The sequence below is a fragment of the Brenneria goodwinii genome (assembly GCF_002291445.1).
GTDB classification, from domain to species: Bacteria; Pseudomonadota; Gammaproteobacteria; order Enterobacterales; family Enterobacteriaceae; genus Brenneria; species Brenneria goodwinii.
The window spans coordinates 5298366-5352975 of sequence record NZ_CP014137.1; the positions used below are offsets into that span (position 1 = coordinate 5298366).

The 54610-nt window shown below is 51.1% G+C and carries 68 protein-coding genes and 2 pseudogenes (2 of these 70 only partly in view); 39 read left to right on the forward strand and 31 right to left on the reverse strand.

Going from position 1 to position 54610, the window contains the following annotated elements; genetic code table 11:
* Positions 1–48, forward strand: the final stretch of a protein-coding gene (locus ACN28R_RS23465) for a DeoR/GlpR family DNA-binding transcription regulator (RefSeq protein WP_048637539.1). It extends 768 nt beyond the left edge of the window; only the last 48 of its 816 coding nucleotides appear in the window; its start codon lies beyond the left edge, outside the window; its stop codon occupies positions 46–48.
* A 39-nt stretch (positions 49–87) separates the two neighbouring features.
* On the opposite strand, the gene ACN28R_RS23470 is transcribed toward ACN28R_RS23465, so the two are convergent.
* Genes ACN28R_RS23470 through ACN28R_RS23480 form a run of 3 tightly spaced genes read right to left on the reverse strand, consistent with a single transcriptional unit; the run spans position 88 to position 2551 of the window.
* Positions 88–966: a metal ABC transporter substrate-binding protein gene (locus ACN28R_RS23470; protein WP_048637540.1), complete on the reverse strand. Its 879-nt coding sequence runs from the start codon at positions 964–966 to the stop codon at positions 88–90.
* 29 nt (positions 967–995) lie between these two features.
* Positions 996–1850 carry a metal ABC transporter permease gene (locus ACN28R_RS23475; protein ID WP_095835636.1) on the reverse strand — a complete coding sequence of 285 codons (855 nt, stop codon included), beginning with the start codon at positions 1848–1850 and terminating at the stop codon, positions 996–998.
* Complete coding sequence (locus ACN28R_RS23480) at positions 1847–2551, reverse strand: metal ABC transporter ATP-binding protein (RefSeq protein WP_095835637.1); 705 nt, start codon at positions 2549–2551, stop codon at positions 1847–1849. Before ACN28R_RS23480 ends, ACN28R_RS23475 begins: the two co-directional genes overlap by 4 nt.
* 579 nt (positions 2552–3130) lie before the next feature.
* On the opposite strand from ACN28R_RS23480, the gene ACN28R_RS23485 reads away from it, so the two are divergent.
* Positions 3131–4288 carry a metallophosphoesterase gene (locus ACN28R_RS23485; protein ID WP_095835638.1) on the forward strand — a complete coding sequence of 386 codons (1158 nt, stop codon included), beginning with the start codon at positions 3131–3133 and terminating at the stop codon, positions 4286–4288.
* A 185-nt stretch (positions 4289–4473) separates the two neighbouring features.
* On the opposite strand, the gene ssb1 is transcribed toward ACN28R_RS23485, so the two are convergent.
* A complete protein-coding gene (ssb1, locus tag ACN28R_RS23490; protein WP_095835639.1) occupies positions 4474–5013 on the reverse strand; it encodes a single-stranded DNA-binding protein SSB1 in 540 nt (179 codons plus the stop codon).
* Between the two features lie 234 nt (positions 5014–5247).
* On the opposite strand from ssb1, the gene uvrA reads away from it, so the two are divergent.
* From uvrA to edd, 6 genes are all read left to right on the forward strand, one after another.
* Positions 5248–8085 (forward strand): excinuclease ABC subunit UvrA, encoded by a 2838-nt coding sequence (gene uvrA / locus ACN28R_RS23495; protein WP_095835640.1) that lies wholly within the window; start codon positions 5248–5250, stop codon positions 8083–8085.
* A 25-nt stretch (positions 8086–8110) separates the two neighbouring features.
* A complete protein-coding gene (locus tag ACN28R_RS23500) occupies positions 8111–8530 on the forward strand; it encodes a secondary thiamine-phosphate synthase enzyme YjbQ (protein ID WP_095835641.1) in 420 nt (139 codons plus the stop codon).
* 548 nt (positions 8531–9078) lie between these two features.
* Positions 9079–10752 (forward strand): methyl-accepting chemotaxis protein, encoded by a 1674-nt coding sequence (locus tag ACN28R_RS23505; protein WP_048637547.1) that lies wholly within the window; start codon positions 9079–9081, stop codon positions 10750–10752.
* 396 nt (positions 10753–11148) lie between these two features.
* Positions 11149–11688, forward strand: a complete 540-nt coding sequence (gene gntK / locus ACN28R_RS23510; protein ID WP_048637548.1) for a gluconokinase — start codon at positions 11149–11151, stop codon at positions 11686–11688.
* Positions 11688–13034 (forward strand): gluconate transporter, encoded by a 1347-nt coding sequence (gntU, locus tag ACN28R_RS23515; RefSeq protein WP_048639808.1) that lies wholly within the window; start codon positions 11688–11690, stop codon positions 13032–13034. The genes gntK and gntU overlap by 1 nt, the downstream gene beginning before the upstream one ends.
* Before the next feature lie 83 nt (positions 13035–13117).
* The gene (gene edd / locus ACN28R_RS23520; RefSeq protein WP_095835642.1) at positions 13118–14932 is read left to right on the forward strand and encodes a phosphogluconate dehydratase; all 1815 of its coding nucleotides are present in this window, start codon (positions 13118–13120) and stop codon (positions 14930–14932) included.
* A gap of 76 nt (positions 14933–15008) precedes the next feature.
* Here the strand turns inward: edd and ACN28R_RS23525 are convergent, their stop codons facing one another.
* From ACN28R_RS23525 to dnaB, 5 genes are all read right to left on the reverse strand, one after another.
* The gene (locus ACN28R_RS23525) at positions 15009–16202 is read right to left on the reverse strand and encodes an amino acid aminotransferase (RefSeq protein ID WP_095835643.1); all 1194 of its coding nucleotides are present in this window, start codon (positions 16200–16202) and stop codon (positions 15009–15011) included.
* A gap of 64 nt (positions 16203–16266) precedes the next feature.
* Complete coding sequence (locus ACN28R_RS23530) at positions 16267–16881, reverse strand: YitT family protein (protein WP_095835644.1); 615 nt, start codon at positions 16879–16881, stop codon at positions 16267–16269.
* Positions 16882–17135: 254 nt separating this feature from the next.
* A complete protein-coding gene (locus ACN28R_RS23535; protein ID WP_048637552.1) occupies positions 17136–17615 on the reverse strand; it encodes an Lrp/AsnC family transcriptional regulator in 480 nt (159 codons plus the stop codon).
* Positions 17616–17751: 136 nt separating this feature from the next.
* Positions 17752–18831 (reverse strand): alanine racemase, encoded by a 1080-nt coding sequence (gene alr / locus ACN28R_RS23540; RefSeq protein ID WP_048637553.1) that lies wholly within the window; start codon positions 18829–18831, stop codon positions 17752–17754.
* Positions 18832–18927: 96 nt separating this feature from the next.
* Entirely contained in the window at positions 18928–20334 is a 1407-nt protein-coding gene (dnaB, locus tag ACN28R_RS23545; RefSeq protein ID WP_048637554.1) for a replicative DNA helicase, read from the reverse strand.
* 149 nt (positions 20335–20483) lie between these two features.
* Between dnaB and ACN28R_RS23550 the strand changes: the two genes are divergently transcribed.
* Complete coding sequence (locus tag ACN28R_RS23550; RefSeq protein ID WP_095835645.1) at positions 20484–21473, forward strand: quinone oxidoreductase; 990 nt, start codon at positions 20484–20486, stop codon at positions 21471–21473.
* Between the two features lie 630 nt (positions 21474–22103).
* On the opposite strand, the pseudogene ACN28R_RS23555 reads toward ACN28R_RS23550, so the two are convergent.
* A pseudogene (locus ACN28R_RS23555) lies at positions 22104–22295 on the reverse strand (DUF4158 domain-containing protein); the annotation flags it as partial.
* Positions 22296–22750: 455 nt separating this feature from the next.
* On the opposite strand from ACN28R_RS23555, the gene ACN28R_RS23560 reads away from it, so the two are divergent.
* The gene (locus tag ACN28R_RS23560) at positions 22751–22906 is read left to right on the forward strand and encodes a hypothetical protein (protein WP_156186741.1); all 156 of its coding nucleotides are present in this window, start codon (positions 22751–22753) and stop codon (positions 22904–22906) included.
* Positions 22907–22910: 4 nt separating this feature from the next.
* Positions 22911–23519, forward strand: a complete 609-nt coding sequence (locus ACN28R_RS23565) for a LysE family translocator (RefSeq protein ID WP_095835646.1) — start codon at positions 22911–22913, stop codon at positions 23517–23519.
* Between the two features lie 296 nt (positions 23520–23815).
* On the opposite strand, the gene pspG is transcribed toward ACN28R_RS23565, so the two are convergent.
* Together pspG and dusA are read right to left on the reverse strand one after the other, a co-directional pair.
* Entirely contained in the window at positions 23816–24037 is a 222-nt protein-coding gene (gene pspG, locus ACN28R_RS23570) for an envelope stress response protein PspG (protein WP_048637557.1), read from the reverse strand.
* 200 nt (positions 24038–24237) lie between these two features.
* Positions 24238–25266, reverse strand: a complete 1029-nt coding sequence (dusA, locus tag ACN28R_RS23575; RefSeq protein ID WP_095835892.1) for a tRNA dihydrouridine(20/20a) synthase DusA — start codon at positions 25264–25266, stop codon at positions 24238–24240.
* 101 nt (positions 25267–25367) lie between these two features.
* On the opposite strand from dusA, the gene ACN28R_RS23580 reads away from it, so the two are divergent.
* Positions 25368–26456, forward strand: a complete 1089-nt coding sequence (locus ACN28R_RS23580; RefSeq protein ID WP_095835647.1) for a site-specific integrase — start codon at positions 25368–25370, stop codon at positions 26454–26456.
* Here ACN28R_RS23580 and ACN28R_RS23585 read toward each other — a convergent pair.
* From ACN28R_RS23585 to ACN28R_RS23655, 15 genes and pseudogenes are all read right to left on the reverse strand, one after another.
* Positions 26451–26705: a pyocin activator PrtN family protein gene (locus ACN28R_RS23585; protein WP_095835648.1), complete on the reverse strand. Its 255-nt coding sequence runs from the start codon at positions 26703–26705 to the stop codon at positions 26451–26453. The genes ACN28R_RS23580 and ACN28R_RS23585 overlap by 6 nt on opposite strands.
* A gap of 78 nt (positions 26706–26783) precedes the next feature.
* Positions 26784–27053 carry a hypothetical protein gene (locus ACN28R_RS23590; protein ID WP_095835649.1) on the reverse strand — a complete coding sequence of 90 codons (270 nt, stop codon included), beginning with the start codon at positions 27051–27053 and terminating at the stop codon, positions 26784–26786.
* The gene (locus ACN28R_RS23595) at positions 27043–28029 is read right to left on the reverse strand and encodes a hypothetical protein (protein ID WP_183096780.1); all 987 of its coding nucleotides are present in this window, start codon (positions 28027–28029) and stop codon (positions 27043–27045) included. Before ACN28R_RS23595 ends, ACN28R_RS23590 begins: the two co-directional genes overlap by 11 nt.
* Positions 28014–28526, reverse strand: coding sequence for a hypothetical protein (locus tag ACN28R_RS23600; RefSeq protein WP_095835650.1), 513 nt, complete (start codon positions 28524–28526; stop codon positions 28014–28016). Before ACN28R_RS23600 ends, ACN28R_RS23595 begins: the two co-directional genes overlap by 16 nt.
* Positions 28523–28762, reverse strand: a complete 240-nt coding sequence (locus tag ACN28R_RS23605; protein WP_095835651.1) for a DUF4060 family protein — start codon at positions 28760–28762, stop codon at positions 28523–28525. The genes ACN28R_RS23600 and ACN28R_RS23605 overlap by 4 nt, the downstream gene beginning before the upstream one ends.
* Positions 28763–28802: 40 nt before the next feature.
* Entirely contained in the window at positions 28803–29018 is a 216-nt protein-coding gene (locus tag ACN28R_RS23610) for a ParE family toxin-like protein (RefSeq protein ID WP_095835652.1), read from the reverse strand.
* The gene (locus tag ACN28R_RS23615) at positions 28999–29835 is read right to left on the reverse strand and encodes a ParB/RepB/Spo0J family partition protein (RefSeq protein WP_095835653.1); all 837 of its coding nucleotides are present in this window, start codon (positions 29833–29835) and stop codon (positions 28999–29001) included. The genes ACN28R_RS23610 and ACN28R_RS23615 overlap by 20 nt, the downstream gene beginning before the upstream one ends.
* A gap of 85 nt (positions 29836–29920) precedes the next feature.
* The gene (locus ACN28R_RS23620) at positions 29921–30733 is read right to left on the reverse strand and encodes a YfdQ family protein (RefSeq protein WP_095835654.1); all 813 of its coding nucleotides are present in this window, start codon (positions 30731–30733) and stop codon (positions 29921–29923) included.
* A 64-nt stretch (positions 30734–30797) separates the two neighbouring features.
* Positions 30798–31169, reverse strand: a complete 372-nt coding sequence (locus tag ACN28R_RS23625) for a hypothetical protein (protein ID WP_095835655.1) — start codon at positions 31167–31169, stop codon at positions 30798–30800.
* Between the two features lie 233 nt (positions 31170–31402).
* Positions 31403–31618 (reverse strand): hypothetical protein, encoded by a 216-nt coding sequence (locus tag ACN28R_RS23630; protein ID WP_095835656.1) that lies wholly within the window; start codon positions 31616–31618, stop codon positions 31403–31405.
* Positions 31619–31824: 206 nt separating this feature from the next.
* Positions 31825–32028 carry a hypothetical protein gene (locus ACN28R_RS23635; protein WP_145957992.1) on the reverse strand — a complete coding sequence of 68 codons (204 nt, stop codon included), beginning with the start codon at positions 32026–32028 and terminating at the stop codon, positions 31825–31827.
* Between the two features lie 40 nt (positions 32029–32068).
* Positions 32069–32377: a hypothetical protein gene (locus tag ACN28R_RS23640; RefSeq protein ID WP_095835657.1), complete on the reverse strand. Its 309-nt coding sequence runs from the start codon at positions 32375–32377 to the stop codon at positions 32069–32071.
* Positions 32378–32759: 382 nt separating this feature from the next.
* A complete protein-coding gene (locus tag ACN28R_RS23645) occupies positions 32760–33167 on the reverse strand; it encodes an NYN domain-containing protein (protein ID WP_257790314.1) in 408 nt (135 codons plus the stop codon).
* Positions 33168–33230: 63 nt separating this feature from the next.
* Positions 33231–33587: pseudogene (locus tag ACN28R_RS23650) on the reverse strand (PIN domain-containing protein); the annotation flags it as partial.
* 297 nt (positions 33588–33884) lie between these two features.
* The gene (locus ACN28R_RS23655; RefSeq protein WP_095835659.1) at positions 33885–34595 is read right to left on the reverse strand and encodes a LexA family protein; all 711 of its coding nucleotides are present in this window, start codon (positions 34593–34595) and stop codon (positions 33885–33887) included.
* Between the two features lie 105 nt (positions 34596–34700).
* Between ACN28R_RS23655 and ACN28R_RS23660 the strand changes: the two genes are divergently transcribed.
* The 8 genes from ACN28R_RS23660 to ACN28R_RS23695 all read left to right on the forward strand — a co-directional run bounded on the left by ACN28R_RS23660 (position 34701) and on the right by ACN28R_RS23695 (position 41225).
* On the forward strand, positions 34701–34907 hold the full coding sequence (locus tag ACN28R_RS23660; protein ID WP_095835660.1) for a Cro/CI family transcriptional regulator: 207 nt from the start codon (positions 34701–34703) through the stop codon (positions 34905–34907).
* A 59-nt stretch (positions 34908–34966) separates the two neighbouring features.
* Positions 34967–35497, forward strand: coding sequence for a YmfL family putative regulatory protein (locus ACN28R_RS23665; RefSeq protein WP_095835661.1), 531 nt, complete (start codon positions 34967–34969; stop codon positions 35495–35497).
* A 54-nt stretch (positions 35498–35551) separates the two neighbouring features.
* Positions 35552–35851, forward strand: coding sequence for a hypothetical protein (locus tag ACN28R_RS23670; RefSeq protein WP_095835662.1), 300 nt, complete (start codon positions 35552–35554; stop codon positions 35849–35851).
* Positions 35852–36033: 182 nt separating this feature from the next.
* Positions 36034–37572, forward strand: coding sequence for a DEAD/DEAH box helicase (locus ACN28R_RS23675; protein WP_095835663.1), 1539 nt, complete (start codon positions 36034–36036; stop codon positions 37570–37572).
* Positions 37569–38534, forward strand: a complete 966-nt coding sequence (locus ACN28R_RS23680) for a toprim domain-containing protein (RefSeq protein WP_095835664.1) — start codon at positions 37569–37571, stop codon at positions 38532–38534. Before ACN28R_RS23675 ends, ACN28R_RS23680 begins: the two co-directional genes overlap by 4 nt.
* Positions 38531–39541 (forward strand): DUF968 domain-containing protein, encoded by a 1011-nt coding sequence (locus tag ACN28R_RS23685; protein WP_095835665.1) that lies wholly within the window; start codon positions 38531–38533, stop codon positions 39539–39541. The genes ACN28R_RS23680 and ACN28R_RS23685 overlap by 4 nt, the downstream gene beginning before the upstream one ends.
* Entirely contained in the window at positions 39534–39929 is a 396-nt protein-coding gene (locus ACN28R_RS23690; protein WP_095835666.1) for an antiterminator Q family protein, read from the forward strand. The genes ACN28R_RS23685 and ACN28R_RS23690 overlap by 8 nt, the downstream gene beginning before the upstream one ends.
* A 243-nt stretch (positions 39930–40172) precedes the next feature.
* Positions 40173–41225 carry a DNA-methyltransferase gene (locus ACN28R_RS23695; RefSeq protein ID WP_095835667.1) on the forward strand — a complete coding sequence of 351 codons (1053 nt, stop codon included), beginning with the start codon at positions 40173–40175 and terminating at the stop codon, positions 41223–41225.
* A gap of 22 nt (positions 41226–41247) precedes the next feature.
* Here ACN28R_RS23695 and ACN28R_RS23700 read toward each other — a convergent pair whose 3' ends face one another.
* The 3 genes from ACN28R_RS23700 to ACN28R_RS23710 form a co-directional block, all read right to left on the reverse strand.
* On the reverse strand, positions 41248–41532 hold the full coding sequence (locus ACN28R_RS23700) for a HigA family addiction module antitoxin (protein ID WP_095835668.1): 285 nt from the start codon (positions 41530–41532) through the stop codon (positions 41248–41250).
* A complete protein-coding gene (locus ACN28R_RS23705; RefSeq protein ID WP_095835669.1) occupies positions 41532–41810 on the reverse strand; it encodes a type II toxin-antitoxin system RelE/ParE family toxin in 279 nt (92 codons plus the stop codon). The genes ACN28R_RS23700 and ACN28R_RS23705 overlap by 1 nt, the downstream gene beginning before the upstream one ends.
* A gap of 78 nt (positions 41811–41888) precedes the next feature.
* Positions 41889–42143, reverse strand: a complete 255-nt coding sequence (locus tag ACN28R_RS23710; RefSeq protein ID WP_236840265.1) for a hypothetical protein — start codon at positions 42141–42143, stop codon at positions 41889–41891.
* On the opposite strand from ACN28R_RS23710, the gene ACN28R_RS23715 reads away from it, so the two are divergent.
* Genes ACN28R_RS23715 through ACN28R_RS23725 form a run of 3 tightly spaced genes read left to right on the forward strand, consistent with a single transcriptional unit; the run spans position 42085 to position 43183 of the window.
* Positions 42085–42222: an HP1 family phage holin gene (locus tag ACN28R_RS23715; protein WP_236840263.1), complete on the forward strand. Its 138-nt coding sequence runs from the start codon at positions 42085–42087 to the stop codon at positions 42220–42222. The genes ACN28R_RS23710 and ACN28R_RS23715 overlap by 59 nt on opposite strands.
* A complete protein-coding gene (locus ACN28R_RS23720; RefSeq protein ID WP_262987523.1) occupies positions 42222–42776 on the forward strand; it encodes a lysozyme in 555 nt (184 codons plus the stop codon). Before ACN28R_RS23715 ends, ACN28R_RS23720 begins: the two co-directional genes overlap by 1 nt.
* Entirely contained in the window at positions 42755–43183 is a 429-nt protein-coding gene (locus ACN28R_RS23725) for a lysis protein (protein ID WP_095835672.1), read from the forward strand. Before ACN28R_RS23720 ends, ACN28R_RS23725 begins: the two co-directional genes overlap by 22 nt.
* Before the next feature lie 54 nt (positions 43184–43237).
* Here the strand turns inward: ACN28R_RS23725 and ACN28R_RS23730 are convergent, their stop codons facing one another.
* Positions 43238–43675, reverse strand: coding sequence for a hypothetical protein (locus ACN28R_RS23730; protein WP_095835673.1), 438 nt, complete (start codon positions 43673–43675; stop codon positions 43238–43240).
* A 59-nt stretch (positions 43676–43734) separates the two neighbouring features.
* Between ACN28R_RS23730 and ACN28R_RS23735 the strand changes: the two genes are divergently transcribed.
* From ACN28R_RS23735 to ACN28R_RS23810, 16 genes are all read left to right on the forward strand, one after another.
* Entirely contained in the window at positions 43735–44076 is a 342-nt protein-coding gene (locus ACN28R_RS23735) for an HNH endonuclease (protein WP_095835674.1), read from the forward strand.
* Positions 44077–44221: 145 nt separating this feature from the next.
* Complete coding sequence (locus ACN28R_RS23740; RefSeq protein ID WP_095835675.1) at positions 44222–44677, forward strand: phage terminase small subunit P27 family; 456 nt, start codon at positions 44222–44224, stop codon at positions 44675–44677.
* Between the two features lie 2 nt (positions 44678–44679).
* Positions 44680–46398 (forward strand): terminase large subunit, encoded by a 1719-nt coding sequence (locus ACN28R_RS23745; protein ID WP_095835676.1) that lies wholly within the window; start codon positions 44680–44682, stop codon positions 46396–46398.
* 210 nt (positions 46399–46608) lie between these two features.
* Positions 46609–47859 carry a phage portal protein gene (locus ACN28R_RS23750; protein ID WP_095835678.1) on the forward strand — a complete coding sequence of 417 codons (1251 nt, stop codon included), beginning with the start codon at positions 46609–46611 and terminating at the stop codon, positions 47857–47859.
* A complete protein-coding gene (locus ACN28R_RS23755; RefSeq protein ID WP_095835679.1) occupies positions 47834–48487 on the forward strand; it encodes an HK97 family phage prohead protease in 654 nt (217 codons plus the stop codon). The genes ACN28R_RS23750 and ACN28R_RS23755 overlap by 26 nt, the downstream gene beginning before the upstream one ends.
* 13 nt (positions 48488–48500) lie before the next feature.
* Positions 48501–49706 carry a phage major capsid protein gene (locus ACN28R_RS23760; protein ID WP_095835680.1) on the forward strand — a complete coding sequence of 402 codons (1206 nt, stop codon included), beginning with the start codon at positions 48501–48503 and terminating at the stop codon, positions 49704–49706.
* A gap of 36 nt (positions 49707–49742) precedes the next feature.
* Entirely contained in the window at positions 49743–49994 is a 252-nt protein-coding gene (locus ACN28R_RS23765; RefSeq protein ID WP_145957993.1) for a hypothetical protein, read from the forward strand.
* 32 nt (positions 49995–50026) lie between these two features.
* Positions 50027–50347, forward strand: coding sequence for a head-tail connector protein (locus ACN28R_RS23770; RefSeq protein ID WP_095835681.1), 321 nt, complete (start codon positions 50027–50029; stop codon positions 50345–50347).
* Positions 50344–50685, forward strand: coding sequence for a phage head closure protein (locus ACN28R_RS23775; RefSeq protein ID WP_095835682.1), 342 nt, complete (start codon positions 50344–50346; stop codon positions 50683–50685). Before ACN28R_RS23770 ends, ACN28R_RS23775 begins: the two co-directional genes overlap by 4 nt.
* Positions 50678–51127 (forward strand): HK97-gp10 family putative phage morphogenesis protein, encoded by a 450-nt coding sequence (locus tag ACN28R_RS23780; RefSeq protein ID WP_095835683.1) that lies wholly within the window; start codon positions 50678–50680, stop codon positions 51125–51127. The genes ACN28R_RS23775 and ACN28R_RS23780 overlap by 8 nt, the downstream gene beginning before the upstream one ends.
* Positions 51124–51471, forward strand: coding sequence for a tail completion protein gp17 (gene gp17 / locus ACN28R_RS23785; protein WP_095835684.1), 348 nt, complete (start codon positions 51124–51126; stop codon positions 51469–51471). Before ACN28R_RS23780 ends, gp17 begins: the two co-directional genes overlap by 4 nt.
* A 60-nt stretch (positions 51472–51531) precedes the next feature.
* Entirely contained in the window at positions 51532–51972 is a 441-nt protein-coding gene (locus ACN28R_RS23790) for a phage tail tube protein (protein WP_095833815.1), read from the forward strand.
* Positions 51973–52033: 61 nt separating this feature from the next.
* Positions 52034–52408 carry a phage tail assembly chaperone gene (locus ACN28R_RS23795; RefSeq protein WP_375153866.1) on the forward strand — a complete coding sequence of 125 codons (375 nt, stop codon included), beginning with the start codon at positions 52034–52036 and terminating at the stop codon, positions 52406–52408.
* A 23-nt stretch (positions 52409–52431) separates the two neighbouring features.
* A complete protein-coding gene (locus ACN28R_RS23800; protein WP_095833817.1) occupies positions 52432–52701 on the forward strand; it encodes a phage tail assembly protein T in 270 nt (89 codons plus the stop codon).
* An 81-nt stretch (positions 52702–52782) separates the two neighbouring features.
* Positions 52783–53187 (forward strand): J517_1871 family lipoprotein, encoded by a 405-nt coding sequence (locus ACN28R_RS23805; RefSeq protein ID WP_145957994.1) that lies wholly within the window; start codon positions 52783–52785, stop codon positions 53185–53187.
* 61 nt (positions 53188–53248) lie between these two features.
* Positions 53249–54610, forward strand: partial view of a tape measure protein gene (locus tag ACN28R_RS23810; RefSeq protein WP_095835685.1) — the 5' portion only. 1947 nt of this gene lie beyond the right edge of the window; only the first 1362 of its 3309 coding nucleotides appear in the window; it begins with the start codon at positions 53249–53251; its stop codon lies beyond the right edge, outside the window.

Consider the following 54610-nt stretch of genomic DNA (forward strand, 5'->3'; position numbering starts at 1 on the left):
GTTCAGGCCCAGCTTAATGCGCAGCCGTTTAATTTGACGCTGGTGTAGCGCGGCGGCCAGCCCGAAACCGGGCTGGCCGCATTGCGGTTACTTCATACTGGCGGCCATGGCGTCGACATTATGCTTAAAGGCCGCGGTGTAGGTGGCGGCAGGGCCGGATGCATCGGTTAATGATTCCGGATACAACTCTCCGCCGGGCTGGGCGTCGCTGGCGTTGGCGATCTGTTTAACCAGACGGGAGTCGGTCTGGTTTTCAATGAAGTAGATTTTTATCTTCTCTTCTTTTATCTGCTTGATAAGCGAAGCCACTTTTTTACTGCTGGCTTCCGATTCGGTGGAATAACCCACCGGCGACAAAAATTTCACGCCGTAAGCCTGGCTGAAATAGCCGAAAGCGTCATGGCTGGTCAGCACCTTGCGTTTTTCCTGCGGAATATCGGCAAAGGTTTTTTTCGCGTAGCGATCCAGCTCCTGTAGCTGCTGGATATAAGCCTCGCCCTGCTGGCGGAAGTAGTCGGCGTTCTGCGGATCGACGGCGGCTAACGCATTTACAATGTTGCGCGCATAGATCACTCCATTGCCTATATTGTTCCAGGCATGGGGATCGGTTTCGATTTTGCCGTCCTCTTCCATCTGTAGCGTTTTAATCCCGTCAGAGGCGGTGATCACCTTTCCCTGATAGCCGGAAGCGGTAATCAGCCGATCCATCCATCCTTCCAACCCCAATCCGTTGACGAAAACGACATCGGCTTTAACCAGCGTTTTGCTGTCTTTGGGAGACGGCTCGAATTCATGCGGGTCGCCGTTCGGCTCAACCAGATCGGTTACCGTGACGCGATCGCCGCCGATATGGCTCACCATATCGCCCAGTACGGAGAAGCTGGCGACCACTTCCAGGTTTTTGGCCATGGCCAGCGGACTGAGCAGCAGGCCGGATAATGCAATTGCGAGTATTGAACGTTTCATTTTTCCCTCATAAACCCATGAATGACGAATCAGCGGCGCGTGCGTAACATGCCGCCGTTTTGACCGAAACAAACCGAAAAACAGAAAAATAGCGTGATAGTCAGAATAATGGCCGGGCCGGCGGGAAGGTCGGCATAATACGACCAGATCAACCCAATCAGGCTGGCTATCATGCCGAGGACAATCGCCGTCGCCAGCATGATGGGAAGCCGCTGGGTCCAGAAACGGGCGCAGGCGGCCGGCAGCATCATCATGCCAACGGCCATCAACGTACCCAGAAGTTGAAAACCGGCGACCAGATTCAGCACCACCAATGACAAAAACAACGCGTGGATCAGCGCCCGATAGCGGCCTGATGCGATGCGTAAAAACGTGACATCGAAGGATTCGATAACCAGCGCCCGATAAATGACGGCGAGCACGATAAGGGAGCAGGAGCCGATAAGGGCGATGTCGACCAGCGCGGATCGATCGATAGCCAGAATGGAGCCGAATAGCACATGCAACAAATCGATACTGGAACCGCGCAGCGAAACCAGCGTCACGCCCAGCGCCAGCGAACCCAGATAGAAACCGGCGAAGCTGGCGTCTTCTTTCAATTCCGTCCGGCGGCTTACCAGACCGGACAGCATCGCGACCGCCAGCCCGGCGATAAATCCGCCGATCCCCATCGCCAGCAGCGACATGCCGGAAACCAGATAACCGATCGCCACGCCGGGCAATACGGCATGGGAAAGCGCATCGCCGATCAGACTCATTCTTCTCAGCAGCAGGAAACATCCCAACGGAGCCGCGCTTAACGTCAGTGAAAAACAGCCAATCAACGCCCGGCGCATAAAGCCGAATTCGGCAAACGGCGTACTGATTAAATCGAATAACATCATGAGACCACGCTCCGCAGAGGCGGGAAGGCACGCTCTTTCGGCCGGTTGGTCAAAATAGACTGGCTCGCTCCCCAACGGTGGCCGCCGTTGGCTAATTGCAGTACCTGCGGAAAATATTCTTCAACCACATCCAGATCGTGCAGAACCGCCAGGATCGTGCGGCCTTCCGCATGTAGCCGGCGGATGATCCTCAGCAGCGTCCGGGTCGTTTGGGCATCAATACCGGTAAAGGGTTCATCAAGCAGGATCAGCGGCGATTGCATGAGCAACAGACGAGCAAACAGAATGCGCTGTAATTGTCCGCCGGATAGTTTGCCGATGTGTTGATGGGCGTATTCCGCCATGGCAACCGCTTCCAGCGCCTGCATCGCCCGGTTGCGCCATTCGGCGCTGATGCCGCGTAGTATGCCGCGGTGGGGCAAACAGCCCATCAGCACCAGATCGCAAACGCTGACGGGAAATTGCCGATCAAATTCGGAGAGCTGCGGCAGATAGCCAAGCGCATTTTTTCCGCTTTCAGCAATGCGAAAGGAACCGGAAAGCGCAGGCAGCAGGCCGGCCAGCGTTTTCAGCAGGGTCGATTTTCCGCTGCCGTTAGTACCGATAACCGCCGTCAGCGATCCTTGATTAAAACAACCGCTCAGCGTTCCCAGCGGGGGTTGGCCTCTGTAGCCGAAAGAGAGTTCGCGCAATGTGATCATGGCAGCATTACCGCCCAGCCAACCAGTAACCACAGCAGTGACAGCAGCGTTAATACCAGCAGTACACGTTTTGTCGCGGAGAGAGAGTATAGACTTGTCATCGTGGTCTGCTTACCGATTAAAAATGTTATGATATAACATATCAAATAAAGCGGAAGAAGAAAGAGGTAAAAAAGTTTTTCTATCGGAATAGCCGATCTTTTTCCGCCGGGGATGTTGTAAACACGACGTGATTAGCGGATATCGTCAATTACTAAAGGAGCGGGAACGCAGGGCGGCTACGGTGTGAGGCTTCACCAGCGCGCCTCTCCAGCAACCCAATAGTATGCGGATGAAAGAGCGTTTAGGAGGAGATCCCCCGGCATATCGTTACTCGTTCTCGTCATTAATACGACATATTGCCTTCATACGGCCTCATTATGCTCGCATAGGTGTTCGGGCAAGACATTCTCTTGCCATCGAGAATGCCTGAACCTGCAGCGATCGCGCGAAAACGGGGTAAGAGGCTCATCATGACATATCGTTGTTTGTACCGCACTGCCCGCGTTTCCATCCACTTAATGATCCGGGAGTGTTTTGATGAAATTCTCCAGACAACTTCATACCGTACTGCGCGTCTGTGGCGTAGTGGCATTGTTAGGTAGCGGGGCCGCTCATGCGGAAAAATTCACCGTAGCCGTCATTTCCGATACCCAGAACTATACCGACGTTACGCTGCCGCAGCCGCGTGGAGTGAATACTTTTGTTCAGCAGATGCAGTATCTGGTCGATACCCGTAAAGAGAAGAACCTGGTCTTCGCCACCCATGTCGGCGATGTGGTGCAGCACGGCGATGGCCGCTTTCGCACCGGTATGGTCGGCCAATATACGCTCTGGGATACGCGCACCGAATGGGACTATGCCAACCTGGCGCTGTCGGTGCTGAGCGACGCCGGCATTCCTTTCAGCGTGGTGCCGGGCAACCACGACTATGGCAACTACTCCTGGTACAAAAGCCACGGCGGTCCCGGCGCCAATCGTCCACTGGCGGGCGGCAGCGTCTGGAACATGTATTTCGGCCCCGACTCCCACTTTTTCGCCGGTAAGACATGGTATGGCGGCGCCTACAATAACGGTATGAACAGCTATCAGATATTCAATGCCGGCTCGGCGCAGGTACTTCACCTGGCCCTGGAGATGGAACCGACAAGCGAGGATCTGGCTTGGGCGCAGCGCGTACTGGATACCCATCCGACACTCCCCGTCATTGTCACCACGCACGAATGGCTCGACCCGAATTTTACCGGGGAAACAACGCGTTCCAACGACTATGACGCGTATTTCTCCGGCACCGATCATCTTCCCCCGGATAGCGTATGGGATACTTTTATACGCAAAAACAAGCAGATATTTTTATTGTTGAGCGGCCACGACTGGACGCCCACCGTTACAGGCGTATCGCAAGGGCAGAATTTGCGCACCGATAACAATGATGCGGGTTACCCGGTCTATCAACTGGTGCAGGACTATCAGGGCAATACCATCGGCGCGGATGGCAAGCCGGGATCCGCCAACGGCGGCGCCGGATGGCTGCGATTTATCGAGTTCGATACTACAACCAGAAAGATGCATTTCTACACCTATTCGACGCTACTTGATAAATATGCCGGCCGCAATGGCGAGTCCACCTTCGGCGTTGCGCCGGGTTACTCGGATTTCACGCTTGATTTCCCGCCTCAGCTATCAACCGTGCAGTGACGGGCGCTCTCCAGGCTGAAAATGGTGCGCCGTATCTGGCGGCGCTTTATTCATTAAATCCGCAACATAAATAAGCATAAAAAAAGTTTACAGGGCGTGTTGCATCCGCTGTAAACTTTTTAAGCAATTATTTGATTTAAAAGTATTTAACCATCAAACATTACATGTACGATACAGTTCCGCACTTAAAACGGAATGTCGTCGTCGAAATCCATCGGCGGCTCGTTGCTTGCTGCCGGTGCGTTATTCTGCGCCGGGCGTGAAGGCTGAGGCTGAGCTTGCGCGCCGCCGCTGAACTGGTTGCCGCCCTGCTGCGGTTGCTGGGGTTGGCCCCATCCGCCGGATTGCTGTCCTCCGGCCGGCGCGCCACTGTTTTGACGGCCGCCCAGCATTTGCATGGTGCCGCCAATGTTGACAACCACCTCGGTGGTGTAACGTTCCACGCCGGACTGGTCGGCCCATTTACGGGTTTGCAGCGAACCTTCAATGTAAACCTGAGAACCTTTGCGCAGGTATTCGCCAGCGACTTCGGCCAACTTGCCGAACAGCACGACGCGGTGCCATTCGGTTTTCTCTTTCTGCTCGCCGGTTTGCTTATCACGCCAGCTATCGGACGTGGCCAGTGTGATGTTGGCGACTGCACCACCATTCGGCATGTAGCGAACTTCCGGGTCCTGCCCCAGATTTCCGACAAGAATCACTTTATTAACGCCTCTGCTGGCCATGCTCGTCTCTCCTGATGAATCAATTTATATAGAGTATAAACGATCGATTTTAGCATGATAAAAGTATCTATCATACCTGCGAGACTGAATCAAAAATGAATGTAAGGATTGCAACGATTGCGCTTGATACTGGATATCCATTCAGCTTTTTTTGTGCCATACTTGCACGTTTCGAACCGGTTGTCTCCGTCAGCGAGATGATGCAAAACTGTATTTATTCCGGGAAGTGTGTGAATGGATAATATCGAAGTTCGTGGTGCCCGTACTCATAATCTCAAGAATATCAATCTGATAATCCCACGCGACAAGCTGATAGTGATCACGGGATTATCCGGTTCAGGTAAATCATCATTGGCATTTGACACCTTATATGCCGAAGGTCAACGGCGTTACGTTGAATCGCTCTCTGCCTACGCGCGCCAGTTTTTGTCGCTGATGGAGAAGCCGGACGTCGATCACATCGAAGGGTTGTCGCCCGCTATTTCCATTGAGCAGAAATCGACCTCTCACAACCCGCGTTCCACCGTCGGCACGATCACCGAAATTCATGATTACCTGCGTTTGCTGTTTGCCCGCATCGGCGAGCCTCGTTGCCCGGAACATGACGTTCCGCTGGATGCCCAGACGGTCAGCCAGATGGTGGATAACGTGCTGTCGCAGCCGGAAGGCAAGCGGCTGATGCTGTTGGCGCCGATTGTGAAAGATCGTAAGGGCGAGCACAGCAAGACGCTGGAAAACCTGGCGACGCAGGGGTACATCCGCGCGCGCATCGACGGCGAAGTGTGCGATCTTTCCGATCCGCCCAAGCTGGAATTGCAGAAAAAACACACCATTGAAGTGGTTGTCGACCGTTTCAAGGTGCGGGCCGACCTGGCGCAGCGGCTGGCGGAATCGTTTGAAACGGCGCTGGAATTGTCCGGCGGCAGTGCGGTGGTGGCCGATATGGATGACCCCACCGTGCCCGAATTGCTGTTTTCGGCGAATTTCGCCTGCCCGATATGCGGCTACAGTATGCACGAGCTGGAACCGCGCATGTTTTCGTTCAATAACCCGGCCGGCGCCTGCCCGAGCTGCGACGGGCTTGGGGTCCAGCAGTTTTTCGATCCGGCCCGGGTGGTGCAGAACGGGGAGCTGTCTCTGGCCGGCGGCGCCATTCGCGGTTGGGATCGTCGTAACTTCTACTATTTCCAGATGCTGCGCTCGCTCGCGGATCACTACAAGTTTGATGTCGACGCGCCGTTCGATAGTCTGAACGAATCCGTGCAGAAACTGATTCTGTATGGTTCAGGCAAGGAAAACATCGAATTTAAATATATTAACGATCGGGGTGATACCTCGGTGCGCCGCCACCCGTTTGAAGGGGTGCTGCATAACATGGAGCGCCGTTACAAAGAGACGGAATCCAGTGCGGTGCGTGAAGAACTGGCGAAATTTATCAGCAATCGTCCCTGCGCCAGCTGCGGCGGCACGCGTTTGCGTGAAGACGCGCGTCACGTGTTTGTCGAACAGACCACGTTGCCGGAGATTTCCGATATGAGCATCGGCCACGCGATGGGTTTCTTTCAGAATATGAAACTCAGTGGTCAGCGGGCCAAAATTGCCGAGAAAGTATTGAAGGAAATAGGCGATCGGCTGAAGTTTCTGGTCAACGTCGGGTTGAATTATCTGTCGCTGTCGCGTTCGGCGGAAACGCTGTCCGGCGGCGAAGCGCAGCGTATTCGTCTGGCAAGCCAGATTGGGGCCGGGCTGGTCGGGGTGATGTACGTGCTGGACGAACCCTCTATCGGTTTGCATCAGCGTGACAACGAACGCCTGTTGGAAACGCTAATTCATCTGCGCAATCTGGGTAACACCGTGATAGTGGTGGAGCATGATGAAGATGCGATTCGTGCCGCCGACCACGTGATTGATATCGGCCCCGGCGCGGGCGTACACGGCGGCCAGGTGGTCGCCGAAGGGACGATGGCGCAGATTATGGCGGTGCCGGAATCGCTGACCGGGCAGTTCCTCAGCGGAAAACGCAAGATTGACGTGCCTGAACATCGCGTGCCGGCCGATCCGACCAAAGTGCTGAAGCTGATTGGCGCGAAGGGCAACAACCTGAAAGACGTAACGTTGACGCTACCGGTAGGGCTATTTACCTGTATCACCGGCGTCTCCGGGTCGGGTAAATCCACGCTGATTAACGACACCTTATTTCCGCTGGCGCAGCGCCAGCTTAACGGCGCTACGCTGGCCGAACCGGCCGCCTATCGCGAGATCCAGGGCCTGGAGCATTTCGATAAGGTGATCGACATCGACCAAAGCCCGATTGGCCGCACGCCGCGTTCCAACCCGGCGACCTATACCGGTATTTTTACGCCGATTCGCGAACTGTTTGCCGGCGTGCCGGAATCCCGTACCCGCGGTTATAACCCCGGTCGTTTCAGCTTTAACGTGCGCGGCGGGCGCTGTGAAGCCTGTCAGGGGGATGGGGTGCTTAAAGTCGAAATGCACTTCCTGCCGGATATTTATGTGCCGTGCGATCAGTGCAAGGGTAAACGCTATAACCGTGAAACGCTGGAAATCAAATATAAAGGCAAGAGCATTCATGAAGTGCTGGATATGACCATCGAAGAAGCCCGCGAATTCTTTGATGCGATCCCGGCGTTGGCGCGCAAGCTGCAAACTCTGATCGATGTCGGCCTGTCCTATATTCGTCTGGGGCAATCGGCGACTACGTTGTCCGGCGGCGAAGCGCAGCGCGTGAAGCTGGCGCGCGAGCTGTCGAAACGGGGCACCGGGCAGACGCTGTATATTCTGGATGAGCCCACCACCGGTTTGCACTTTGCCGATATTCAGCAGTTGCTGGCGGTTTTGCACCAGCTACGCGATCAGGGCAATACCATTGTGGTCATCGAACATAATCTGGATGTGATTAAAACGGCGGACTGGATTGTCGACCTGGGGCCGGAGGGCGGTAGCGGCGGCGGTGAAATTCTGGTATCCGGTACGCCGGAAACGGTCGCCGAATGTAAACAGTCGCATACGGCGCGTTTCCTGAAGCCGATGCTGGCGCGTAAACCCGCGTAACGTTCAGCCGGAAACTGGGGGAACTATGTGGATACAGCGTGAAATTCGCCTGAAACCTAAAACCAGGGGCTTTCATCTGATTACCGGTGAAGTGCTCGCGCAGGTCAGCGAGATACGGCAGATCAACGTCGGTCTGATGCATGTTTTTATCAAACATACCTCGGCGTCCCTGACGATGAATGAGAATTCCGATCCTGACGTCCGGCAGGATTTTGAGCGTTTTTTTAATCGTCTGGTGCCGGAAAATGAGCCGTATTATTGTCATGTTGATGAAGGCAGCGACGATATGCCCGCCCATCTGAAAGGCAGTTTGTTAGGGAGTAGCCTGATGCTTCCGATCGGCAACGGACGGCTGAACGTGGGCATCTGGCAGGGCATTTACCTATGCGAGCACCGTAACCACGGCGGCAGCCGTACGCTGGTTGTGACGCTCCAGGGGGAGTAATGGCATTGGCCGGAAATATTTGCGGCGTACCAGGGTTTTCTTCTCGATTATCGTGGTGCGTCGGCCCGGCTTTCCTCCCATTTATTCTTTCTCCGCCAACAAAATTATTCTTTTTTTGACTAAAAGCTTATTACTTCGAACTGATTCGTTATATTTATGGCGATAAACCAGTTAATGATTTGTTTTGAATATTTTAACGATCAAACAGTAAAGATATACCAGGTCAGGCCGATAGAAACAGGTAGCACAGTGAGCGTGACTGTAGCGGATGGATTCAAAGAAGAATCATGATATCTGACAGGCATTTTTGACCGGATATTCCTTAATCGGTTTCTTACATGGAAACCTGAGTTAAGTCGTTTTCTTCAGACTGTGAGTACTGTTTTTTTGAGTCTCAGCGGTAGTGATTTTGTCAGAGTTACTGTTTTTGCATTTCTTTATGTTATTCATAGCGATCGCTCTCCTTTTTATGACTGCCCATCTTGTTGACATCCCTCACGTGCCGTCTTTTGAAATCTTTTATTTTTTATGTTGTTAAGGGAGATGGTATGCGTTTATCTGACTGGAAAATCGGCACACGTTTGGTGGCCTGGTTTATCCTTCTCGTTATTATGATTTGTTTTGTCAGCCTGCTCGCTATTTCGAGACTATCTGGCTTTTATGATAATGCGCGAGACATCGTTGAAGATATCTATCCACAGACCGTGGACTCAAATCGATTGATTGATAATGTTAATGCCGGGGTATTGGCATATCAGAAGTTATTGGTTGTTAAAGGCGAAGATAAAATCAAAGCGGTACATGATGAGATCACCAATGTCTCCGCTGACATTGTCGAGTTAATGAATAAAATAGAAACCACGGCGACCGATCCAGAATCCCGGCGAATCATGGATGAGATTAAACAGTATCGGGCTGATTTTAAAAATTCGGGGCAAAAAATCATCGATTTGGTTGCCGCAGGCGATCAGGATGCGGCGATTGATGAATTTAATACCAATACGGATAAGGCTCAGGGGAAATACCGGATCGCTATCACGAAACTTATCGATCATCAGGATAACGCCATGGCAACCACGATTAACCAAATGGCGCAAACCTATAGTTTTAGCCGTTGGTTGCTGCTGGGAATTCTATTCGGCTGTATCGTATTCGGCAGCATGATTGCGGTCGTCATGACGCGCAGCATAACGTTGCCGATTAATCAGGCGCTGCTGGTGGCCAATCGCGTCGCGAAAGGCGATCTGACGTCAAAAGTCGACGTGCAGGGTAAAGATGAAAGCAGCCAACTGCTGCAGGCGCTGGAGCATATGAATACCAACCTGCGGGAGATCGTCAGCCAGGTGCGTGAAGGGGCGGAATCCATTACCACCGCCTCTTCCCAGATCGCAGCGGGCAACCAGGATCTATCGGCGCGTACGGAAGAGCAGGCCAGCTCGCTGGAGCAAACAGCTTCCTCTATGGAAGAGTTGACGTCGACCATTAAAAACACGGCCGACAATACCCACCAGGCCACGGGAATTGCCAATCGGGCATCGGATTCAGCGCAGCGCAGCAGCGCGGTGATGACTTCCGTGACGCAAAAGATGCGCGGAATTCAGGACTCTTCCCAGCGGATGGCGGAAATTATTGGCGTGATCGATGGCATCGCCTTTCAGACCAATATTCTGGCGTTAAATGCGGCTGTTGAAGCGGCGCGCGCCGGCGAGCAAGGACGCGGATTTGCCGTGGTGGCCGGGGAGGTTCGTTCTCTGGCGCAGCGCAGTGCGACGGCGGCAAAAGAAATTAAAGATCTGATTGATGATTCCGTCGGGAAAATCCATGAAGGGATGCAGCTAGTGGATAACGCGGAAGAGAATATCAGTGACCTGACGACACATGTCCTGGATGTGAACGCCATCATCAGCGAAATCGCGCAAGCCAGCAATGAACAAAGCGACGGCATCAATCAGATTAATATTGCCGTCGGGCAAATTGACAGCACTACCCAGCAAAACGCCGCTTTGGTTGAAGAGTCGGCTTCGGCGGCGCTTTCGTTGCAGTCTCAGGCCAGCATACTGGCGGAGTCGGTGCGTACGTTTAAGTTGGGGGAGACCTCCGCGTTTTCCCGTTCCGCCAACACGGCGATCCCCACGCAGGCCGCAGCGTTGCCTGCAGCCGGGGCGTTAGCTTCGACAACGGGTAAAACATCAGGTAATTCACAGGACTGGACATCGTTCTGAGTTTGACCGAAGCCGTTTTCTTGCGAAGAATGACTTCGTTTTGCTGAGAAAATTTTTCCGCTTTTAAACAACAAGCGCCGCCTAAAAAGGCGGCGCTTTGCTATCTACTGCCTGTGCGACAGCTCAGAAAAGGGGTCGCGCGTGACTATCACAGACTCGCCAGTTCACTGCCGCACAGGCAGCTAACGACCACTGTGGTCATCGGATAGCTGAATCCATTCACCGCCGTTTTGTCAGCGAAAAAAGGCCATTATTTGAATTTCGTCACACTTTTTGTGTGGGGATAATCAATTCCATTGCCTTTTTTCTTTTTCAGAACGAACATTGTTACCGGTAACAATGTTCGTTCTGACCAATCTGACAGGAGAGCCGGACGTAAGCCGGCGTGTAATAACAATGAGTAGTGAACAGAAAAAAGCGCACCATGTTTTTATTTTGATGGGCGTGTCCGGTAGCGGTAAATCTGTCGTGGCCAGCACCATTGCCGCCCAGTTGGGGACGGCCTGTCTTGATGGCGATTTTTTGCACCCGCGTTCTAATATCAGCAAAATGTCCGCCGGGCATTCGCTCAATGATGAGGATCGCGCACCCTGGCTTCGGGCATTAAATGACGCCATTTTCGCGATGCAGCGTACTAACGAAATCTCCCTATTGGTCTGTTCGGCGTTAAAACAGGATTACCGCGATAAACTGCGTAAAGGTAATCAGCACGTATCGTTTATCTATCTGAAAGGCAGCTTTGAGGTGATCGAGCAACGTTTGAAAGCCCGTAAGGGACACTTTTTCAAACCTCAGATGCTGGTTTCCCAATTTGAAACGCTACAGGAGCCGGGTGAGCAGGAGACGGATGTGTATTCCGTTGATATCAACCAGCCTCTGGACGCTGTCGTGGCTGACGCGGTGAAAATCATTCAGCGGGTCAGGGATCAGGGATGATGAGTACGCTGACATTAGTGTTGACTGCGGTTGGTTCGGTGTTGCTACTGCTGTTTCTGGTGATGAAAGTACGGATGCATGCCTTTGTCGCTTTGCTTTTGGTTTCGGTGGGAACGGGGCTGTTTTCCGGTATGCCGCTGACGGATATCGCCGGCACGATGGAGAAAGGCATGGGCGGCACGCTCGGTTTTCTCGCTGTCGTGGTGGCGCTGGGCTCCATGTTTGGCCGTATTCTGCATGAGACCGGCGCGCTCGATCAGATCGCCAGGCGTATGGTCGGCTGGTTTGGCGAAAGCCGGGCCTATCTGGCGCTGGGGGTCGTCGGTTTGGTATGCGCGCTGCCGCTATTCTTTGAAGTTGCCGTTATGCTGCTGATTGGTATGGTTTTTGCCGTCGCTCGTCGTACCGACGGTAACCTGGTGAAGCTGCTTATTCCGCTGTTTGCCGGGGTAGCCTCCGCGGCGGCCTTTTTACTCCCCGGCCCGACGCCAATGCTGCTGGCGTCGCAAATGCATGTCGATTTCGGCTGGATGATCGCTATCGGCCTTGCCGCGGCTATTCCGGCGATGCTGGTGGCCGGGCCATTGTTTGGCCGTTTCATTAGTCAGTATGTTACGATCCCGATTCCTCAGAGTGAAATGGACGAGCCGAAACTGGACGGCGACGTAATGCCGTCATTTGGTTTTAGCGTCTCGTTGGTGCTGTTTCCTTTGGTGCTGGTGGGGATGAAAACCATTGGCACGATGTTTGTGCAACAAAATTCCGCGCTTTATGACTGGATGGAGCTGATTGGTCACCCGTTTATTTCCATTTTACTGGCCTGCCTGCTGGCAATCTACGGACTTGCCTGGCGTCAGGGAATGAGTAAAGCGCGAGTGATGGAGATCTGTTCCGCCGCGTTGCAACCCGCAGGGATCATTCTGCTGGTGACCGGAGCCGGTGGCGTATTCAAACAGGTATTGGTCGATTCCGGCGTCGGTCCGGCATTGGGCAATGCGCTAATCGATACCGGTTTGCCCATCCCCCTGGCTTGCTTCGTTCTGTCCGCGGCCATTCGTATTATTCAGGGATCGGCGACCGTCGCCTGCCTGACCACCGTCGGCCTGATTATGCCGGTAGTTGAAGTTTTATCCTTCAGCAATGCGCAGATAGCCGCGTTGGCGGTTTGCATCGGCGGCGGCGCGATTGTGCTTAGCCATGTGAATGATGCCGGCTTCTGGCTGTTTGGCAAACTGACCGGCGCCACCGAAATGCAAACGTTAAAGACATGGACGGTAATGGAAACCATTCTGGGGACTACCGGCGCGCTAGTGGGTATGGCCGCCTTTGCCCTGTGCCGGATTTAATGGGGCCAAGTATTTTAATTATATGATTTAAAAACAAAAGTATTCAATGTTGTGCGGCGTATGTCGTGTAAGGAATGTATATTATGAATCCCAGCGTGTCTCGTATTACTCAGCGTATTATTGAACGTTCCCGCAAAACACGTAATCGCTATCTTGAACGTATCAATGCGGCCTGTAGCCAGACGGTGCATCGTTCTCAACTGGCATGCGGCAACCTGGCGCACGGTTTTGCTGCCTGCCAGCCGGATGATAAATCCGCGTTGATGAATATGCTGCATAACGATATTGCGATTGTTACGTCGTATAACGATATGCTGTCGGCTCACCAGCCTTATGAAACGTACCCGCAGCAGTTGAAAGAGGCGCTGCATCGGGTTGGCGCGGTCGGGCAGGTCGCCGCCGGCGTACCGGCAATGTGCGATGGTGTGACCCAGGGACAGGACGGTATGGATCTGTCGCTGATGAGCCGTGAGGTGATCGCCATGTCGGCCGCGGTGGGGCTATCGCACAATATGTTCGATGGCGCCCTGTATCTGGGGATCTGCGATAAAATTGTTCCCGGTCTGGTGATGGCCGCGCTGTCGTTTGGTCACCTGCCGGCGATTTTTGTTCCCGCCGGGCCGATGCCGAGCGGTTTGCCGAATAAAGAGAAGATGCGCATTCGTCAACTGTATGCGGAAGGCAAGCTGGATCGCCACGCCTTGCTGGAGTCGGAATCTGCCTCCTATCATAGCGCCGGCACCTGTACGTTTTACGGCACCGCCAATTCGAATCAGATGGTGGTGGAGGTCATGGGGCTGCATTTGCCCGGCGCGTCCTTCGTTCCGCCCGGTACCCCGCTGCGCGATGCGTTGACGGATGCGGCCGCCAGCCAGATTACCCGCCTGACGCAGAATTCGGACAACTTCATGCCGATCGGCAAACTTATCGACGAGAAAGTCGTGGTCAACGGTATCGTGGCGCTGCTAGCGACCGGCGGATCCACCAACCACACCATGCATCTGGTTGCTATGGCGCGTGCCGCGGGCATCATCATTAACTGGGATGATTTTTCCGATCTGTCTGATATCGTGCCGCAGTTATGCCGAATCTACCCTAACGGACCCGCCGATATTAACTACTTCCAGGCCGCGGGCGGCGTTGCGATTTTGATGCGCGAGATGCTGAAAGGCGGATTGCTGCATGAAGACGTCAATACCGTCGCCGGATATGGCCTGAGCCGCTACACGCAGGAGCCTTGGTTGGATAACGGTCAGCTGGCCTGGCGCGCGGGGCCGGAGGCATCACTGGATGACAGCGTGATCGCCAGTATTGAAAAACCGTTTGCTCACCATGGCGGCACCAAGGTGCTGACGGGTAATCTGGGCCGGGCGGTGATGAAAACCTCCGCAGTGCCGGTGGAAAATCAAATCATCGAAGCGCCAGCGGTTATTTTTCATAGCCAGCACGATGTGGGACCGGCATTCGAAGCCGGAAAGCTGGATCGGGATTGCGTGATCGTGGTGCGCTATCAAGGGCCTTGCGCCATTGGTATGCCGGAGTTGCATAAACTGATGCCGCCGCTGGGGGTGCTGTTGGACCGCGGTTATAAAGTGGCGCTGGTGACCGACGGCCGCCTGTCGGGCGCCTCAGGCAAAGTGCCGTCAGCCATCCATGTCACGCCGGAAGCCTATACCGGCGGTGTTCTGGGCAAACTGCGCGATGGCGATATTGTTCGCGTCAATGGTCAGACGGGGGAGCTGAGCGTACTGGTTGATGATGCGGAATTGGCTGCCCGCACGGTGGAACAGCCGGACCTTTCCGCCCAGCATATCGGTTGTGGCCGGGAGCTGTTTGGCGCCTTGCGGGAACAGCTATCGGGCGCCGAGCAAGGGGCCACCTGTATTCGATTCGATTAGCCTTGCTGCCCGGTCTGGCCGGTAAACTCAAGCGCCGCCGGTGGGCGGCGCTTGATATTGATATCACCGGTTGGATTTACTGAATGGCGGCGAAAGCGGCGGCAACGCGCTGGACATTGCCGTGATTCAGGCCGGCCATGCACATGCGGCCGCTGGCAATCAGATAAACGCCAAACTCTTCGCGCAGACGATCGACCTGTTCCGCACTGAAGCCGGTATAGCTGAACATGCCGCGCTGGGTCAGCAGGTAATCAAAGTTGCGTGCCGGCAGCGCCTCTTTCAGCGCGGCAACCAGCGTTTGGCGCATTTCCAGAATACGCGTGCGCATCTCTTCCACTTCAGCGCGCCAGTTGCTATTCAGCTCGGCGTCATTGAGCACTTTAGACACAATCTGAGCACCGAAATTCGGCGGCGAGGAGTAGTTGCGGCGAACGGTCGCCTTCAACTGGCCCAGCACGCGCAGTGCGATCTCGGCATCTTCACAGACCACGGAAAGCCCACCCACGCGCTCGCTGTACAGCGAGAAGATTTTAGAGAATGAGTTCGCGATCAATGCCGGAATGCCAGCGCCGGCCACCGCGCGAATGGGGTAGGCATCTTCCTCGATTCCAGCGCCGAAGCCCTGATAGGCGATGTCCATAAACGGGATCAGTTCACGGCTGATCAGCACCTCGATAACGCGATCCCACTGTTCGTTCGTCAGATCGGAACCCGTCGGATTATGGCAGCAAGGGTGCAGCAGCACGATGCTTTGCGCCGGCAGTTGTTGCAGCACGGACAGCATAGCGTCAAATTTCACGCCCAGGCTGTCGGCGTCAAAATAGGGGTAGGTATGTACCTTGAAGCCGGCGCCGGAGAATATCGCGATGTGGTTTTCCCAGGTGGGATCGCTGACCCACACTTCTGAATCAGGGAAGTAGCGTTTCAGAAAATCCGCGCCGACTTTCAGCGCGCCTGAACCGCCCAGCGTCTGGATGGTGGCAATGCGGCTGGCGGCTATCGCCGGGTGGTTTTTGCCAAACAGCAGATGTTGAATCGCGGTGCGGTAAGGCTGCAACCCTTCCATCGGCAGGTAGGAGGTCGCGCTTTTTGGCAACTGCTCCAGATAGGTTTCCGCAGCGCTGACGGCACGGAGCTGGGGAATAATATTCTGTTCGTTGTAGTACAGACCGATACTCAGATTGACCTTGTCCGAACGTGGATCCTGCTTAAATTTTTCCATCAATGACAGAATAGGATCCCCGGCATAGGCATCAACTTTTTGAAACACGGCGTAACTCTCCTGAATATAGTATAGGGGTATCGGGTAATGTGACGGTTATGGTGCGGACTGGTCAAACCGCGTAGCGGCCGGGGCGATGATTCATCGCAATAATCAGGTTCAGAATGGTCGCGCCCAGTATCGAGGCAATCAGCATAGGTATGCTTACCACGAACAGGGAAGCCAGTACAATCACAATATCCACCCCCATCTGGAATTTCCCGGCGCGGATCCCATATTTATCTTGCAGGTAGAGCGCCAGAATGTTCACGCCGCCCAGGCTGGCCTTGTGGCGGAACAGCACGATAAATCCCAGCCCCATAATAATGCTGCCAAATAAGGTGGCGTAAAATGGGTTCAGTTTATCCATATGAATAAACAGCGGATGAAGGTCGGAAAACAGGGAAACCAAGGCCACGGCACAGAACGTTTTGATGGTGAATCGCCAGCCCATACGGCGAATGGCCAGATAGTAGAATGGCAGATTCAGCAGGAAAAACGCCGTACCGAAGGAGATGTGCGTCAGATAATGCAGCAGAAAAGCCATTCCCGCCGTACCGCCGGTCAGCGCCCCGGACTGACGTAACAGCACAACGCCGAAAGAGACCATCAGCGTACCAATCAGGATGGCCAGAACGTCTTCCAGCAGCGTGTGCGATAATTTGTCTGTAGTAATAACGTTATCCATGATGGCGGCTCAATACTTAGTCAGTGAAGTATAAAATCAGTCAATACAGTGGAATTAAGCAAGAATCACACCATATAACGTGTTGATATCGCTGGCTACAGACAGAGATAAGAGTAACTTATTGAATTATAAGAATGAAACTAATGCATTAATATTGCATTATTTGGCTTGTATTTGCTTGATGTGTGCATTTTTTATTGATTGATGCGTGAATTAGCCAGTTTTTGCACCAATAAGAAGCGGGTTGCCCCGATTTAGGGCAACGGCGGCAGTTCGGGCGTCATCAAGCCATTCTCTTTGAGACGATTGAGCACCACCGAGGTTTTCAGATGCGCCACGCTTTTATTCTGCGACAGAATCTGGCTGATCAAGGCGCTTAATCCCGGCAGGTCGGCTACCGCCACCTTCAACAGATAGTCGGCGTCGCCGGTGGTTTTATAGGCGTCGATAATGGCGTCAACTTCCCCCAGCATCTGGTGGAAACTTTCAACATATTCGCTGGTGTGGTTAATCAGCCGCACCTCAATCAGCCCCAGACACTCCAGGCCAACGGCATTGGGCGAGAGGCGGGCGTGATAGCCAAGAATGAGTTGAGCCTGCTCCAACGCAATGCGGCGACGGGAGCATTGGGAGGCGGAAAGCCCGACCAGTTCACTTAATTCCTGATTAGTCAGACGCGCGTTGGACTGTAATAGCGTCAGGATTTTCAGATCGAAGTCATCAATGGTGTACATAGTTCTCTCTAAACGGCGCTAAATGGTCAAGATCACAGACTAGCAGCTTTTTTTCGGCGGTCAGCCCGTCGCGAGCATAAAAATAGTTATCGGAAAAGAACAGGAGCCACTGTGGGCGGTTCCTGTTGTCCGTCGATTATTCGTCAACATATTCCAGCCGGGTGCGCTGCGTTAAACGTGTGATTAATTCATAGGCGCTGATGCCGGTATGTGCGGCGATCTTCTCAACCGGCAGCACGTCGCCCCACAGGATCGCCCGATCGCCCACCTGGTCCCGTGCCTCAGGGCCGAGATCGACCGTAATCATATCCATCGACACGCGTCCGGCCAGCGGCACTTCACGGCCGTTTATCCATACCGGCGTGCCGGCGGGGGCGCTGCGCGGATAGCCGTCGCCGTAGCCGATAGCGACGACGCCCAGCCGGGTATCGCGCTCGCTGGTCCAGATGCTGCCGTAGCCGACGGGTTGCCCCGCCTTATGCTCACGCACCGCAATCAGGTGGGAGGTAAAGGTCATGGCCGGTTGTAGACCGAAATCGGCGGCGTATTCGCTATCCGTCGGCGACACGCCGTATAGAACGATACCCGGACGAATCTGATCGCGATGCGCCTGCGGCCACAGCAGAATACCGCCCGACGCCGCAATGGACTGGGCGCCGGGTTTGCCTTGCGTGAACGCATCGAAACAGGCCAATTGGCGTTCGGTGGTGTCGACTTGAGGTTCGTCCGCGCGGCAAAAATGACTCATCACATTCACCGGCTGCACCACATTGTGGCATTGCGTCAGCCGCTGGTAGAAGGCTTCGGCGTGTTCCGGCAACACGCCGAGACGGTGCATGCCGGTGTCGAGCTTCATCCAAACGCGGATTGGATGCGGCAGATCGGCCTGCTCCAGCACCGCGAGTTGTTCTATGCTGTGAACGGCCGTTTCCAGATGATGTTCAGCCAATAGCGGAAGGTCATCGGCGGAAAAAAAACCTTCCAGCAGCAGGATGGGTTTAGTGATGCCGGCCGCACGCAGCTGCAACGCTTCGGTAAGCCGGGCGACGCCGTAGCAGTCGGCGTGGCAAAAGGTGTGAGCAGATTCAATGAGTCCGTGGCCGTAGGCATTCGCTTTTACAACAGCAACCAGGCGGCACTGTGGGGCCAGTTCGCGGATCCGTTGCAAATTGTGACGCAAAGCGCGGCGATTAATGACGGCGGTTGCCGTTTTCATTCTGTGTCCTTAGCGCATGATACCCTTTATCTTTCAAGTCACCGGGCGTGTCGCCTGCCGGCATCTTGAAATGTGCGGGGCATCTATCATCGTGCATTATTCATCATCGTATTGTGGTCCGGCGTAATTATCAAAGCGCGACCACTGCCCGTTAAAGGTCAGCCGAACGGTACCGATAGGACCGTTACGCTGCTTGCCTAAAATAATTTCAGCTATGCCTTTCATGTCGCTGTTTTCATGATAAACCTCATCACGGTAGATAAACATAATCAGGTCGGCATCCTGTTCGATGGAACCGGATTCGCGCAGGTCGGAGTTAACCGGCCGTTTATCTGCGCGCTGTTCCAGACTGCGGTTAAGCTGGGACAACGCCACGACAGGGACTTGCAATTCTTTTGCCAATGCTTTGAGCGAGCGGGATATTTCGGCAATTTCCAGCGTACGATTATCGGACAGCGACGGCACGCGCATCAATTGCAGGTAGTCGATCATGATCAGACTCAGACCATCGTGCTCACGAAATACCCGGCGGGCGCGGGATCGAACCTCGGTGGGCGTCAGCCCGGAGGAGTCATCGATATACATGTTGCGTTTTTCCAGCAGGATCCCCATGGTGCTGGAAATACGCGCCCAGTCTTCATCATCCAACTGGCCGGTACGAATACGGGTTTGATCCACGCGCGACAGCGACGCCAGCATACGCATCATGATCTGATTGCCGGGCATTTCCAGGCTGAAGATCAGCACCGGTTTATCCTGCATCATGGCGGCGTTTTCGCACAGGTTCATGGCGAAAGTGGTTTTACCCATTGAGGGCCGCGCCGCCACAATGATCAGATCCGATTTTTGCAGGCCGGCGGTTTTCTTATCCAGATCCTGATAGCCGGTCGATACCCCGGTAACGCCGTCGTGCGGTTTTTGATAAAGCTGTTCGATACGGGAAACGGTATCTTCCAGAATACGATCGATACTTTTCGGGCCTTCGTCTTTGCTGGCGCGGTTTTCGGCGATCTGGAAAACGCGGGATTCAGCCAGATCGAGCAGATCTTCACTGCTGCGCCCCTGCGGATCGTAACCCGCATCGGCGATTTCGTTGGCGACGGAGATCATTTCGCGCACCACGGCGCGTTCCCGCACGATATCGGCATAGGCGCCGATATTGGCGGCGCTGGGGGTATTTTTAGCCAGTTCGGCCAGATAGGCGAAGCCGCCCGCCGACTCTAGGGAACCTTGCTGTTCAAGCGATTCGGACAGGGTGATCAGGTCGATCGGCCTGCTCATTTCCAGCAGACGTTGCATCTCGGTGAAAATAAGACGGTGGGCCCGATTGTAGAAATCATTGGCGACAACGCGCTCGGCAACGTTGTCCCAGCGTTCATTATCCAGCATCAGGCCACCCAATACCGACTGTTCCGCTTCCAGCGAATGTGGCGGAAGTTTTAAACCTTCCATTTGGCGATCGCGGGGTTCGTTCGATTTATTGGTTGGTCTTTTTTCTGCCATGAAACGAGTTCTTTACCGGTTGATTTACGATTAAGGAAGGGGGCATTGTATATCTGAATGCAACGAATACGCACTATATACGCACCATATATGCACTACCATACCCACATGATGATATTAAAGATGGTTCATATGAGGAAATAAATGATATGGCAAAACGTATTCAGTTCAACAGCCACGGCGGTCCGGATGTTTTGCAATACGTCGATTTTATCCCGACCGATCCCGCCGCGGGCGAGGTTCAGATAGAGAATCGCGCAGTCGGCGTTAATTTCATCGATACCTATATCCGCAGCGGATTGTATCCGGTTCCGGGTTTGCCTTCCGGGTTAGGTACGGAAGCGGCCGGCGTGGTGACCAAAGTCGGCTCTGGCGCCGGGGTGATTAAGGTCGGCGATCGGGTGGTTTACGCTCAGTCGGGGTTGGGAGCCTACAGCGATATACATAACGTAGCGGAAGAGAGAGTCGCCATCCTGCCGAATGCCATTAGCTTTGAGCAGGCGGCGGCGTCTTTCCTGAAAGGGCTGACGGTGCACTATCTGCTGCGTCAGGTTTATGAAATCAAACCGAACGAAACCTTTTTGTTCCACGCCGCCGCGGGCGGAGTCGGGCTGATTGCCTGCCAGTGGGCGAAGGCGTTGGGCGCTAAACTGATTGGCACCGTTGGCTCTGATGAAAAAGCGCAGCGGGCAAAGCAGGCGGGCGCCTGGGAAACGATTAATTACCGCACGGAAAACATCGCCGGGCGGGTGGCCGAACTGACCGGCGGCGAGAAGGTTGCCGTCGTTTATGACTCGGTGGGTAAAGATACCTGGGAAGCGTCGCTGGATAGCTTGAAACGTCGTGGGCTGATGGTTAGCTTTGGTAATGCGTCTGGGCCGATAACCGGCGTGAATCTGGGCATACTGAACCAGAAAGGGTCGCTGTATGTTACCCGTCCGTCGCTGCATGGCTATGTTACTACCCGGAAGGAACTGGAGCAGGCCAGCAATGCGCTGTTCTCCATGATTGCCAGCGGTGCGGTTACCGTTAACGTGCCGGACAGCCAGAAATTTGCGCTGGCGGATGCGCAGAGCGCGCATCAGGCATTGGAGAGCCGCCGCACCCAGGGATCCAGCCTGCTGATCCCCGGACGGTAATGTGCAATATACCCAATAGATTTCAAGATGCAGGAAGGCGGCAACTGAATGAATCCCCAGGAGCTTACTTAGGTAAGTGACTGGGGTGAGTGAGGGAAGCCAACGCGCCTGCAACTTGAAAGATGACGGGTATAAAGCAAAAGGCCTCCAACCGGAGGCCCTTGCCGTGACGCTTATTTCATCAAGCTGCATGTAGGGTACAGCGGATATCGCATGGGGCGCCATTGTGCCGAGCGGCGATTATTTTATTTCCCAGACGATGATGAAATCTGTTTGCCTTGTTGTGTTGAACCGCCCGTTTTGCAGGCTATGATGATCTACACGCTATCTTTGCAAGGCAGATAAAAACGTGGCGTCATCCTAGCAGCCACGATGGTGAAAAAATATCTGCTGGCGCACAATTTTGCATTCTGCCTTGCAATTTTTGACGTCTCGCCCGATTGTTACCTGTAACGGCTCGTCATCCATTCTTTTGGGCTCACAATAACTGCTCAACATCTGTCTGATAAGGCTGATGTAACAACACCGGCGTGCTCTGGACGCTATTCGGTCACCGGTTTGAGATTACTGCCGGACAGGGCGCAGATGGGTAAGTTCAGTTGCAGAGCCGATGCCTGGATATGGTCAGCCCGCACCGCCGTTTTTTTTCAGATAGCAGAGAAGAACGGCAAAACAAAAACGGCTGGCGGGTTTGCGGTGAGCATTGATAAGAGCCAGATCATGTTCGCTGAAATATGCCATTCGGGTCAGCGTTAATTCATCGTCAGCTAATGCCAGTAATAATTCTCTTACCGACAGTGAAAGAATCTTCCCCCTTGTTATAATAATTTTCCTCGTTAATTATTCGGCATGATATTTTTAATGGTAATGGTTATCGTGTAAAGGTACACTCTGTATAATAAATAGATTCCCATGTCCAAACTGATACTTTTTGCAACCTTTGCAGAACTAGCATTGTTTCACGCGCTTGCAGCATATTCTTATTCAAACAACTTTCTCAAATTAATACTCTACAATTCCCCCTCCACGCCCCCCGCAAAAAAATATCATTTCAAATAATATAAAAAAAAGGAATAAAATTATTTAAACTGAGTTTAATGCACCACAAAAATAAATACCTATAACTTAAATGTGGTGTTACAAATAATTATGTCATTACCGCAATGACATTTGAGACTTAGTAACAAACAATCTTAGATAGGGATGTCATATGCTATTTAGGTTCAGATGGTGTTTATAACCTCACAATCACCGGCGAAGTCTTTCAGGGGCATATAGTGAAGGGACTAAAGAAACAGCGTGATCAAAGCGTTATTTCTGAATACATTCAGGAAGGCCGCAAACTGGCAGAGTTGGCGGCAAGTGGCGTTATTACAGTTGAGAACGCGTTAAATAACCGGCAGCAAAGCATACTCAAACAGACTGAGGAGTGAGACCATGCAAACCGGTCTGTTATTCACCTACTGCAGCACTATTTTTATAGCTTCGATGATTCCAGGCCCTTCTATGATGCTGGCTATGTGTGTAGGTCAGAAAAGAAATGGCTTTATGCTGGGAAACGTGGCCGCGTTAGGTAACGTTACAGCATCCGTGATTCAGGCTCTGATTTCACTTGCGGTGATCTACACCATTGGCGATGTGAGTGAGAATTTGATGAAGGTAATTAAAATTGCCGGTGCAGTTTATATCATCTATATCGGTGTAAGACTTTTTATGGCTAATGGAATTGACGGTGGTGACGTTGGTGATCAAAAAAGCAGAGTTATTTCCACATTCACTCAAGGCTTTATTTTTGCCATTGCTAACCCAAAGGCTATTGTGTTTTTTGTAGCATTCTTCCCGTCTTTCATCGACGTCAAAATTTCGATACTTAGCCAAGCATTAGTTATTTTATTTCCTATTGCGGCAATTGCTTATGCGTGTTTTTTGAGTTATGTCCTGGCTGGCGGGCTTTTAAAGAAGATGTTTGCGAATAATGTCTATGTTAGCCGGTCTTTTGCTCTGGGTATCATATGCACCGGCGTTAGTATCTTTTTTCTGCGGTAGCACTGTCGGATAAGCACAGCCAGCTGCCTGACTGTGCTCTCCTAAGAACGGAGTGCGATTTTCACCGTACTCCGCTCAAACCTCTCAAAGGCATTTATTGTTACCCGGCAAGGCTTCTCATCACGCTGTTTTCACATATGGGCTTACCATGTTCCGTATATCTTGTGTGTCAGGTTAGCTGCCTACTGGAATGCGGAGGGCATATCGATCACGAGAAGATAGCCCCATAGTCTTCTAGCCACCCTCATTGCCTTTTGGCCACAGGGTGTTAACCACTTCCACTGCTTACCGGCCTGTCAGCGATAATAACGCACCGGTTTTTGCTGGAAATGACGCCACAGCCAAACAACCGCTACCGCCAGCAATAGCCAGGGTAGTACTTTTATCGCCATGACGAACAGCCCGCCAACCAGCATGAAAACAGCGGCGATAAACAGCGCGGCAAGAACGCCTAACAATGACACGCCGGTCACCATTAGCATGATAAAAAAACCGATAATGAAGAAAATTTCCAACATGGCGTGCTCCTGTGGTGGCTGAATCTGTTTTTTATGGCGCGACATCGACAGCCGTAGTGATTGCGAACCATGCTTGCCAATGTCCTAAGGTAATAACAAGAATCGTGCCAATGTGCATCGCTGATAACTGATTGATTTATCAGCGATGGGAAAAAGAGGGAACATGCAGGGTTGGTCAAAAAGACCAACTGTTGGCTTTTTTAAGCTGCGGAATGATTAACCAATGCCAGCGCCTGTTCTACCACGCGGGTATCCGCACCGGGTTTATTGGCGTTTTCGCTCAGGTAACGGCGCCACTGGCGTGCGCCGGGTATGCCCTGAAACAGGCCGAGCATATGGCGGGTAATATGGCCGAGCGATGCGCCAGCCGATAATTCACGTTCGATATAGGGATACATCGCTTCAACGACGGCGGCGAGATCCAGACTGGCCGCGGACGAATCAAACAGCTCGCGATCGACCTGCGCCAGAATACCGGGGTTTTGGTACGCCTCCCGCCCCATCATGACGCCATCCAGGTGTTGCAGATGGGTTTTGGCGTCCGCCAGCGTTTTCACGCCGCCGTTAATGGCGATAGTCAGCGCTGGAAAGTCGCGCTTGAGTTGATAAACGCGCGGATAATCCAGCGGCGGAATTTCACGGTTTTCTTTAGGGCTCAGCCCGGACAACCAGGCTTTACGGGCATGCACAATAAACGTGTCGCACCCGCCGCGCTCGGCGACGGTTTGGATAAATTCGCACAGAAATTCATAGCTGTCGCGATCGTCGATGCCAATACGGGTTTTCACCGTCACCGGAATAGTGACCCGATCTCTCATCGCCCTGACGCAGTCCGCCACCAGCGACGCTTCTCCCATCAGGCAGGCGCCAAACCGACCGTTCTGTACCCGATCGGACGGACAACCCACATTCAGGTTCACCTCGTCATAACCGCGCTGTTCGGCCAACTGCGCGCAACGCGCCAGCGCCGCGGGATCGCTGCCGCCCAGTTGCAGCGCCAGCGGGTGTTCTTCGTCGCTGTAGGCCAGATAGTCCCCTTTACCGTGAAGGATGGCGCCGGTAGTGACCATCTCGGTATACAGCAGCGTCTGGCGGGTTAACTGACGAAAAAAGTAACGGCAATGGCGATCTGTCCAGTCGAGCATCGGCGCAATGGAGAAGCGTTGGAGGCTGTGGTTACCTGAGTTTGTAGGCGTTGCCTTGTTTGTAGGGCTTTTTACTTCTGTCATATTATCGTGCATTTTTATCGGTTTCGTTATATTTTTGCATTCATGGGACACCATTGAGGACGCCACGTTTTGGTGTCCTGATATGCGGAGATGATAACGAAATGGCTTACTTTACGATTGCTAAAAGACCCCGTGCAGATGGGACGGTGAGATATCGCTGCACAGTGGGGGTGAAGGAGCAGGGTAAACACCTTTACAGAGAAAGTAAAACGTTTGGGAAATTAGCTTTGGCAAAAACATGGGGTACACGCCGTGTAGCTGAAATTGAAGAGCGTGGCGTCCCATCCGATTCTGATGCAAACCAAATAACAGTGCGGCAATTACTGATGAAGTACATCAACGATCCGGCTCTCGGCGGTAAAGCTGGTCGTACAAAGAATTATGTTCTCAACATGCTGGTGGACTGTGATATCGCAGAAATAAAACTGGCAGACCTATCCGTTAATGATGTGGTTGAGCATGGTCGCTTACGTGCTGGCGCGGGTGCTGGTCCGGCAACGGTTTCCCATGATTTGAGTTACCTATCATCAGTTTTGGCTGCTGCTAAACCGATATTTGATATCGATTACACTGCGAACCCTGTAACCGATGCGCGTGTAATACTGGTAAATATGGGGGTTGTGGGGAAGTCACAAAGACGAAGCCGCCGCCCTGTTGGTGATGAGTTGGCACGACTGGAAGAGGGGCTAAAGGTACGCCAGGATCATCGGGCGGCGATCATTCCATTTGTGGATATCCTGAATTTCTCTATCTTGTCGTGCATGCGTATTGGTGAGGTGTGTAGGATTAAGTGGTCTGATATCGACGAAAGGCAAAAGGCCGTTCTGGTTCGTGACAGGAAGGATCCGCGTAAAAAAGACGGTAATCACATGCTGGTTCCCTTGCTGGGGGAGGCGTGGGACATTGTGCAGCGCCAGCCGAAAAAATCAGAATTTATTTTCCCCTACTCGTCAAAATCAATAACAGCGGGTTTTCAACGAGTGCGGGCAGCTTTGGGTATTGAGGATTTACGGTATCACGATCTGAGACGGGAAGGGGCGAGCAGGCTTTTTGAGGCGGGATTTAGCATTGAGGAGGTTGCCCAGGTTACCGGGCATCGTTCGCTAAATGTGCTGTGGCAGGTTTATCGGGAGCTATACCCGAATAGTCTGCACCAGAGATTTGAAGACCTGAAAAATAGGCATTCATGACGAACAATGGCGCATTTCTTCCTGCGCCTCAATTCTGCGACTATCGATAAAATCCGCCAAATCCTTAACATGAACCATGCGAGGCGCCTTCTGCGTGTTACCGATACGAAATGTAGGGATGGGTAAATCACCGGCACCAGCTTTTTTATCTGCCGTTGCTGGCTTCATGCCTAAATAGCGCTCGGCAATGTCTGCCAGTGGGATTGTGGCAGTGTTAAATTCAGCCATTAACAAAAATATTGTATTCATGGATTCTCCAGATAACAAAAAACCGCCCAGTAGGCGGTCTCTAGATGGTTGATATGATTACTTATTGTTGATTGTTTTCTATGAATACTTTTCCGGATTCTTTATGGCATCAAGAAAGCTTTCTGTGCGGTAATCTTTGCTCCAGCCGATCCAGATCGATGAATCACCATCTAAAGAAATGCTGCGGTTTCCTGACATAGAGCTCTCAGGCTGCGGTACAGATTTGCACTGAGTGACAAGGTCCGCTTCTGCAACAAACAGGCTTGCGGTCGTCTCAAATCCGGCAATCAAAACAGTAGCATCTTGATCGCATGCCGCTAAAAGCTTCTGTAATTCACTAACCTTCATAATTATTCTCCTGTTTGGACACCATACCATTATACGGTGGGGAGGCGGCGAGCATGGCTTCAATTTCGCGGTGAGCATCGCCGCATGCGATAGCTGAATAGCGTCCACGGCTACCATCGTTATCGAACAGTTTGTTTATTGCGGCCCGCAAACCATCCGGCACTGCGTAAGACCGTCTTACTGGCTCGGTGTAGAGATAATAAACGTCATCCGGCAGATCATGAATGGCAGGCGAATAAACCAGATTGAATTTGTTCCCTGCTAGGCGCCCGCTTTGGATACGGACTGTAGCTACCGGCTTTCCACCGTCCAATGCTCGATCTATCGCGGCACGCTCGGCAGGAGTGAACCGATCAGCCTTTACTGCGTCCGATAGCACTTTTGGATTGGCTTTGCGCTGGTGGAGCATCATAGCGAAATTGCCGACATCTTCGAACGTACCCGAATTACCTTTGACCAGGTGAGCTACCAACATCACCGCCAGGCTTTCCACGCTACAAAGATGCGGGTCATCCCATCCACGCCGACCTTTAGCGCGAGACTTTGCAAGTTTGGCTTTACATGCAATAGCAAATCGATCAAACGCTTCATCATCTGAATGTTGCAGTACCTGTCCTGAATTACCGGACAACTGGAGCAACGAACGTAATGCGTGACGCGGTACAGCCGCCCATTGCAGCACTGTATTCGGGAGGTATTCATACTCGTCTGGTAGAGTGTTCTCAATTTCGTCCAGAGCGTCGGAAAGCTTCGCAAAAGAATCGTCCGGGACAACATGGCATAACTCGCCGTCAATCTCTTGCTGACAGCTATCATCAGCGAGTTCAAACGCGGCCTCGCAAATATCAAGTAGCATCTTGATGACGCGGCGGTGTTCTGCCGTTACACCGTTATCCGGCACCGCTGGTGGATCTCGATAAATCGGAAGACCGTCATAATCGACGTCAACATAATCTGGCTTTACGGACTCAGACATAAACCCTCCTTGCTGAATTTCAGCGCTTCTTTATAGCTGGCCTTTGCTGCCTTTTTCGTATTGCACCAATTGCCCTCTACATCACGAACTGGATATCCGTGATAATCGCTATATGATTTCCTGAACATTCGGTATTGATATCTGCCGCCATCACGCCGGTATTCGAATTCAGGCTTTTTCCAACCCAGTAGCCATTCCGAGAAATCTTGGCAGGAATCAGCATCAAGATATTCGCTATAGCGGGTGGGCTTTGGTGGAGTGGGTAGGGCTGATATAGCGGCGACTTCCCCGGATTTTGTACAGTGATAAAGCTTGCCGCCGCCGACAAAATCAGGAGAGGGGCGTTTGGTCATCATTCCATCTGTGACCAGAGCTTCAAGATCGTCATTATCTGAATGCCCGCAGCCCGCCAGAAAATAATTGCGGTATGGCTCGCGTTTCGTAGCGCTAATACCAAGTGCGTGCTGCATCAATTCTATTTGGCGTAATGTTGTCATGACGGCACCCCACACATCTTCTGCAGAGAACGGTGATGGTTCATCACCGTGGCAACGTATGACGCATTCCGATTTATTACTTCAACGGAATAGGTTTTATTGGCTACGCGGACGCGATAGGTTTCGCTATTTTTCCGTCGAGCGTAATTGCCGTAACGTTGCTGGTGGTTTTGAAGCGCCGCTTCTGCGGCCTTTCGTTCCAGTGGGGTTAATTCACCCCTTATGATATGGCGCATGAAAACCTCCAATAAAAAGCCCCGCTGGTGGCGAGGCTCGTTATTTGTCGATCAGGTTGTTGTAATCGTTGTGGTTGAGTAATTCCCAACTGGTACCGTCGCGTGACAGCAGGCGCCAACGTTTATTAACCCGTAGCGTTTGATATTTTTTGCCGTGCGTCCGGCGCGGGATAACTCGACCTGTATTGACCTGCTTTAACAGGATGTTGGCTTTTTCTGAAATCCAGAGAGGCGCTTTATTCTGGCTGATGTTCATTCTGCTGCCCCTCGCTGTAGTCTTTAAACTCGGTGAGGATTTTCATCACCTCGTCTTTAACGCCGGGCGGGAGCATTAGATAGTCACGCAACCCGTCCTGGCTCACGATGGGGGTAGACTTATAGATCAGCTCAATCAGGCGTTTGGTTTTCGCCGCGGCGAACTGTGGTTTTGCCAGCGACTTCGTAATTTTCTTTTTACCGGCAGACTCGGCCTTTTCCATCAGATTCGAGATTACCTTGTCGGCAAAAACGCCATACTTCCGGGTTATATCGATCGCCAGGGCGTAATTCAGCGAACCAGCTCGAACGAGACTTTTGACATACGGCGAGCACTCCTGATGTAACTGCAAGTGCTGGAGAATGTCGGACTCCGACCGTTTAACTTTTTGCGCTATCTGCGAGTTACTCCAGCCCTGATTAACCAGCCGCTGGTATGCTGCGCCGCGTTCCAGCGGGGTAAGTGCCAACCCCTGTGAGCTGGTGACCATGAATGCAATCTTGTCAGCCTCTGTGCCGACAAAGTCCTTACATTCAAGCCTGAGAACTTCGCACCCGGCCTCATTTGCGGCCAGCGCGCCGAAATAGCGGTGATGGCCATCAATGACCTTAACGCCGTGCTCTGTTACCTCGACGGCCAGAGGGGGGATGTATTCACCGGCAATGAACGCGTCCCTAAATTCTTCAACGTGGCTCTGATTCAGTTCACGGACGTTATAGCCGCCCTCGGCATAAATTTCTTCCAGTGGGACCAGGTGAGTTTTTCTAACAGTGATGCCAGTTTCTTTACTGGCATAGCGTTGGTTTAATGTGGCCATATTTATCTTCCTGTCGGGTAAATGCTTCACTATGCGCACCGCAGGGCGCGCATAAGGCTGCACTTTTCAGGGAGAAAAGGGAGGATTAGATAGAGCCTTCGTAAACCGGGATGGTTTCGAGAGCGTTTTGCAGTTCAGTAACGATTTCGCTGAATGCGTGTTCGACGATCTTTTCAGGGTCGATCAGCTCATACCAAAGGAACAGTTGACCCTCTTTAATACGGTAGCGGAAACGGGCGTCAATCTGGTACGGATTGCCATTGTGGAACGGGGCGATGGCCAGGCTGATTTTTTCCGGTAGTTTTGTATTACCGCTGCCGGATTTTTCGTCGCTGTAGCTCATCTGGAATGTGCCGTCATTCAGCCGTTTTACAGACTTGAATTCAGATTTACGCGTTTCCGAGAATGCCAGGACCATTTCCAACAGTTCCGTGCCAGACGGCCCGGCGTAGGTATCGCCAACCGGCGCAATATCACCGATGTGTTTTTCGATAAATTCACCGAATTCCACCTGGCGCATGGCACTGCCATCCAGCGCAGCCCATTCCTTCCACTCTTTGGAAAACGGGCAGTCGTAGATCGCCCGGTGGCTACCCCAACTCGGAAGCTCCGCGCTTTCGTGATAGTCCAGCACGGCAACAATCTTTGTTTTGGTATTGTCGGCAAAGATGGCGGTGCGCGGGTCTTTGAATTTGTTAACGTAGGCAATCAATGATGAAACAGCGATTAGATTAACCTGCTGGCGAATCAATGATGGCTGCAACTGGAACTTTTCCAGCGACGTTAAATCATGATCGTGTGGCACAATCGCTGATGGGATATCAGTCCCTGGATTATGTGCAGTAATAGCCAGATTACGAATTTCAGACACGGCAGAGCCGTCAACAATCTGTGACATAGATATTTTCCTTGATTGTTTATTTATGGGGGAAGGTTAATTTTCAGGACGAAAAGATCAAAAATTAACTGTTGGACTGCAACTTGATAGGGGCCGCGTTGCTTTTGGTATTAATGACCTGAAGGTCCATCTGAACCTGATCGGGGTCATCACGCAGTAGATCTCCGTCAGCGGTAGAAAACATGATGGTATCGGCCAGCTCAAGTTTCGGCTTATTGAACTTGACGTCCGGCGTGACTTTGATTGTGTCTTCCGTGCGACTGTTCAACATTTCGCAGTTAAGCGTCAATGTGACCGAGCCTTTTTTTCGTGTTTCCCGAACCGCTTGAATAATCATTGCGAGGGTTTCAGTTAATTCAGCGTCCAGGGTGCCTTTATTTATATAGGCAATCTGTTGGCTGAACGGTGTGCATTTACTTTCAGCATTTTCAGACATGTCATTTTCTCCTTTCACACACAGAAGCAGGGGATTGCTTCTCTCTGTAAAAAGGGCAGTCAGCCGCAGAACATTATCTTCATCCTCCGGTATTGGGTTAGAAGAACGGTGACCGCCAAAGGGATAACAAGGGTATGTTGTGGCAGGATTACCACAACGAAAAGAGCACTGGTTCACACCCTACGTTTAGCATCTCACGGATTCGGTGCGTCCCAATGCTCTTTGCTGTTGTGTTAATCGGGGTTGGCTAATTTTCTCAGACGTTCAAAGTCCGCATCCTGCCTTTCGCCCCAGGTGATTTCCGCCCACAAATTGAATGCGCCGTATGCCCATTCTTTATACATTTCCGCAATGCCGGCAGAGTCAGCGTGTTGAATCGATGTGGATATGCAATGAGTAATCTGTTTTTCTGTCGCCGCGGTGATGTCTTTATATGTCCAGGTTTTCATTGTGAGCCTCACCCTGTGAAAATTTCATAAATGTGATAAACACCGGCAATCACGAGAGACAGCGCAGCCATGATTGCTAAAGTGATCAGGATTTCCATCACACACCTCTTTATCAATGCCATCGTGATTACCTCGGATGTAGATCGCCGGTTACGAATCCGGCGACGCGAACCCGCGCCCGGTTGATGCCCTGGTGAAGGCGGGAATTATTGATGTTTTAATTCAGCGTAATATTCACGGCCAATCTTCATGGCCATGTGAAATCGCATTGCTGGTGGGATACCGCTTCGTTCCATGTAGTCACAATGTGATTGCATCTGCTGAACAAGCCGTAAATGTTGTGCTTGGGAAAGGCGTTTGTTGGTGTCAGGTTTCATAATGACCTCAACTGCTGGTGGTAGTGGTTTCATTCATGCACCCGTAAAGCTGGTAGGCGCAGGGTGAAGTCACTCAGCAGCCCATCATGCGCTCCATGCGCTCCATACGTGCCATTTCCGCCAGTTCGCGAGCGTTACGGCGTTCCTCAACCAGCTCGCGCTTTTCTGCAAAGGTCAGCGCCGCAATGTTGGGCACCCGAACCTTGCCGGTAGCACAGCAATGGGTGCAGGGAACGTCATAAGCGCCGTCTAAAATCATGTCGCGCTCTTCCGGCTCCATGTCATTCAGTTCGCTACTGGTGAATCCGTTGGAGAAAGCAGGGTTGTCCATCATGCCGTGTCCTTCGCAGACATGGCAGATAACGAAATTGTACTTACGCATTGAGGTATCCTCTCAGGTAGTGGTCTTAATGAAGCGCCCAGAGGACGCTTTATAAGTTCACTTATCCTTTGCTGTGGTCACGGCATAGCTCTCACTACCCCTGCACCCCTCGCACTCGCACCGGTTTTGCATTTCTCGGTGGTCTAAGCGGTCATCTGAGACAGTGTATTGTCTCGATGGGTTAAAAGTACCGCAGGTATTATTGCTGGTCAATACCTAAAGTATTAAAATAAATACTGCAAGTATTCCTCTGTTGATTTATAAGTGAATTTATTTTTTGCGGGTGTGTGACGGGTTAATCGATAGGTGGGATAGGTGAGGGGATTAGCCAAACGACAGGTACAAAAAATCCCGCCGTAGCGGGATATAAAAAATGGAAACATTATCTATGATTTTGTGCCCTTGTATTTTTGTGTCTCGGAGGTCGGGCAGTTTGCTTTTTCGGTTTTCGTTCGTGCCACCAGTCAGGTAATGGAGTTGGCTCCACTTCTAAAGCATCAGCCATGCCAGAAATCAAGCTGTAGGAATGAACCCCATCAATATGCTCAGATAAAGATGCGGTGACAGTTTGCCGTAGCGGGTCTAAAATGAAGTCTATCCCTTTTATCCTTGCATGTTTTGCTGCTGGAACGAAATCAGAATCGCCCGCGACAAGGACTATTACATCGACTAACTTTTCATAAGCAAGTGTAGTTATATCCATACCTAACTTTATGTCGACTTGCTTTTGTTTTATATCATAGTAGAAATCGTCGTTGTTTAACTCATCCCATTTGCGCCTTCCAGTCATGAGTGCATCAAGAGCATGAGTTTTAAGCTGCCATCTTTTATTATCGACCAAGGTTCCTAAGCGTAACGCTGTTTTTCTGCTTTTGCGGAGTTCTTCGTGTAAAGCTTCTCGGAGAATGTAACTTGGTTCTAATTTAAAATTTTTTCTTCCTGGAGTTTTATGAGATGGATCTGATGGTAGTGGTAGCCTTGTCTGAATATCAAGTGGAGGGCAGTCATAGAAGTAAATTCTATAAAGCTCAACAGGCTCTCTTTTATCTTGAGACTGTTTCCTTCCATTCAAGTGGCTTTGAACCAAGGCCCATATAATTTTCATTATGTGGGTTGCTGATAGTTCATGATCCTTAAAATGTTTTCTCTGTGTGGCATGTACCCGCTGCATAAAAAAGCCAGCGTCAATCATAATTGCTGCTTTCTTCATTTTTCATCCAAAAAAAAATGGCTTGGAGCCGTTATGTAGATATTAACAATTGTCTACGAACGGGGCCAAGCCTGATGGCCTAAAGGTATGTCAAACCAATCTATCCGTCAACTGGATTTTTGTTTTTTTTTTAATGTCAAGACTACAATATACAGGACTTGCTGAGTATCAATGATCATCAGTTGTTTATCATTACAATGAAACCAACCTCATCATAGTCTGAACAGCTACAGCATAGTTCAAGCAAACCGTTTGTACTCAATGGACTGCACTGCTGCCGCAGAACTTTAGCCATGGCTATATCAGACGCAGTTTTGTTTCCACTGCGACGCCGATGATCCGGCAGTTCCCGTTGATTTCCCGCATCGGCCATGCTGGATTCAACCCTTTCAGATAACGCACACCACCGTCGATTATCAGTTTTTTGAATGTAGCTTCGTTTGAATCTGTCAGCTTTGCGACAACTAGGCTACCGTTTACTGCGTCACGGCCAGTATCAAACAAAACCAAAGTTCCCTCTGGGATACTCAGGCCAGAGGGGGATGTCATTGATTCCCCCTCGACCAACAGCCAAAACCCTTGACCCTGTATGTGGGCGTCAGATTCGAACCAGTGATCGATGTCCTTTAGTGTGTATGACTCAACTGCCTCATCCCATTCGCCAGCCTGCACTTTACTTATGAGTGGATATTTTATGCTTGGTTTGTACGATGCGACGTATGTAACGTTGGGTTCTGCTACATGTGAGTACCCGGCAACTTCTTTTGCCAACGATGGGCTGAAGTCTGAAATTGATACTTGTAAAATTTTTGCAAACGCAGAGGCCGTAGCCACGTTGAGCGAATTTCTTCCGTTCAGATAGTGGCCTACTGCGCCTTGAGTTATATCCAGTTCATCAGCGATTTGCTGCTGGGTAACACCCAATGTTTTTTTCTTCGACTCGTACAAAGCCTTTAGACGCTTAGCATCTTCGAGCTGTTCCGCGGTCAGGTTCTTTTTCTTTTCCATCCTTGAATTCTAATACCTACGTTATTAAAAAATGAAATACCGCAAGTATTGATTTATTTAATACTTTGGGTATTATTGTTTTGTAAGTGAGTTCAGGAGCCAACAATGCAAAAACAAACTCTCGCTGATTTCGTCAGGGAGAACGGTCAGGCGAAAGCGGCTGATGCAATTGGTGTTCACCAGACTGCGATCAGTAAGGCCGTCCGAACTGGAAGAAAAATATTTGTTATTCAGCTACCAGATGGCCGTGTGGAAGCAGAAGAACTGAGGCCATTTCCAAGTAGCAAGCACCAGACCGATCAAGTTGCTTGATGGAACCCAGTATCTAACAGCTATCAGTTCAATGTAACCACAGCCAGGAGAACCTAACTGTGTCACAGCAAAAACCAGAATGGCAGGCAGAGAAACAGCCCGATTGGGTGATAGCCGTTGCCAGAAAAATCATTACGGGCCTGCCGGGTGGATACGCTGAGGCTGCTCAATGGCTGGGAGTTACAGAGAACGCCCTGTTTAACCGTCTGCGTCCTGACAGTAACCAAATATTCCCGATCGGCTGGCTGATAGTGCTACAGCAAGCTGGTGGCACAACGCTATTTGCTGATGCGGTATCACGCCAGTCAAACAGCGTTAACGTCCGTCTACCGAGCATTGAAGAGATAGAGAATGGCGATGTGAACCTGCGCTTGATGGAAGCGATTGAATATATCGGTCGTCACTCTGAGTTAATTCGCCACGCTACAGAAGACGGCGTGATTGATGCTGAAGAGAAACGGGCGATTGATGAAAACAGCTATGCCGTTATCGCTAAATTTCAAGAAAGCATCGTCCTGCTGTACAGCGTTTTCTGTCCACAGTCTGAACAACCACCAAATACCCAAATCATTCCCCATCGACGCGAATAACGCTGGTGGCCATCTGCCGTAATAACACAACCGTTTGATTTTCGGAGGTGCCAGATGGACGCATTCAACTATGTGAAACCTGTTATGCCAGTCGCGTATTGCCGTGAGGATGCCGCTTGGATTCAGGAAACGTTACGCCAGTTACCGACCGCGCAGCGGGTAAAAATCGCGCATGCCTACGCGGAGGTGTACCAAGCCGCATTCGACGCCGAGCCGGTTTCGTATCGGCAGGAAAATGCAGGGCGCAGGGCGGCAAATACGCGCCTGCGGCTGTATGTCGAGCGGTTCTCAAGAGCCAATCAGGGATTCACATCCCCGCCGCCGCTGGCGTCACAAGCGAGGGTAGCAGCATGAATTTTGTACCGGTGTTTTTTTTATACGGGGGAGCGGGGAAGGGTAAGAGGGGGGAAAGGGGGGTGATCGGGTTGGGGTGAGGGGGAAGGAACAGCACTACCAAAGAGGGATGATCTTAAAGAGATCGATCAGTGAATTGCCGGGTGTGGTTATTTATACAGTGGTGAGGTGAAAAACAGAAAATGCTGAACATTACGCCAAATTTAGCGCAGGGCAGGGCATTGAACGCGCTGCGCCAGAACTGGAAGACAACGGCCAGTTTCATGATTTACAGCCCGGTCGGTAGCGGCAAAACCGGACTGGCAGCGTTTATCACTGATGGGCTGGTTAGTCGCTCTATGCGCGTAATGTTTGTGGCTCCGTACACTGTCCTGTTAGACCAGACGGCAAGCCGTTTCGTTGAGTACGGTCTCCCCGCTGATGAGATTGGTTACGTTTGGCGTGGTCACCCTGCGTATGATCCGCAACGCCTGATTCAAATCGCCTCAGCCGACACGCTGATCCGCCGCGAATTCCCGGACAACATCGACCTGTTGTTTATCGACGAAGCGCATCTGAAGCGCAAAAAGATTTTGGAGACGATTGAACACCTGGCTCAAAACACCGCGACGAAAGTGATCGGGCTGTCTGGTACGCCGTTCGCTAAGTTCCTGGGTAATTATTACCAGCGCCTGATCAAGCCGACGACGATGAAAGAGTTGATCGAGATCGGCGCACTGAGCAAGTACGAATTTTACGCCCCATCAACGCCAGACCTGAGCAGCGTTAAAACCGTAGGCAACAGCGACTACGGCTCTGATTACAACGAAACCCAATTATCCAGAATGATGAGCGAAGCCAAACTGGTAGGGGATATTGTTCAGAACTGGCTGGAGAATGGGCAGAACCGACAGACCGTGTGTTTCTGCGTTGACGTCGCACACGCGAATTTTGTTGCTGTCGAATTTAACCGCGTTGGTGTCGCTGCTGAAATCATGACGGCGAAAACACCTCACGACGAACGCCAACTGACTATCCGCCGCTTTGAACAGGGCATCACGAAAATCATTATCAACGTTGGCGTACTGGTTGCCGGGTTCGACAGTGACGTGCGCTGCATCATCTACGGGCGCCCCACCAAATCAGAGATTCGCTGGATTCAATGCCTGGGGCGCGGCCTGCGTACTGCGCCCGGTAAAGATTACTGCCTGATATTCGATCACTCTGGAACCGTGCACAAGCTGGGCTATCCCGACGATATCGAATATGACGGCTTACTCTCCAGTTCTGACGGCATGGAAGACGTCCCGGTCAACGCGTCAAAACCAGACCAGCAAGAACGCCTGCCGAAAGAATGCCCCTCATGCCATTACGTGAAACCTGCCGGTATCTACATTTGCCCCAAATGCGGCTTTAAACCGCTGTCCGGTGAGGATGTGGATACCGACAGGAGTCGCGGCCTGACAAAAGTCAGCAAAACCAAAGAGAAGTTCACAGCAGAAATGAAGCAGGCGTGGTGGTCACAGATTCTCTTCTATCAGCGCATCCGCAGTACACAAGGCAAGCCGGTCAGTGATGGCTGGTGCTCCCATACATATCGCAAGAAATTCGGCGTCTGGCCTAAAGGGTTACACCGCACCCCTATGGAGACTACGCCTGAAGTCATGAATTACATCAAATCGCTGCGCATTGCCTATGCCAAGGCGCAGGAAAAAGCACATAAACAAGAGAAAGCAGCATGAACACAGCAAAAGCGGCTATCGGGCGTTGGCCGGAAATATTCGAATACTATGGGTTACCCCCAGTGACGGGGAAAAACCATTTTAAGGGGGAATGCCCGCTGTGTGGTCGCCGCGGCAAACTCCGTATTGACGACAAGAACGGCACCGGCTCGTACATCTGCGTCTGTGGATCGGGCGATGGCTGGTCAATGCTGACTAAAGCCACGGGAAAGGATTTCAAGACGCTGGCGCCGGAAGTCGATCGTCTTATCGGTAACGTGTTTACGCGTAGCGATGAAGCGCCGCCAAAGAGCCAGACAACGGCTAGCCGGGAAAAGGTTATACGCAAATTCCCAACATTAACCCCATTGCGCAGCACTGACGCCGCTAAATACCTGCTGAACCGTGGCATTACCAGCTTGCCCACCGATGCCGTGCGTTATTGCGACACCCAGCGAGCCGCGGGGAAAACATTCCAGGCTATTTACTCTCTTGCCACTGATGACAAGGGGACGTTGTGTTACCTGCACCGTACACTGCTGGACGGTGACAAAAAGGCGGACATCGGCACATCACAGAAAAAGCTGATGAAGCTGCAAGAGGATAACTATCTGGAACACGCCAACTCAGTGGCCATCCGCATGTTTCCCGTATCGACAACGCTGGGCATCGCTGAGGGCATAGAAACGGCGCTGTCATGCCATCAGATAACGGGCTGCAACACCTGGGCGGTACTGAACACCAATTTCATGAAGAAGTTCCGCGCCCCGCGTGGCGTCACGCACTTAATCATTTTTGCCGACATGGACAACAACGCAGCTGGCCACGCTGCCGCTTTCCTATGCGCCAACGCCAATCTGCTGACAAAAAACGATATTCAGCGGGTATCTGTACGGTGGCCCAAGTCTGGCGACTTCAACGATTTACTGACAGAAGGTCGAGACGTCTATGAACAAACTTTTTACCGGGGCGGTGTTCAATGAAATTACTGCTAAACCCGGTTGTCGTCCCTGAACTGGGGCAGGTTATATTGCGTCCAGGCCGCGATTTACTCCCTATGTTTCGGCAACGCATCGTTGTGGATTCTGCAACGTCAGACCTGAAAGACAAGCCCTCTGGTGTTCTGAAAGCGGAACAGTCGCTGATAAACGATAAGTGGATGCCGTTTCTGACGCATGAACGCGTACTTGATGCCGCTGGTGGAAAAGATGGTCTGATTGCATGGCTGAAACAAGGCGTGGGTTGCCAGTGGGCCGGAGACTACCATCACGAACAGCCGACAATTCTGGAATATGAGCATGGTGCAATTCGTCTGTGCTGGCATCACGATAATGAACTGCGTGAAAATACTGATGGCGTTCGAGGTCACGTAGCACAAAATATCGCGGAGTATGTCGTAATGTCTGCCCGCCGTTGGTTCTATTTCCCTGACAGCCATCAGCTCACTGAACCGGAAATAAGCTGGTGGGCTGTCCTTAAAGGTGTCCCCGACTTACTCCCCGACCACGCTATCCGCGTCAGCCTGCGCATGCCAATTGTCACAGAACAACCCGGCCCGCAACGTGAGTGTGACATCGAATGGGAACGCCCTGCAAACGAAATACTCGACGAGAAAGTCGCAAAGGTTAAACCCATCCTGAAGTTGGTCATCGACGAAGAACCAGCTGCAGGATTCATGCTGCGCCCGAAACTGAAACGTTGGGAACACGAAAGATATACGCGCTGGGTAAAAACTCAAGCGTGCTGTGCCTGTGGAAATCGCGCAGACGACCCGCATCACATCATCGGCCACGGTCAGGGAGGCATGGGAACGAAGGCGCACGACCTGTTTGTTATCCCGCTGTGCCGTTACTGCCATGACGCATTACACAAAGACACAAACACCTGGGAAACCGAGCACGGCAACCAAGTGGAATTACTGTTTCGTTTTCTGGATTGGGCGCTGGGCATCGGCGCGATAGTTATTTATCGGGGGAATAAAAATGCGTGATATTCAGCAGGTATTAGAACGGTGGGGCGCTTGGTCCCGCCAGAGATTAGAAACCGACTTTTCACCAATCGCCGCTGGCTTTAATGGATTATTAAAAGAAAGCGCCAGCCCAGATAGTTGCTGTGATGACGACGCAATGATTATTGATTCGTGCGTTGGAAGGCTACAACAGAAGCGGCCAGACGAGCATGAGCTATTGGAAGATCATTATGTAAAGGGTATTCCCAAAAGAGGGCTAGCCCGGAAACATAAAGTGTCAGAAGGGATGATCCGCATAAAGATTCAAATGGCCGAGGGGTTTATTGATGGGTGTCTTTCGATGCTAAATGTCCGTCTTGAGATGGACCCGTACACCGAGCGAAAAAATATTATCGAACCGGTGAAATAGTATTAGTGCGTTACGCAAAATATGTACTATTGTGATAAGAGTGGTCGCGGTGTTAAGCGGCTTACCTATTTCAAGACCTCGTTTTTAAACGGGGTTTTTTATTGCTGTGAGAAATGGGCGACCGGAGAGTGTTAGCAGCACCCAGCCGATCATTCACTCATGCGGAAAGGTCACAAGCGAACCGAGGCCCACGCTTTAGTGCACAAAGCGGATCGAGCCTACCAAAAACGGTGCTTATGATCTATGAAAAATACTGTAGATTTAAACAGTATTAACCTTGTTAACGCTGACTCTCTTGAATTCATCAAAACCCTGCCGGATAACTGTATTGACCTGATTGCAACCGACCCGCCGTATTATAGGGTGAAGCCAAATGCCTGGGATAATCAGTGGAAAAATGCAGAAGAGTACCTACAGTGGCTCGACACAATGTTTGCGGAATTCTGGCGGGTACTGAAACCAGCGGGTAGCCTGTACCTGTTTTGCGGGTGGCATTTGGCCGCAAATATTGAACTACTCATGCGTGAGCGGTTCGACGTGCTGAATCACATCATTTGGGCGAAACCGTCTGGCCGCTGGAACGGATGTCATAAAGAAGACTTGCGCTCATACTTCCCGGCAACAGAGCGAATTTTGTTTGCTCAGCACTATGCAGGCCCGCGTAGGCCAAAAGCAGACGGATACGTGGTTAAATGTACTGAGTTAAAGCGCGATGTGTTTCGCCCGCTGATTGATTATTTCAGGGATGCCCGCACAGCATTGAAAGTCTCATCAAAGGATATTAACGCCGCGACGGGCAAGCAAATGGCGTCACACTGGTTCAGCGATAGCCAATGGCAATTACCCAGCAAAACGGATTATGAGAAATTACAGAGCCTGTTTTCCCTCATTGCGGTAGAACGGCAACAACGTAATCAGCTTAATAAGACGCACAATACGCTGGTGGATGATTACGCGGCACTATCGCGCCGATACTCTGAGCTGGTGGCCGAATATGAAAGCCTGCGCCGGCCATTCTCTGTTTCAACGCTGGTTCCATACACCGACGTGTGGACCTATCCGCCTGTACAGTTTTACCCAGGGAAACATCCTTGCGAAAAGCCCGCAGAAATGATGCGGGACATTATCGCGGCAAGCAGTCGGCCAGGTGATGTGATAGCTGATTTCTTTATGGGTTCTGGATCAACAGTTAAAGAAGCGATAGCGCTGGGACGTAGTGTGATCGGCGTGGAACTGGAAGCGGAAAGATTTAATCAAACGGAAAAAGAAATTTTAGAGCATCCTGTAATTACATGAAGGCCACCGTAGTGGCCTCTTATCATGCGGCAACAAGTTTGTGCAAGGTTGACGTGTCAACGGTATGCTGAGCTACCCATAGACTGTAATTGTCCTGAAGGTTTAGCCAAAACTTCGCCGAACTACCCAGAACAGTAGACAGCTTTACTGCCATTTCAGGACTGATAGCAGCATTGCCCGCAACAAGACGTTGTACAGTGGAAGGCGCTACACCGAGTGCCCTGGCTAGTTCTCTGATGCTTACGCCCAATTCTTCTAGGGTTTCGGCAATGATTTCCCCCGGATGCGGGGGGTTATGCATAGTCATCAGTGGTAATCCTCATAATTAACGATGTAGGCATTCCCATCGATAAATTCAAATGTAATGCGCCAGTTCCCTGTAACGGTTATGGACCATTGTCCTTTTTTGTCTCCGGTTAACGAGTGGAGACTGTAGCCAGGGCGGTCAATATCCTTTATCTCTTCCGCTGCATCAATAACCGCGAGACGAAGCCTGATTTTCCCAGCTTGTTTTGCATCTATTCCTGCGGTGGAGCCTTTTTCGAAGAACTGACGCAACCCTTTGTGCTTGAAGCTTTTAATCATTAATAGCTTTCCCGCTGTTGCGTCATGCGAAACATTATATCAGGTGTTGCTTGTCACGCAACGATTATTTCATATTAACTAACTCTGGCTCACTTCGGTGGGCCTTTTTCTTTTCCCGTAAATCACACACAGCGCCCCGTACAGCGGAGGTGAGGTCATGAGACGAATGAGCACGATATACAGCAGATTATCGTACGGAACAGGCGCTGGGTTAACTGGCGCTGGCGTGTCAGAAAAGACGTATTCCGCCGCAACAAGCCCAAGCGGATCTTGGTTGATAGTTGAAACAATTTCCGGATTAACACTCAGCGATTGGGCAATCATCGTCGGCATCATCTGTACCGCGGGAACGTTTGCTGTCAACTGGTACTACCGACGCAAGGAATTTCAGTTGAGATCAGGTGGTGCATGATGAGTAAACGCAAGATTGCCGCTGGCGTCGTTTGTTCAGTAGTGATCGCCATTTCTACCGTGCTGTCTTGGGGTAATGTCAAAACCAACAAAGCGGGATTAGAGATTATCGGCAACGCTGAACAATGCCGTCGAGACCCGTATTACTGTCCTGCAGGTAAATTAACTGACGGCCTGGGTAACACACATGACGTTTACGCTGGGAAGACTGACGAGCAGATTTATCGCGATTGGGAACGAAATATTCTGGACGCAGAGAAATGCATCCGTCGATATTTCCGTGGCGACGATATGCCGATTAATGCATTTAGCGGAATGACTAGCGCCGCATTCAATATGGGCTGTCCAACGCTGCGCACATACTACAGCTCCGCACAGAAAAAGCGCGTCGAGACGTCTATTCATAAATGGGCGCAAACCGGCAATTGGGTGAATATGTGCAACCATCTCCCCGATTTCAAAAACGCTGTAGTGAATGGAAAATTCCAGCCCTTACGCGGGTTAGAGATCCGGCGTGAGAAGGAGCGTGAGCTATGTCTGTCAGGACTACAGTAATCGCCGTTCTGCTTGCGCTCATTGCTGTGCTGTCATTCGGCGTCTACTACTACTATGGCGCATACAGTAAAGCCGATCACGATTTGAAGCTGGCTAATGACACAATCAGCGACATGCAAACCCGTCAGCGTGATGTTGCAACGCTTGATGCCAAATACACCGGAGAACTCGCAGATGCTAAAAACAAGCTGGCTGATTTGCAGCGCTGTGTTGCTGCTGGCAAGTGCGGGCTGCGCGTCAACGTCATCAAGCAAGCCGCCGCCACCCCCGGCGTGGATGATGCAACCGGCGCCCGACTTACTGACACCGCTGAACGGGATTATTTCACTCTCAGAGAGCGAATCGAAACCATCACAAGGCAACTGACCGGATTGCAGCAATACGTCCGTGAGCAGTGTTTGAAATAACCGAGTATTAATCAAGGGGCCATATCGTGAACCCCAAGCGGCTGAATAATGTGGCTACTTCAAGGATTTTATCGTTTCTTCAATTTTTCCGGAAAGAATGGCGAATGAGTCTTCAGCCTGGAATTCGTCAGCTTGAAACCTTGCGATATCTTTCTTTATTTCAATAATTTTCGACGAATCATTTTTATCTTTAAAGACGATGCCGCCCCCAAAAAAAGAAAAATATCCCTCACCTCTTTGGTAAATAGGATTGTCGCTTAAGATGGGGTGTTTCTTTTGAGGATCTAAACTTTGTATGACATACATTTTTATGTCATATCCCTTATCTTCAATTATCGGGGCTGTTTTATCGATAATGCATTTAGCTCTTTTTGTGACCGTCATGGTGTAGTCATTTTCAAGTCCGCCAGCGTTACGAAGTTCAGCTAATTTGTACTCTGCGCCACAATATGCCTTGGCAAGAACTAAAATGGCTTCTGTATTTGATTGCATGTGTAATCCTTATTTGCTGGGTAGTGACATTAGTTAAATCGAATTTATTGGTGACAATAATGCCAGCACGAATCCCTCGATCATGTCGAAAACACGGCTGTAGCAACACAACCACCGAACGTTCAGGCTACTGCGAACAACACCGTAACACTGGATGGGAGAACCATCAACAAGGCAAGAGCAGGCACGAGCGCGGCTATGGTAACGACTGGACGATAAGACGCGCTCGCATACTGAAGCGTGACAATCATCTGTGCCAGGAATGTTTACGCAAGGGCCGGGCGGTGGCAGCTACCACGGTTGACCATATCAAACCAAAGGCACACGGTGGCACGGATGATGATTCAAACCTCGAAAGCCTGTGCTGGCCGTGTCACCGCACCAAAACAGGGCGTGAATGATTCAAATGAAAGTCATTCTCATCAGGGGAGGGGCGGGTCAAATCTCTACAGCCCAGGCGCCATAGTACCGCTGCCTAGGTCAGATTTTTATGCGTCCGAAATAAGGAATTTTTTTTCGATAACTTTTAACATTTGAGGTGCTCCCATGGGAACAGCAATGAGAGCGGCTGGTGGGGGCAGAAAACGCAAGACCACGACAAAAAATAAGAGCGGACTCACGCGAATATCTCCGCCTCCCGACTTGATGAGTGATACCGCGATCAGGATATGGAAAACGCAAAGCAAAATTCTGATAGAGCGAGGTACTTTTGAATTAGAGGATGCGCCGCTGTTGCTTGCATACTGCAATTCATTTCATCTGATGATCACTGCTGAAAAAGTTATTGCCGCTGCCGCCGAACGCGATTTGGAAAATAAGGGGCTGACGGATTTGGGGGGATCTGGCGGATTAAAAAAACATCCAGCCGTGGCCGTGCGTAATGATTGTGTTTCACAGTTGGCCCGCCTGGGCTCTTTACTCGGCCTTGATCCACTCAGCCGTATAAGAATGATTGGCGGCAAGGACGGCGACGAAGAAGAGAATGAATTCGATGAGTTTTAACTATGGCCTCATACCCGAACGTGAATGCCGCCCAGCAATACGCGCGGGAGGTCATTAATGGAAAAATCCCCGCCTGCAAATATGTGATCGCAGCTTGCCAGCGACACTTCAATGATATCGAAAAAGCAAAAAATAAAGATTGGCCCTATCGTTTTGACAGAGACAAAGCTGAACGAGCATGCCGATTTATCCAAAGATTGCCTCATACAAGTGGCAAGTGGGCTAAACAGAAATTAAAGATCACGCTGGAGCCGTGGCAGCAGTTTATTTTCTGTATGGTGTTTGGTTGGGTTAAGAAAAAAAATAAGATGCGCCGGTTTCGTGAGGCGTATACAGAAGTTCCCCGTAAAAATGGTAAATCCCTATTCGCTGCTGGTGTCGGCACGTTTATGTTTTGTGCGGATGATGAATACGGTGCGGAGGTGTATTGCGGTGCAACAACCGAGCGTCAAGCGTGGAAGGTGTTCCGTCCCGCGCTACTGATGGCTCAAAAACTCCCTAATCTGCGTAAGCGGTTTCAGGTAAAACCCTGGGCCAAGAAAATGACTCGCCCGGACGGATCGGTATTTGAACCGATTATCGGCGATCCGGGTGACGGTGACTCGCCATCCTGCGCATTGATTGATGAATACCATGAACATGCGACAGATACCCTATACACCACGATGACTACGGGTATGGGGGCGAGGGCGCAGCCGCTGGCATGGATTATTACCACCGCGGGGTTTACGCTGGAATGCCCGTGCTATGAAAAACGTCGCCAGGTAACGGAAATGCTGGACGGTATTCTTCCCAATGAAGAGCTGTTCGGCATTATCTACACGCTGGATGATGGAGACGACTGGACCAAACCCGAAGCGTTGGCCAAAGCAAACCCTAATATGGGTGTGTCGGTTGAAGAAGATTATCTGCTGGCGCAACAGCGGCTGGCGATCGATGTTCCATCACAGACAAACAAGATTAAAACCAAGCATTTTAATCTTTGGGTTTCAGCAAAATCAGCCTATTTCAACCTGGAAAAATGGAAGGGATGCGCTAACACATCATTAAAAATTGGCGATTTCTATGGAGAAGAAAGCCATTTAGGTATCGACCTGGCATCAAAACTGGATTTGAACTGTGTTTGCCCGGTATTTACCCGCGTTATAGAGGGGCGTACACATTATTTCTGTGTAGGTGCTCAGTTCTGGGTGCCAGAGGAAACCGTATTTTCTCCCGATCCTCAGTTGAAACGTACCGCCGAGCGTTATCAAAAATTTGTGAATATGGGGAGGCTCATATCCACTGATGGCGCAGAGGTTGATAATCGTCAAATATTTGAACATATCGTCTCAATGAATGAGACGGTGAAGGTAATGAGTACCCCGATAGACCCTCATGGTGCAACCAGCATATCCCACTCTCTGGCTGATGAAGGGCTTAATCCGATAACCATCATTCAGAACTACACCAACATGAGTTCTCCCATGAAAGAACTGGAAGCGGCTATCGCCTCCGGGCGTTTTCATCATGACGGCAACCCAGTTATGACATGGTGTATCAGCAACGTGGTGGGAAAACAAATCCCAGGCAGTGATGATGTTGTGCGACCTACCAAAGAGGGTGATGAAAACAAAATCGATGGCGCAGTGGCTTTAATCATGGCTATAGGCCGGGCGATGCTTAACAAAGAAGAAAGCCTTTCCGATCGTATCGAATCCCACGGGATACGCTCACTGTAATGGAGCGCCATACGGCGACAATCTTATGTTTCTAACGTTATTGGCCCTAATTGTAGGGATCATTGGTGCCGTGCTGCTGTCATTCGGTGCCTGGCTCCTTTATCCGGCGCTGGGATACATGGTTGCTGGCGGTCTTTGCCTGTTCTGGTCATGGCTAGTATCCCGCTCTCTGGCAGGTTTTCAGGCTCATAGTGGTGAGAGAGGTAAGTAATGTTTTTCCCGAACCTGTTTAAATCAGCAAAATCAGACAGCACGCCGATTACCACTCCCGCCGAACTAGCTGAAATGGCGGGGCTGACATATGACACTTACACCGGACTGAAGATCGGCAGTCAGAAAGCCATGAGACTGACAGCTGTTTTCGGCTGCGTCCGCGTGCTGGCGGAATCAATCGGCATGTTGCCCTGTAATTTGTATAAGGCAACAGATAAAGGGAAAGAAAAAGCCACAAAGGAACGGTTATTCAAGCTGCTATCCCTGAAGCCTAACGATTATATGACTCCACAAGAATTTTGGGAGTTACTTATCACGTGCCTTTGTCTGCGGGGTAATTTTTACGCTTATAAAGTCAAGGCGCTAGGTGAGGTGGTGGAGTTATTGCCGCTCGATCCCGGTTGTGTTCAGCCAAAGCTGGATAGTAATTGGCAACCGGTTTATCAGGTTACCTTCCCTGATGGGAAATCTGATGTGTTGGGACAAGATGATATCTGGCATGTCCGCATACTGACGCTGGATGGGCTGGTGGGGCTAAACCCAATAGCGTATGCGCGTGAGGCGATATCGCTTGGACTGGCAACCGAAGAGCACGGTTCCCGTTTATTCAAGAATGGCGCAGTAACGTCCGGCGTTCTGCGAACCGATCAAGTGTTGACCGATGCAGCGTACGCCCGATTGAAAAATGATTTTGAAGATCGACATACCGGGCTGGGCAACGCTCACCGTCCGATGATCCTAGAAATGGGCCTTGACTGGAAATCGATGGCGTTGAGTTCCGAAGACAGCCAGTTTCTTGAAACACGAAAATTCCAGCTTGAGGAAATTTGCCGGCTGTTCCGTGTTCCCATGCATATGGTGCAAAACACCGATCGGGCCACTTTCAGCAATGTAGAAAATCTGGGTATCGGCTTTATCAATTACAGCCTTGTGCCGTATCTGACGCGCATTGAGCAGAGGATTAACACAGGACTGGTGCGGGAGTCGAAGCAGGGTACGTTTTACGCCAAGTTTAATACTGGCGCGTTGCTGCGTGGGGATATGAAATCCCGTTTTGAGGCATACGCCACGGCAATAAACTGGGGTATGTACTCGCCAAACGACTGCCTGGAGCTGGAAGATCGCAATCCTCGCCCCGGAGGTGATGTCTATCTAACCCCTATGAACATGACAACCAAGCCGTCTGCCAGCGATAAGCAGGGGGCAACAGAGGAAAATAATAATGACGATGACAAAACAGCGTCTTGATGTCCCTTTAAAAATCAAGGCCGTCAGCGATTCCGGCGAGTTTGAGGGTTACGGCTCTGTTTTCGGCGTCAAAGATAGCTATGACGACATCGTTATGCCGGGAGCATTCACGGGATCATTACAGGCGTGGAATGAAAAGGGCTCATTACCGGCCATGTTATGGCAACACCATACCGATGAGCCGATCGGTATCTATACAGAAATGAAAGAGGACGAAGTGGGACTGTTTATTAAAGGGAGGCTGCTTATCGACGACGATCCCCTGGCAAAACGTGCTCACGCCCACATGAAGGCCGGTTCTTTAACCGGCCTTTCTATTGGATATCAGCTTAAGGATTGGGAGTATGACCGGGATAAAGGGGCGTTTCTGTTAAAGGAAATCGATCTTTGGGAAGTCAGCCCGGTTACGTTCCCGTCAAACGATGAAGCCCGTGTCAGCGATGTTAAGTCAGCGCTGGCCCGCGGTGAAACCCCGACACAGAAAAGTATTGAACGAGTCCTGCGCGATGTTGGGCTCTCCCGCACCCAGGCTAAAGCCTTTATGTCTGGTGGCTATGGCGCCCTGTCTCAGCGTGAAGTTGATGGCGTGGGCTCTGCATTGAATGCACTGAAATCCCTTAATTTTTAATCCGGAGTACATTATGTCAGTAGATATTAAAGACGTTGAACAGGTCGCGCAGGACTTGCAGAAGAAATTCGATGAGTTCAAGGAAAAAAACGACAAGCGCATTGATGCTGTAGAGCAGGAAAAAGGCAAGCTGGCGGGTGAAGTCGAAACTCTCAACGGCAAACTGGCTGAACTGGATGCGCTGAAATCCTCTCTGGAAGAAGAGTTGAAAGCAGTTAAACGTCCGGGCGGCGGTACACAAAGCAAGGCGGTTTCTGAGCACAAAACCGCGTTCTTGCAATTTATCCGTAAGGGCTCAGAAGACGGACTGCGCGAATTGGAACAAAAAGCCTTACAGACCGGCGTTGATGCAGACGGTGGTTATGCCGTACCGGAAGAACTGGATCGCACTTTGCTGGATATCCTGAAAGATGCAGTAGTGATGCGTCAGGAAGCCTCAATCATTACGGTAGGCACCAGTGATTATAAGAAACTGGTGAACCTGCATGGCGCTGCATCCGGGTGGGTGGGTGAAACTGATGCCCGTCCCGCAACCGATACGCCGAAACTGGCACAGATCACCCCATTCATGGGGGAAATCTACGGTAACCCGCAAGCTACCCAAACGATGCTGGATGACGGATTTTTCGATGTCGAGTCATGGATTAACAGTGAGTTGGCGCTGGAATTCGCAGAACAGGAAGAAGTCGCGTTTACGGGCGGCAATGGCGAGAAGAAACCAAAGGGGTTTCTGGCCTATACGTCTGCGGTGGACGACGACAAAACCCGCGCCTTTGGTACGTTGCAGCACATCCAGTCTGGTGCTGCCGCTGGCGTGACCGCCGACGCAATCATTAAGTTGGTGTACACGCTGCGCAAAGTGCATCGCACTGGCGCCAAGTTCATGCTGAACAACAATACGTTATTTCAGGCACGCATTCTGAAAGACAGCGAAGGTAACTATTTGTGGCGCCCTGGTCTGGAGCTTGATCAGCCGTCCACGCTGGTTGGTTACGGCATTGCTGAAAACGAACAGATGCCGGATGTTGCGGCAGATGCCAAGGCGATTGCATTCGGTAACTTCAAACGCGGTTACACCATTGTTGACCGTATCGGCACTCGCATCTTGCGCGACCCGTATACCAACAAGCCGTATGTCGGTTTTTATACCACCAAGCGCACAGGCGGAATGTTGACTGACTCGAATGCCATCAAACTGATGCAGATCGGCGCGGCATAATCAAAGGGGCTTCGGCCCCTGTTTTCGGAGAACGGCATGATTAAGTTACTGAAAGACATTAAGTGGTCGCCGGATGGGATCAGCGTTAAGACATTCAAGGCTGGCGAATACGATGGTTTACCGGCCCGCGTGGTAGAGATTGCCGAGCAGTTGGGTATTGTTGACGAAGACGGCAATCAACATAATGCTGGTCAGCAGCCAGAGCAGCCAGAGCAGCCAGAGCAGCCAGAGCAGCCAGAGCAGCCAGAGCAGCCAGAGCAGCCAGAGGCCAAGAAAAGTAAAAAATAACCCGATTCGTCGGGTTTTCTTTGGAGATTAATATGATCCCCTCACTCGAAGAACTGCGGGCGCAGTGCCGGATTGATGTTGATGAAGGGGCGGATGATGTTTTACTTACTATTTACGCCGAGGCGGCTAGGGACAAGGCGGAAAAGTACCTTAATCTTCCGTTATTCGACGAATCTGTGCCAGAAGATGCCGACAAAGGCATGGTGATTAATGCAAGCGTAAAGTTGGCGATCATGCTGGCGGTTGGTCACTGGTACGAAAACCGGGAACAGGCGAGAGAGGGGCAACTGAGCGAAATACCAATGGGATTTTATAGTCTGTTGGATGATTACAGGTGGGGGCCAGGCACATGAAAGCCGGAAGACTACGCCACCGCGTCACCATTCAGAACTTCACAACAACCCGAGATGCTGGCGGTCAGCCGATCGAGACGTGGAGTGATGGTGCGACAGTTTGGGCCGAGGTCGCTCCTATCAGTGGCCGTGAACTGGTTGCCTCTGGCGCAGTATCTGCCGAGGCAACAATTCGCGTATGGATGCGATTTCGTCGTGATGTGTCCGCTGTATCCCGTCTGCTGTGTCTCAATGGACCATTCAAAGACTTAACACTGGATATTATCGGCCCGCCGATCCCGGACGGCAAAAGCACCCGGCTGGAAATATTGTGTAAACAGGGGGTGAAACGTGATTGATTTTGGCCTCGATTTTTCCGGACTGAACGATATCGCTAAGGATTTGGAAACCCTCAGCAGAGCGGAAAACAACAAGGTTTTGCGTGATGCGACTCGCGCTGGAGCTGATGTTCTGAAAGAAGAGGTTATTGCCCGAGCTCCTGTTCGCACCGGGAAAATGAGTAAAAACGTTGTGGTGCTGACCCAGAAGTCACGGCGCCGCGGCGAAATCTCATCCGGCGTGCATATTCGCGGCGTTAACCCGAATACCGGGAACAGTGACAACAAAATGAAAGCCAGCAATCCGCGTAATTCGTTTTACTGGAGATTCGTTGAAATGGGTACGGCCAAGGCCCCTGCACATCCATTTGTTCGCCCGGCGTTCGACACAAGGCAAGAAGAGGCCGCGAATGCCGCCATTGCGCAAGCTAATCGCGCTATCGACGAGGTATTGAGTAAATGACCGAAACCGACATTTACCCGTTAATCTCCGCGCTGGCGGGCGGCAATGTTTATCCGTATGTCGTCCCGCTGAACAGCGAGGGTGAGCCAGCCATTTCACCGCCGTGGGTAGTCTTCTCGTTCGTGTCTCAACCGTCAGCCGATGTGCTGTGCGGTCCGGCAGAAACGACATCATCCGTTCAGTTTGATATTTACGCGAAAACCATCGCGCAGGCGCGGGAAATTCGCGGCGAGGTCATCGCGGCATTGTCGCCTCTCAGTCCTGGTAACCAGATGTTAACGCATGGGAATGATCCTGATACTGGATTGTACCGCGCTACAGCAGAGCTACAGTTCGTCGACTAACTCATACACCATCACCATCCCAACCCGCCATTGAGCGGGTTTTTTATTTGGAGAAAACCCATGACGAGTAAATATGAAAAAACGCAGGGTACGCAGATCAGTGTGTCTGCCAGCGCCGCCACCGAAGCTAACCCCGCTGGCGCCACATGGCAGGGCATTAACTGTTCCACTAAGGAAATCAGTTATACCGGCGGACAGAAGTCGGATATTGATGTGACCACGTTGTGCTCTGAAGAACAGGAAATGACGAATGGTCTTGCCGCGCCGGCAGAGGTCACGATTTCCGGCAACTGGAGCAAAGACGAAGAAGGTCAGGAGACGTTGCGTACGGCTTATGACACAGATGCGTTGCACGCCGTCAAAGTGGTTTTCCCTTCTGGAAATGGTTATGCGTTTCTGGCCGAAGTCCGCCAAAACAGCTGGAGCGTATCAACTGCTGGTGTTGTTACCGCATCGTTCACGCTGCGACTGAAGGGTAAACCTGTACCAATTTCTGCGTAATGGCGGCTTCGGCCGCCTTTCTTTTTTTCTGATAACTGGAATAAATGAAATGGTAAAGAGGGTGTCACAGACATTACGCGATCTGGCATTGGCGCCAGGGGCTGGATTTCGCACAAAAACGATTCCCGTCCCTGAGTGGAATGGTGTAAAGGTCACGTTGCGCGAGCCATCGGCGAATGCATGGTCAAGAGCGAGAAAACTTCTTGCTGATGCAGGGGATGCGGATACAGAAATCGATGAAGACAGAGTCCAACGGGGTTTAAAAGCGGATGTGGTTCTCTTTATCGATATCCTGCTTGATGAATCTGGCTCTCTGGTTTTCAGTGAAAATGATGTTGACGAATTAGCATTGAAGTTCGGTCCGGTTCATACGCGATTGCTCCGGCAGGCATTGGCATTATCAAACCTGAACGAAGAGGACGCTAAAAAAAAGTAGCCGCCCCGAGCGTGTTATTCTTAATGTCGTTGGCGCTTCGCATGGGCCGCACACTAAATGAGTTATCCCAATCCATGCCCGCCTCTGAGTTACTCATGTGGATGGAGTATGACCGGATAAATCCTATCAGCGATAGGCGTGGCGACATACAGGCCGCACAGATAACTTCAGCTATCTACAACTCTCACGGTTGCAAGGTTTCATTAGAGGAGGCGATCCTTCAGTGGAATGAGCCAGAGGAGAGAGATTCGCCTGATGGTCTGGAAAGCTTTCTGGGGGCGCTGGCTACATAACGTTATATGGCGGCCCCGATAGTGATTTCCGTGTTAACTGGTGGTAACTTGTAACCACTTGTTAATGAACGGGGCGGGGATATGAACAAAGTTATTTTAGGATTATCTTTTTTATTGGCCGGATGTGCGACAGACGATCTTTTGAAAAATGATTTTCCATCAGTTGTAGAAAAAAACGCACCATCAAATTTAGTAGGTGTTTGGACTGGCAGTACAGGACCATATTTAACAACTTTAATAATAAAAGAGAATGGTAGTGGATTGTCATGCTATTCATGGAATAATAATAACGCTATAGGGAAGATTAAATATGATGGTCAAGAAATAAGGTTACAAGACGGTTCTAGGCTTCAAATAAAGAACATTGATGAGTTAAATTTAATTGCACACGCTCCATATTATATGGGGGCTGATTATACCTTTTATAAGGATAATGAGTTAAAAAACGCATCACCTTATTGTGAAAAAGAGATTAGCATTCACTGAATAAAAATATTTCATGAGAACCCGCCATTGAGCGGGTTTTTTATCGCCCGGAGAAAATTAAATGGCAACCCTGCGTGAATTAATTATCAAGATTTCGGCTAATTCCACTTCATATCAGTCAGAGATTGCTCGCGCATCGCGTATGGGTGCAAATTATTATAAAACGATGGAGTCCAGCGCGGATCGGCACAGTACAGCAATAAAACGCAACCAGCTTGCATTGAAGGAATTAACCTCCCAGTTTCAAAGTACCCAAGCAATGGCAACTCGTGCATTAGGTGCTATTGGTGGCGCGTTTGCCGTTGGGGGTATGATCAGTACCGCCGATGAATGGGGGCAAATTTCATCACGCATCAAAATGGCCACTGAGTCTGGGGCGGAATATGGTGTTGTTCAGCAACGTCTGATGGAGATTAGTGACAGAACATATAAAAGCATTAATGAACAGGCGGAATTGTTTATTCGCAGTTCTAATGCAATGAAAGAACTGGGTTACTCAACATCTGGCACCATTGACTTCATTGACTCCATATCCAGCGCATTAACTATTAATGCTGCCAGCGCCCAAAAGGGCGAAAGTGCAATTAATGCATTGTCCAAGTCTATGGTTGCGGGAAAGGTCTCGGGCGATAACTGGAATACGGTAATGGAGGTGATGCCGACCGTCATTGGTGATATTGCCCGTTACTTAAACATTACGGAAACAGAGGTTAAGAAACTGGCCGCAGCGGGTAAATTGTCTATGGGGCAATTTGCTGATGCCGTCATTGCCGCCCGCACCGAGAATGCCAAACTGGCTGAAGATATGCCAACAACGGTAGGTGATGCCATCACAAAGCTATCAAACCACTGGAAGGCGTATATCGGTGATGCGAACAGCGCGACGGGTACAACACAGGCCATGGCTGATGCCATTGGGCTGGCTGCTGATAATATCGATCTGCTGGCAACGGCAGGCGCGGCACTGGCTGGCGGGGTAGCGGCCAAATACCTGCTGACAATGGCAAATAACGGCAAAAATGCGGCAAAAGAAATTCTGTCCGCCAGAGCCAGCCAAATTGCCTTGGCGGATGCGCAACTTCAGGCTACGCAAACCCTCCAATATAAAGCTACTATCGAGCGCCGAGCAGCCCAAGCGGCGGCAGAGTCAGCCGTTGGGGCGAGTAACCAGCGTTTAGCTACTCTTGCTCTGGTTCAGGCCCGAAATAAAGAAACGGTCGCTATCAATGCAACCGCAGTCGCGCAAACGCGGTTGAATGCCGCAACAAATGTTTGGAGAGGGCTTGGCTCGGGGTTACTGGGAATTTTGGGCGGGCCGGTGGGATTGGCCGTCACTGCGGCATCTGTTGCGGCCGGCTTTTTACTGATGCATGACAGTGGTGAGCAGGTCAAGGAAAGCCTGATTAACATGCAACAGCCGGTT

Coding starts and splice junctions, on each gene's coding strand:
- ACN28R_RS23685 (WP_095835665.1), top strand. CDS start 38,531: ATGAAATTACTGCTAAACCCGGTTGTCGTCCCTGAACTGGGGCAGGTT.
- ACN28R_RS23485 (WP_095835638.1), top strand. CDS start 3,131: ATGAAATTCTCCAGACAACTTCATACCGTACTGCGCGTCTGTGGCGTA.
- edd (WP_095835642.1), top strand. CDS start 13,118: ATGAATCCCAGCGTGTCTCGTATTACTCAGCGTATTATTGAACGTTCC.
- uvrA (WP_095835640.1), top strand. CDS start 5,248: ATGGATAATATCGAAGTTCGTGGTGCCCGTACTCATAATCTCAAGAAT.
- ACN28R_RS23770 (WP_095835681.1), top strand. CDS start 50,027: ATGATCCCCTCACTCGAAGAACTGCGGGCGCAGTGCCGGATTGATGTT.
- ACN28R_RS23735 (WP_095835674.1), top strand. CDS start 43,735: ATGCCAGCACGAATCCCTCGATCATGTCGAAAACACGGCTGTAGCAAC.
- ACN28R_RS23615 (WP_095835653.1), bottom strand. CDS start 29,835: ATGGCCACATTAAACCAACGCTATGCCAGTAAAGAAACTGGCATCACT.
- ACN28R_RS23710 (WP_236840265.1), bottom strand. CDS start 42,143: ATGCCGACGATGATTGCCCAATCGCTGAGTGTTAATCCGGAAATTGTT.
- ACN28R_RS23660 (WP_095835660.1), top strand. CDS start 34,701: ATGCAAAAACAAACTCTCGCTGATTTCGTCAGGGAGAACGGTCAGGCG.
- ACN28R_RS23675 (WP_095835663.1), top strand. CDS start 36,034: ATGCTGAACATTACGCCAAATTTAGCGCAGGGCAGGGCATTGAACGCG.
- ACN28R_RS23480 (WP_095835637.1), bottom strand. CDS start 2,551: ATGATCACATTGCGCGAACTCTCTTTCGGCTACAGAGGCCAACCCCCG.
- ACN28R_RS23740 (WP_095835675.1), top strand. CDS start 44,222: ATGGGAACAGCAATGAGAGCGGCTGGTGGGGGCAGAAAACGCAAGACC.
- ACN28R_RS23535 (WP_048637552.1), bottom strand. CDS start 17,615: ATGTACACCATTGATGACTTCGATCTGAAAATCCTGACGCTATTACAG.
- ACN28R_RS23470 (WP_048637540.1), bottom strand. CDS start 966: ATGAAACGTTCAATACTCGCAATTGCATTATCCGGCCTGCTGCTCAGT.
- ACN28R_RS23530 (WP_095835644.1), bottom strand. CDS start 16,881: ATGGATAACGTTATTACTACAGACAAATTATCGCACACGCTGCTGGAA.
- ACN28R_RS23695 (WP_095835667.1), top strand. CDS start 40,173: ATGAAAAATACTGTAGATTTAAACAGTATTAACCTTGTTAACGCTGAC.
- ACN28R_RS23690 (WP_095835666.1), top strand. CDS start 39,534: ATGCGTGATATTCAGCAGGTATTAGAACGGTGGGGCGCTTGGTCCCGC.
- ACN28R_RS23550 (WP_095835645.1), top strand. CDS start 20,484: ATGGCAAAACGTATTCAGTTCAACAGCCACGGCGGTCCGGATGTTTTG.
- ACN28R_RS23775 (WP_095835682.1), top strand. CDS start 50,344: ATGAAAGCCGGAAGACTACGCCACCGCGTCACCATTCAGAACTTCACA.
- ACN28R_RS23700 (WP_095835668.1), bottom strand. CDS start 41,532: ATGACTATGCATAACCCCCCGCATCCGGGGGAAATCATTGCCGAAACC.
- ACN28R_RS23655 (WP_095835659.1), bottom strand. CDS start 34,595: ATGGAAAAGAAAAAGAACCTGACCGCGGAACAGCTCGAAGATGCTAAG.
- ACN28R_RS23730 (WP_095835673.1), bottom strand. CDS start 43,675: ATGCAATCAAATACAGAAGCCATTTTAGTTCTTGCCAAGGCATATTGT.
- ACN28R_RS23600 (WP_095835650.1), bottom strand. CDS start 28,526: ATGACAACATTACGCCAAATAGAATTGATGCAGCACGCACTTGGTATT.
- ACN28R_RS23605 (WP_095835651.1), bottom strand. CDS start 28,762: ATGCGCCATATCATAAGGGGTGAATTAACCCCACTGGAACGAAAGGCC.
- ACN28R_RS23475 (WP_095835636.1), bottom strand. CDS start 1,850: ATGATGTTATTCGATTTAATCAGTACGCCGTTTGCCGAATTCGGCTTT.
- ACN28R_RS23630 (WP_095835656.1), bottom strand. CDS start 31,618: ATGAAAACCTGGACATATAAAGACATCACCGCGGCGACAGAAAAACAG.
- gp17 (WP_095835684.1), top strand. CDS start 51,124: ATGACCGAAACCGACATTTACCCGTTAATCTCCGCGCTGGCGGGCGGC.
- ACN28R_RS23565 (WP_095835646.1), top strand. CDS start 22,911: ATGCAAACCGGTCTGTTATTCACCTACTGCAGCACTATTTTTATAGCT.
- ACN28R_RS23750 (WP_095835678.1), top strand. CDS start 46,609: ATGTTTTTCCCGAACCTGTTTAAATCAGCAAAATCAGACAGCACGCCG.
- ACN28R_RS23725 (WP_095835672.1), top strand. CDS start 42,755: ATGTCTGTCAGGACTACAGTAATCGCCGTTCTGCTTGCGCTCATTGCT.
- ACN28R_RS23800 (WP_095833817.1), top strand. CDS start 52,432: ATGTCGTTGGCGCTTCGCATGGGCCGCACACTAAATGAGTTATCCCAA.
- ssb1 (WP_095835639.1), bottom strand. CDS start 5,013: ATGGCCAGCAGAGGCGTTAATAAAGTGATTCTTGTCGGAAATCTGGGG.
- ACN28R_RS23805 (WP_145957994.1), top strand. CDS start 52,783: ATGAACAAAGTTATTTTAGGATTATCTTTTTTATTGGCCGGATGTGCG.
- ACN28R_RS23625 (WP_095835655.1), bottom strand. CDS start 31,169: ATGTCTGAAAATGCTGAAAGTAAATGCACACCGTTCAGCCAACAGATT.
- dnaB (WP_048637554.1), bottom strand. CDS start 20,334: ATGGCAGAAAAAAGACCAACCAATAAATCGAACGAACCCCGCGATCGC.
- ACN28R_RS23645 (WP_257790314.1), bottom strand. CDS start 33,167: ATGACTGGAAGGCGCAAATGGGATGAGTTAAACAACGACGATTTCTAC.
- ACN28R_RS23760 (WP_095835680.1), top strand. CDS start 48,501: ATGTCAGTAGATATTAAAGACGTTGAACAGGTCGCGCAGGACTTGCAG.
- ACN28R_RS23595 (WP_183096780.1), bottom strand. CDS start 28,029: ATGTCTGAGTCCGTAAAGCCAGATTATGTTGACGTCGATTATGACGGT.
- ACN28R_RS23580 (WP_095835647.1), top strand. CDS start 25,368: ATGGCTTACTTTACGATTGCTAAAAGACCCCGTGCAGATGGGACGGTG.
- ACN28R_RS23500 (WP_095835641.1), top strand. CDS start 8,111: ATGTGGATACAGCGTGAAATTCGCCTGAAACCTAAAACCAGGGGCTTT.
- ACN28R_RS23705 (WP_095835669.1), bottom strand. CDS start 41,810: ATGATTAAAAGCTTCAAGCACAAAGGGTTGCGTCAGTTCTTCGAAAAA.
- ACN28R_RS23680 (WP_095835664.1), top strand. CDS start 37,569: ATGAACACAGCAAAAGCGGCTATCGGGCGTTGGCCGGAAATATTCGAA.
- ACN28R_RS23745 (WP_095835676.1), top strand. CDS start 44,680: ATGGCCTCATACCCGAACGTGAATGCCGCCCAGCAATACGCGCGGGAG.
- dusA (WP_095835892.1), bottom strand. CDS start 25,266: ATGACAGAAGTAAAAAGCCCTACAAACAAGGCAACGCCTACAAACTCA.
- alr (WP_048637553.1), bottom strand. CDS start 18,831: ATGAAAACGGCAACCGCCGTCATTAATCGCCGCGCTTTGCGTCACAAT.
- ACN28R_RS23635 (WP_145957992.1), bottom strand. CDS start 32,028: ATGAAACCACTACCACCAGCAGTTGAGGTCATTATGAAACCTGACACC.
- ACN28R_RS23620 (WP_095835654.1), bottom strand. CDS start 30,733: ATGTCACAGATTGTTGACGGCTCTGCCGTGTCTGAAATTCGTAATCTG.
- gntU (WP_048639808.1), top strand. CDS start 11,688: ATGAGTACGCTGACATTAGTGTTGACTGCGGTTGGTTCGGTGTTGCTA.
- ACN28R_RS23670 (WP_095835662.1), top strand. CDS start 35,552: ATGGACGCATTCAACTATGTGAAACCTGTTATGCCAGTCGCGTATTGC.
- pspG (WP_048637557.1), bottom strand. CDS start 24,037: ATGTTGGAAATTTTCTTCATTATCGGTTTTTTTATCATGCTAATGGTG.
- ACN28R_RS23590 (WP_095835649.1), bottom strand. CDS start 27,053: ATGAAGGTTAGTGAATTACAGAAGCTTTTAGCGGCATGCGATCAAGAT.
- ACN28R_RS23585 (WP_095835648.1), bottom strand. CDS start 26,705: ATGAATACAATATTTTTGTTAATGGCTGAATTTAACACTGCCACAATC.
- ACN28R_RS23505 (WP_048637547.1), top strand. CDS start 9,079: ATGCGTTTATCTGACTGGAAAATCGGCACACGTTTGGTGGCCTGGTTT.
- ACN28R_RS23610 (WP_095835652.1), bottom strand. CDS start 29,018: ATGAACATCAGCCAGAATAAAGCGCCTCTCTGGATTTCAGAAAAAGCC.
- ACN28R_RS23790 (WP_095833815.1), top strand. CDS start 51,532: ATGACGAGTAAATATGAAAAAACGCAGGGTACGCAGATCAGTGTGTCT.
- ACN28R_RS23765 (WP_145957993.1), top strand. CDS start 49,743: ATGATTAAGTTACTGAAAGACATTAAGTGGTCGCCGGATGGGATCAGC.
- gntK (WP_048637548.1), top strand. CDS start 11,149: ATGAGTAGTGAACAGAAAAAAGCGCACCATGTTTTTATTTTGATGGGC.
- ACN28R_RS23720 (WP_262987523.1), top strand. CDS start 42,222: ATGAGTAAACGCAAGATTGCCGCTGGCGTCGTTTGTTCAGTAGTGATC.
- ACN28R_RS23755 (WP_095835679.1), top strand. CDS start 47,834: ATGACGATGACAAAACAGCGTCTTGATGTCCCTTTAAAAATCAAGGCC.
- ACN28R_RS23640 (WP_095835657.1), bottom strand. CDS start 32,377: ATGCGTAAGTACAATTTCGTTATCTGCCATGTCTGCGAAGGACACGGC.